We start from the raw sequence: 57671 nt of genomic DNA on the forward strand, positions 1-57671 counted from the left end.
CGCGCGTTCTATCGGTCCATACTCATTAATTACACAACAGCCATTGGGTGGTAAAGCCCAGTTTGGTGGTCAGCGTTTTGGTGAGATGGAGGTTTGGGCACTTGAGGCATTTGGTGCATCAAACATACTGCAGGAAATATTAACTGTTAAATCGGATGATGTTGTTGGCCGTGCCAAAACTTATGAAGCTATTGTTAAAGGTGAAAACTTGCCTACGCCATCAGTACCGGAATCATTCAACGTATTGGTTCACGAATTAAGAGGTTTAGGTTTGGATATCACTTTAGAATAAAGGTTGTTGTAAAGTTGTAAGGTTTGAATGTTGAAAGGTTAACGCCAAAACATTCCAACCTTACAACATTTCAACTTTGCAACATTTCAACCTTTTCAACAACTAAAAAATCAAGTAGACTATGTCTTACAAAAAGGATAATAAAATTAAGAGTAATTTCACCACAATTACCATCAGTTTAGCTTCTCCGGAATCTATCCTTGAGCGTTCAAGCGGTGAGGTTTTAAAACCTGAGACCATTAACTACCGTACCTACAAACCCGAGCGTGACGGTTTGTTCTGCGAGCGTATTTTCGGTCCGGTTAAAGATTACGAATGTCACTGTGGTAAATACAAACGTATCCGTTACAAGGGTATAGTGTGTGACCGTTGTGGTGTTGAAGTAACTGAGAAAAAGGTACGCCGCGAGCGTATGGGCCACATCAACTTGGTGGTGCCTGTTGCGCACATCTGGTACTTCCGCTCGTTGCCAAATAAAATTGGTTACCTGTTGGGCTTACCTACAAAAAGGTTAGACCTTATCATTTACTACGAAAGATATGTAGTTATTCAGCCTGGTATTAAAGAATCTGACGGTATCTCTAAAATGGATTTCCTGACAGAAGAAGAATACCTGGATATATTGGATACTTTACCAAAAGAAAACCAATACCTGGATGATAAAGATCCACAAAAATTTGTGGCTAAAATGGGTGCCGAGGCATTAGAAGAATTGTTGCGCCGCATCAATTTGGATGAGCTTTCATACAACCTACGCCACCAGGCAGCTAACGAAACTTCACAACAACGTAAAAACGAAGCGTTAAAACGCTTACAGGTTGTTGAGGCTTTCCGTGGTGCGGCTACAAGGATAGAGAATAACCCATCTTGGATGATCGTTAAGATCGTACCGGTTATACCTCCAGAATTGCGCCCGTTAGTACCATTGGAAGGTGGCCGTTTCGCTACTTCCGACTTGAACGATTTATACCGCCGTGTAATTATCCGTAACAACCGTTTAAAACGTTTGATCGAGATTAAAGCACCGGAAGTTATATTACGTAACGAAAAACGTATGTTACAGGAAGCTGTAGATTCGTTATTTGACAACTCACGTAAAGTTAACGCGGTTAAAACTGAAGGTAACCGTGCCCTTAAATCACTTTCAGACATCCTGAAAGGTAAACAAGGCCGTTTCCGTCAAAACTTACTTGGTAAACGTGTGGATTACTCGGCACGTTCGGTAATTGTTGTAGGCCCTAACTTGAAACTGCACGAGTGTGGTTTGCCAAAAGATATGGCTGCTGAATTATTCAAACCATTTATCATTCGTAAGATGATAGAACGTGGTGTGGTTAAAACAGTAAAATCTGCAAAGAAAATTGTTGACCGTAAAGACCCATTAGTTTGGGATATTTTGGAAAACGTATTAAAAGGCCACCCTGTATTATTAAACCGTGCGCCTACGCTGCACAGGTTGGGTATCCAGGCTTTCCAACCAAAATTGGTAGAAGGTAAGGCTATACAATTGCACCCGTTAACCTGTACCGCCTTCAACGCGGATTTTGACGGTGACCAGATGGCTGTGCACGTACCACTTGGTAACGCAGCAATTTTGGAAGCCCAGGTATTAATGCTTGCATCACACAATATCTTAAACCCTGCTAACGGTACGCCTATTACAGTACCTTCGCAAGACATGGTGCTTGGTTTGTACTACATAACCAAAGGCCGTAAAACTGACGAAGGACGTGTTGTAAAAGGGCAAGACCTTACTTTCTATTCTTCCGAAGAGGTAATTATCGCTTACAACGAAAGAAAGATAGATTTGCACGCCTTTATCAAGGTTAAAGGAAAAATTAAAGACCTCGATGGTATCATCGTATCTAAAATAATTGAAACTACTGTAGGCCGTGTGTTATTTAACCAACACGTGCCCGAAGAAGTAGGTTACATTAATGAACTATTGACCAAAAAATCATTACGTGATATTATTGGCGAGGTTGTTAAAATAACCGGTATGGCACGCGCTGCCCAGTTCCTTGATGATATTAAGGAGTTAGGTTTCCGTATGGCATTCCAGGGTGGTTTATCATTTAACTTGAAGGATATTAATATCCCTGAAGAAAAAGTGACTTTAATTGCCCAGGCTTCTAAAGAAGTAGAAGATGTTATGGGTAACTATAACATGGGTTTTATCACCAACAACGAGCGTTACAACCAAATCATCGATATCTGGACACGTATCAATAACCGCTTAACCGCGAATGTGATGAACATCCTTTCGAATGATAACCAAGGGTTCAACTCGGTTTACATGATGCTTGACTCTGGTGCACGTGGTTCTAAAGAGCAGATCCGTCAGCTTGCAGGTATGCGTGGTTTGATGGCTAAGCCTCAAAAATCAGGTTCGGGTGGTGAGATCATCGAAAACCCGATCTTATCTAACTTTAAAGAAGGATTATCGGTATTAGAGTACTTCATCTCTACCCACGGTGCGCGTAAAGGTTTGGCGGATACAGCGTTAAAAACTGCGGATGCTGGTTACTTAACCCGTAGGTTGCATGATGTTGCACAAGACATGATCGTTGGTGAGGTTGATTGTGGTACCCTGCGTGGTATTTACACAACTGCATTAAAAGATAACGAGGATGTTGTTGAGCCTTTATACGACCGTATCTTAGGCCGTACTACACTACATGATGTACACGACCCTATCACTAACGAATTATTGATCAAAGCAGGTGAGGACATCACCGAAGAGATCGCTAAGAAAGTAGAGAACTCACCTTTAGAAGGTGTTGAGATACGTTCGGTATTAACATGCGAAAGCAAACGCGGTGTGTGTGCTTTATGTTATGGCCGTAACCTTGCAAGCGGTAAACGCGTGCAAATGGGCGAGGCTGTAGGTGTAATTGCTGCACAGTCAATCGGTGAGCCGGGTACACAGTTAACACTACGTACATTCCACGTGGGTGGTACCGCATCTAACATCGCGGCCGAGTCTCAGATCAACGCTAAATTTGATGGCGTAATTGAGTTTGAGAACGTACGTACAGTAGAATACAAAACAGAAGAAGGTATAGTTGACGTGGTATTGGGTCGTTCAGGCGAGTTCCGTATCATCGAGGCCGGTACAAATAAAGTAATTGTTACCAACAACATCCCGTACGGTTCATACCTGTATGTTAAGGATGGTGCTAACATTACCAAAGGCGACCGTATATGTTCATGGGATCCGTACAATGCGGTTATTATCTCTGAATTTGCCGGTATCACTACATTCGAGGCAGTATTGGAAGGTATCACATTCCGCGAGGAAAGTGATGAGCAGACTGGTCACCGCGAGAAAGTGATCATCGATACCAGGGATAAAACTAAAAACCCTGTTATACAGATAGCTGATACAAAAGGTAACATCATTAAAGGTTACAACATCCCGGTAGGTGCCCACATTTCTGTTGAAGAAGGTGAGAAACTACAAACCGGGCAAGTTATTGCCAAGATTCCTCGTTCAACCGGTAAAACGCGAGATATTACAGGTGGTTTGCCACGTGTAACCGAGTTATTCGAAGCACGTAACCCATCTAACCCGGCTGTAGTAACCGAGATTGATGGTGTGGTAACTTTAGGGGGTGTTAAACGTGGTAACCGCGAAATGACTATCGAAAGTAAAGACGGCCAGGTTAAAAAATACCTTGTGCCATTGTCTAAACACATCCTTGTACAGGATAACGACTTTGTTAAAGCTGGTATGCCATTGTCTGATGGTTCTATCTCTCCGGCAGATATCCTTGCAATTAAAGGCCCTGCTGCAGTACAAGAGTATCTTGTTAACGGTATCCAGGAAGTTTACCGCTTACAGGGTGTGAAAATTAACGATAAGCACTTTGAGGTGATCGTTCACCAGATGATGCAGAAGGTTGCCATTGAAGATGCCGGCGATACCCGTTTCCTTGAAAGGGAAGCAGTTGACAGCTGGGATTTCATGACCGAAAATGATGAGATGTTTGACAAGAAAGTTGTTGTTGAGCCGGGTGATTCAGCATCGTTAAAAGCTGGTCAGATCATATCATTGAGGAAACTAAGGGACGAAAACTCTATCTTGAGACGTAAAGATTTAGCTTTGGTTGAAGTTAGGGATGCTATTGCAGCAACTTCGAGCCCGATGTTACAAGGTATCACAAGAGCATCATTAGGTACCAAATCGTTCATTTCAGCGGCATCGTTCCAGGAAACTACCAAAGTACTGAACGAAGCAGCCATAGCAGGTAAGAAAGACTTAATGCTTGGCCTGAAAGAAAACGTTATTGTTGGTCACTTAATTCCGTCAGGAACCGGTTTACGCGAATACGAAAATATCCGTGTAGGTTCTCAGGAAGAGTTTGATCGCCTGATGGCTTCAAAAACTGAGGAAGTGGAAGCTTAATCAGATTTTTTTAAATACTTTTGCAAAGCCTTCTGTGAAAACGGGAGGCTTTGCTATTTTTATACCATTATGGAAGAACAAAGCGAAAACCAGATCAACATTGAGCTTACCGAAGAGGTAGCCGAAGGTGTATATGCCAACCTGGCCATTATAACCCATTCCAGTTCGGAGTTTGTGCTAGATTTTATCCGTGTAATGCCCGGTGTACCAAAGGCGAAAGTAAAATCGCGCATCATACTTACGCCCGAACACGCAAAACGTTTGTTAGCCGCTTTAGAAGATAATTTAGAAAAGTTTGAGGCCGCTAATGGTCGCATCAAAATCCAGAACGAACCAACTGGTTTCCCGATGAACTTTGGCGGAACAATGGGGCAGGCGTAGGACGGAAGTTAATGTATCATAGTTGATAGTTCATAGTGTTTTGAGCACTATTATGAGATGATTTATCGACTATTAATCCTATCCACAGGTGACCTACAGTTCGCGGTATCAATTTTTTACTATGAACTATGAACCATCAACTATTAACTAAAATGCATAAAGACGATAAAATATATATTGCCGGGCACCGGGGGATGGTGGGTTCTGCCATTATGCGGAAACTGCAGGCCGAGGGTTTTACAAACTTTGTAACCCGTACCTCAGCCGAACTCGACCTGCGCGACCAACCTGCTGTATGCGCTTTTTTTGAACAGGAAAAACCCGATTACGTTTTTTTGGCGGCAGCCAAAGTAGGGGGCATTGTTGCCAATAATACCTACCGTGCGGAGTTTTTATATGATAACCTGCAGATCCAAAATAACATCATTAATTCGGCCCATCTAAATAACGTCACAAAACTGATGTTTTTGGGCTCGAGCTGTATCTATCCAAAACTGGCGCCCCAACCCCTGCATGAAGATGCATTGTTAACTGGTTTACTTGAACCAACCAACGAGCCATACGCGATTGCCAAAATAGCCGGTATTAAAATGTGCGATGCCTACCGCGCGCAATACGGCAGTAACTTTATATCGGTTATGCCAACCAATTTATATGGGTACAACGATAACTATCATCCGCAAAATTCGCACGTGTTGCCGGCATTGATCCGCAGGTTTCATGAAGCTAAAGAGGCTGGCACGCCCGAGGTTGTTATTTGGGGAAGCGGCTCGCCGTTACGCGAGTTTTTATTTGCTGATGATTTGGCCGAGGCCTGTTACTATCTGATGCAAAACTTTGACGAAGCCGGTTTCATCAACATCGGCAGCGGTAAAGAGATAACCATAAAAGACCTTGCCCTGCTTATCAAAAAAATAGTTGGCTACCAAGGTGAGTTAACCTTTGATAGCAGTAAACCCGATGGCACGCCACGCAAACTAATGGATGTATCAAAACTGGCGGAAAAAGGCTGGTCTTATAAGACAGAGTTAGAAGAAGGCATCAAACTTGCATACCAGGATTTTTTGGTAAAACATGTTGAGCGATAACAGGTTAGTATATCAAACCTCACAATATATTATGAGTAAAATAATCGTTTTTGGTGCTTCGGGACAGTTGGGGCAATGTTTTAAAAAACTTGTTGTTGATAAAGGTTTAGATCATTTCATCTTCCCCGAAGAAGGCGAAGCCAATATATTAGATGTTGAAGGCTTGGAGAAGCTGTTTGCAGCACTTCAACCCAGTTACGCCATAAATTGCGCTGCATACACTGCTGTAGATAAAGCCGAAGACGATGCCGAAACCGCCGCTAAAGTAAATGTAAACGGGGTAGAAAACCTGGCAAGATTATGCAGCAAATACGATGTTACGCTTATTCATACCTCTACCGATTTTGTATTTAAAGGCGATAGATCATCACCGTTAAAAGAAGACAGCGAAGCAAAGCCTGTTAGCGTTTACGGCCAAACCAAACTAGATGGCGAGCGTGTTATCCCGCATTTGCTTGATAAGTATTTCACCATACGTACGGGTTGGTTATATTCTGAATTTGCCAACAACTTTGTAAAAACCATGCTTAAGCTTGGCGCCGAACGAGACGAACTTAAGGTAATTGCCGACCAGGCAGGTACACCTACGTACGCTATAGATCTGGCGGAGACTATAATACATATTATTCAGTCGGACAGCACTGCTTACGGCATTTACCATTACAGTAACGAAGGCATTGCCTCCTGGTACGATTTCGCGAAAGCGATCTTCGAACTCTCGGGCACCGATGTAAAAGTGATACCCGTGCCAACCAGCGAATACAAGACCCGCGCGGTAAGGCCGGCCTACTCGGTAATGGATAAAACGAAAGTGAAACAAACATTTGGCCTGCAAATTCCGTATTGGAGAGAAAGCCTTGCAATTTGCATCGGCAGGCTTAAACAACAAAATTAATTAGAGGCTTTTAATAGTCTTACGATACGTAAAGTTGATAGGAAATCACTAATTCAGTAACTCACTATCCCGATAGCTATCGGGACACAAAATCACTAATTAAAAATGAAAGGTATCATATTAGCAGGCGGATCGGGCACAAGGCTTTACCCTATAACTAAGGCCATAAGTAAGCAGTTGATGCCTATTTATGATAAGCCGATGATTTACTACCCGCTCTCGGTTTTAATGCTGGCCGGTATAAACGAAATCCTGATCATCACCACTGCCGAGGATAACCCCGGTTTTGTGCGCCTTTTAGGTACCGGGGAGGAGATTGGCTGTCGCTTTGAGTATGCTATACAGGAAACCCCGAACGGACTTGCCCAGGCTTTTGTTATTGGCGAGCAATTTATTGGCGATGATAAGGTTGCGTTAGTTTTGGGCGATAACATTTTCTACGGATCGGGCTTTAGCAAGCTTATCCAAAGCTTTAATGATGTAAATGGCGCGGCTATATTTGCCTATCCGGTAGCGGATCCCGAGCGTTATGGGGTAGTGGAATTTGATAAAGACAACATCGCCATATCTATCGAAGAAAAACCGCTGAAACCAAAATCGAAATTTGCTGTTCCGGGATTGTATTTTTACGATAATAGTGTTGTAAAGATAGCTAAAAATATTGACCCATCGCCACGTGGCGAGTACGAGATAACCGACGTAAACCGTGTTTACCTGGAGCAGGGCAACCTGCATGTAGGTGTAATGGATAGGGGCACAGCATGGCTTGATACAGGTACATTCGACTCGTTAAGCGATGCCACCGAATTTGTGCGCGTGATTGAAAAACGCCAGGCTAAAAAGATAGGTTGTATCGAAGAAGTAGCCTACCTAATGGGTTATATAAATGCCGAACAATTACAGGTATTGGCCAATAAGTATATTAAGAGTGGTTATGGCCAATATTTACAACAGCTGGTCTAATATTTTTTAAATCAGCTGTTGTAATAATTTGTAGCGTTATAGCCTTGGGTGCTTAGCTTGTGAAAAGCGTAGCATCGCTTAAGGATTTATCGATCATGTTTTTGGTGATTTGACAAATTTTATTAGCATCATCGCCACCCATACCTGTAGGAGAACACCAATTCATTGTCGCAACGTTTACCACGGTACCAGAACTAGCAGTTTTTTTAAATACAATAAAAGTTGCTAACCCATTTTTTTGAGGTCCGCCTGTAGCAAAATCGAACGCAAGAAGTTCAACTTTATTAAATTGAAGAACTTTATTATCAATTACCGGTATTTCTGATGAGCCTGGCAGAATAGTCTTTACCACAGGGGCGCCATCTACCTCGTATGACGGAAGCTTAATAATATCACCGTTTTTCAAATTTAAGCCTTCAAATAATGGTGAACTTGCGTTAGTAACTTTAAAACCGTTCCATCTATTTGGCAGTTGATTAGCATACCCCCCACCGTTCCAATCTGCACCGATACTTTGTGTTATAGGATATTTTAAAATGTCGTCGGACCAGTGTATAGTTGAGTAAACAGAGTTTCCTATAGGGTCATAAGCCGCATCCTTTGTGCAAATCATTAATGTTTTGTTTTGTGCATACCTTACTTGCCACCACATCGTATTACCGGATAATACCAACATATTTTTACCAGATGCAACAAACATATCTGCATTGATCCTCGCTTTTCGCGTCCAATATTCACTATGCCCTATTATAATTAATGTTTTTGAATTTGCAATTACATTGTAGTCTTCAAGATCGGTATCAACAATATAATTTATTGAGTATGACTGCATATTAGCCCATTTTGTAAAACCGGTAGTGTAATCAGTCGGAAACTGAAAATATCTTTCAAATGATACTACGGTTGATCTATCTGAATGGGTAGGGCCATAAAGAGACTTGCCGCCACAAATATTGTAGGCATTGTCTGTGTTCATAGGATAAACAACTGTCAAATCAGTGTTTTTGATTTTGCTTTTACAAATTATAATAATTTTTTCATGAACATTATTACCAGTTAATATTTTGTAAACCCCGCTTTTTAAATTTACTGGTAAAGTAAAAGTTGTGGTTTTATTAAATAGAAAACCGTTTTTCCATGGCTTTGTGTTATTAATACTTTGCCTTTCTATGGATGTTGAAAAGCTATATACTTGTTTCCCTGCAATATCAGTTAAAATAATAAGTTTACTTTCACTTTTAGGGCCAGTAAGATACAGGATTACATCGTCGCCCGGATAATATGAAGTTTTATCACTATATCCATAAGTCAGTAACGAAAAATATCCAGGAAGTGTTGCTATAGCAGGTCCTAACTCAGTTGCACCGTATAGCTCCAGATCATACACAGTAGGCGGTATAACGTGTGGGGTAGTTCCGTTTGTAGTTGGTATAGTAGTACTTGGTTTTGGATCAGATTTTTTGCAGCCAACAAGCACAAGAAAAGCTGACAAAGAACTAATAAAGGCTCTTCTGTTAATAGTAGGAGGTGTCATTAATTTATTATATATATTAGACTGCTAAGATATATAATAATCAAGTCATTAGAAAGCAAAATTTCTTTAAACTATAAACAATAAATATCAAGTTAATTCAATGTTCTAGCAATGTTAACATCATGTTAGGTATGGTCCAAATTATATCTTTATCTTTACGGAACCAAGTTAGCTGCCTTTTGGCGAAGCGGCGGGTGTTTTGTTTGATCTTATCAATTGCCGTGTCCATATCGGTTTTGCCATCAAAAAAGTCGAACAGTTCTGAATAACCCACTGTATTTAGCGCATTGTACCGGCGAAACGGCTTAAGAGCGGCCACTTCTTCTAACAAGCCATCTTTCACCATAAGATCCACGCGGCGGTTTATCCTGTCGTATAATTGTTCGCGGGGCATATCCAACCCAAACTTAATGATATTGAAGGGGCGTTTATGTGTTTTAGCTGTACGAAATGATGATATTGGGTTGCCTGTAGCTTCAAACACCTCCAGCGCTCTTATAACCCGTTGTGGGTTGCTGATATCTACTTCGGCGTAATATACGGGGTCGGCTTTTTTTAATCGTTCCTGGAGGGCTGCAATGCCGTTAGTGGCGAGTTCGGTATTGAGGCGGTCGCGAATATTAGGATCAGCGGTTGGCAATTCATCAAAGCCTTCTGTAATGGCACGGATATATAAGCCTGAGCCGCCTGCCATAATAACGACATCATGCTTTTCAAAAAGCTCCGTTAATAATTTCATTCCCTCGCGCTCAAAATCGCCGACAGAGAATGGTTCGGTAATACTATGCGAATTAATAAAATAATGTGGGGCTGCGGCTAACTCTTCATCGGTAGGTTTAGCCGTGCCGATAGACATTTCACGGAAAAATTGCCTGGAGTCAGCAGAAACAACAACTGTATTATAATGCTGCGCCAAACTAATAGCCGCCGCGGTTTTACCCGAGGCCGTAGGGCCGGCAATTACAATAAGGGTTTTATTATTTAAAGGTTCATGGTTCATAGTTGATAGAATCATGATCGCTGCCATGTTTAATATTTTAGGGTTTTACTATGAACCATGAACTACAGGCCATCAGCTAATTAATAGTCGTCGCGGCCGGGTTTATCTTCATCTTCAAATTCGGCATCATCACCAAACCCAAATTCGTCTTCTTCTTCCTCGTTGTCAACTTTCTTTTCAACAGTATCTTCAACACCGTTGTCGGTAACTTCAGAAAACTCATCGGCATCATCATGGTTGTAGGCCATCTCGTTAAGGAAATCGAAATCGCCGTCAGGTGCCTCAACGGCTTCCACAGCAGGGTTAAATACATTGCCAAATTGCCTTGGCGCCTCACCAACCGAACGTACAACAGTAGGGTAGGTAACACCAGGTGCGTCGTCAAGGATGATCTTCATCAACTCTACATGGAAATCAAAAGGCCTGTCGAAATTGAAGGTATAGTAGAATTTTTGATGCGGATCGTCAATAAAACTGCTCAGCTTTATTTTTTCCATCAAAGGGATCTTACGGTCGATACGTTTTTGGTTTGGCATGTAGGTGATCTCTTCACCCTTCATCCATTGGTCGTTACTGATGTAAAAAGAAGACGCAAAATCAGGGCTGTAACCGGTGCTCTGGTGTATTGCCTTGTGAAGATCCTCGAATGTTTGGTTAGATTTTACATCGATATCCCGGGAAACGTCGTCATAATCTTCAAAAGTAACCCTGAACCTGTATAGTGCCATTTTTAAGTAATTTTTGTAAAAGTAGTAATGATAAATTAATTTGTGCTCGCCACAACTTTCAAGCCAATTTCTTGCCCTTTTGCAATTGTAAAGTTTATTGCAGCTTCGCGCTCGTTTGGTATCTCACCTTCCAGTATCGCTTCGCGGATCTTATTTTTGATGATCCCTACCTCGCGGCCCTCGCCAATACCAAAAAGCTGCATAATATCCAGCCCGGTAACCGGCGGCTGCCAGTTACGGATGTTGTCGCGTTCTTCAACGGCTTTCAACTTTTGTTGTACCAGTTCAAAGTTGTTGCGGTACTTTTTAACCTTATATTCATTTTTGGTGGTGATGTCTGCTTTGCATAGCAGCATTAACGCTTCAATATCATCGCCGGCCTCAAATAGCAGCCTGCGCACGGCAGAATCCGTTACAATAGATTGCGACAGTACAATAGGGCGTAAGTGCAGTTGTACCAGCTTTTGCACCAACTTCATTTTTTCGTTAAGCGGCAGTTTCAACTGCGCGAAGATCTTGGGAACCATGCGCGCGCCTTTATCCTCATGCCCATGGAACGTCCATCCGTGGCTTGGTTCGAAGCGTTTGGTAGGGGGTTTTGCAATATCATGCAATATAGCCGACCAGCGCAGCCAAAGGTCGTCGGTAGCTTCGCAGATGTTATCAAGCACCTGCAGAGTATGGTAAAAGTTGTCTTTATGTCCTTTTCCGTTTATGATCTCTACGCCGTAAAGCGCAACCATCTGCGGGAAAATGATATTCAGCATCCCCGTATCAAACAAGTAGTTAAAACCTATTGATGGTTTGGGCGACAGGATGATCTTGTTCAGTTCATCGGTTATGCGTTCCTGCGACACAATCTTTATGCGGTGCAGGTTGCTTTTGATGGCGGCTATAGCCTCGTCGTCAATTTTAAAATCGAGCTGACTGGCAAAACGGATCGCGCGCATCATCCGCAACGGGTCGTCAGAAAAAGTTTCGACCGGATTTAGGGGCGTGCGAATGAGTTTTGCCTCCAAATCAGCAATTCCTTCAAATGGGTCTATTAATTCCCCAAATTGTGAACTATGAAGGGCGATTGCGAGTGCATTTATGGTGAAATCGCGACGCTTTTGATCGTCCTCCAAAGTGCCATTTTCAACAATAGGCTTACGCGAATCGGACCGGTAACTTTCCTTACGGGCACCTACAAATTCAACTTCAACATCCTGGTAGCGCAGCATGGCTGTACCAAAATTCTTAAATACAGACACCTTAACATTTAGCTTTGCGGCAACAGCCTCGGCAAACGCTATCCCGTTCCCTAAAATTACAATATCAATGTCTTTAGAAGGGCGGTTAAGGAAAATATCGCGCACGTAACCGCCTATTGCATAAGCCTCTACGTTTTGTTCGGCAGCAAGTTTAGAAATAACAGAAAATACCGGATGTTGCAGGTGTTGTTTCATAAGGATGCTGCGAACAGGCTTGTATTACGCCGCAAATTTAGCGATTATATAAAAATTAACGGCGGATAAATTCGAAACCGCCATTTGGATTCAACCGCATAATGGTTGATGGCTTCTTAATTTCGGTGCTATATTGTTCAATGTCAACCACATAATTAACACCATCAATAATATCCTGGTCTATTTTTCCAAAATATTCTGGTGATGGCAGGCCACTTATATTGGCCGATGTGCTTACCAAAGGTTTGCGTAAACGCTGTATTAGTTGCTGGCAAAATGGGTGACTTGTCACTCTTACGCCAACACTACCATCCTCAGCAATCAAAGCCGAAGAGATGTTCTTAGCGCCAGGCATCACCAGTGTTAACGGGCTTTCAGCATATTCTATCAGGTCGTAAGCAATATCGGGTACTTCGTTGATATAGGTTTGCAGTTTATTGTCGATATCCAGCAGGATGATCATGCTTTTACTTTCTTCGCGTTGTTTAAGGGCGTAGATCTTTTTAACGGCTTCGGTATTGGTGGCATCGCAGCCAATACCCCATATGGTATCGGTAGGGTATAGGATAATGCCACCATCCTGCACAATTTTTAGTGCCTTGTTTACTTCGTCTTTAAGCATGATTGAGGTGCAAACTTAATGCTTTTATTATTTTTATTTCATCAAGCATTTCCATGCACCTTGGTACACCGTATAATTCGCAGGTATTGCGCACACAGGGCTCACATTTCAGCTTGCCGTAACGAATAACTTGAAGGTTCTGTTTGTTGTAGGGCGCGGTGTTGGTTTCATCGCCCGCGCCAAACAATACTACAGTAGGCGCACCAACAGCATTTGCTAAATGTGCCGGACCCGAATCCGTTGTCAAAACAGCTTTGCTGTTGGCCATGGTTCCGGCGAGGTCTTTTAAATTGGTTTTGCCGGCAATGTTTTGTAACCTGTCGGGATTATCAAGTCCAATTAATAAATCATCTATAAAGGAAGCCTCTTTTGGGGAGCCAACAAAAGCAAAGGTTATATCTTTAAAGGTATTGGTTAACGTGTTAATAATATCGCGTCCTTTTTTTAACGGCATCCTGCGCGATGAAGCTTCTGAGTTAAAGTTGATAATAACTGTTTCTTTAGTATCAGTAGATTTATCTACTTTTAAGTTAACCTGCCTTTCAGCGATGGTTTTTCCTTCGAATTGTTCCAACAAGTAAACGTACTCATCCACCCGGTGCAGGTTAGCAGGTTTATTAAAAGATCGCGTTAGCAAAAATATGCCGCCTTCTTTATTAAACCCTATGCGCCGCTTAGCGCCACTGGCCCAGGCTAGTACCAAGGAGGATAGGGAATGCGGCAGGTTAAAAAAAATGTCGTACCGCTCTGCACGCAAGGTTTTACCAAAGCGATAAACACCGCCAAGGCCATTGTATTCCTGTTTTGAGAAGAGATGGATCTTGTTTAAACCGAGGATAAGTGAGGCAATGCCGCCCAGTTCTTTTTTGATGATAACATCGATTGACCCATCGGGATAAAGCTGGCGCACTGCATGGATGAACGCTGTGCTCATAACCACATCCCCAAGCCAGTTGGGCAGGCGAATCAGGATTTTCATGTATAAGCCCCCTCTAAATCTCCCCCGGAAGGGGACACTTTATTAGAAAGCCCTCCCTTCCGGGGAGGGTGGGGAGGGGCTTCTAATCTCATACTTAAACTGCTACGTTATTCTCCCTTAAAGCATCGTTAAGCGATGTCTTTTTATCGGTAGATTCTTTACGTTTGCCAATTATAAGAGCACAAGGCACCTGGTACTCGCCGGCAGGGAATTTTTTAGTGTACGAGCCGGGTATAACTACCGAACGGGCCGGTACACGGCCTTTATATTCAATTGGCTCGGGGCCGGTTACATCAATAATTTTGGTAGATGCTGTTAAAACCACGTTAGCGCCTAACACAGCTTCGCTTTCCACGTGTACACCCTCAACTACAATAGCACGTGAACCAAGGAAACAGTTATCCTCAATAATTACAGGGGCTGCCTGTACCGGCTCTAACACGCCACCAATACCAACACCACCGCTAAGGTGAACATGCTTGCCAATTTGCGCGCATGAACCTACAGTAGCCCAGGTATCAACCATTGTGCCTTCATCAACATAAGCACCAATGTTTACATACGAGGGCATCATAATAACACCTTTAGCCAGGTATGCACCGTAACGGGCAACACCGAGCGGCACTACGCGCACCCCAAGTTCCTTATAATTGGTTTTAAGTTTCATTTTGTCATGAAAGACAAACTGGCCGAATTTAATTTCTTCCATAGTGCGGGTAGGGAAGTATAATATAACGGCTTTTTTGATCCAGTCGTTAGTATGCCAGCGGCTGCCAATCAGTTCGGCAACACGTATCTCACCTTTATCAAGGCGCTCAATAACGGTATTTATGGCATTAATGTAGTCGTTTTCACTTAAAAGGGTGCGGTTATCCCAGGCATCCTCAATCATTTTTTTAAGGTCGATCATTACAGAATTTAAATTTTGTCAAATTAAAGGAATTTTAAGGAGATTTGCTTGATTGTAGTATCAAGAATATAGAGAGCGCCATGGCTGAGAAAGAAAAATTAAGAATTGATAAGTATTTATGGTCTATCCGTGCGTTTAAAACGCGCACTTTGGCATCTGATGCCTGTAAGGCCGGCCGGGTTAAACTGGCGGGTAATAATATTAAACCATCGCACGAGGTAAAGGTGGACGAAGTGTATACTGTTTCAAAAGGCCCGGATAAACGTGTGCTTAAAGTTACCGGTTTATTGGAAAGCCGCACCGATGCTAAAAACGCCGTAATGTTTTATGAGGATGTGACGCCTGAGGAAGAAACAACCGCTTTTAAATCAATGTTCCATGCGCCGCTATTAACTCGCGACAGGGGTACCGGCCGCCCTACAAAGCGCGACCGCCGCGAAATTGACGACCTAAAAGACGATTTTTTTAATTAAATAAAACAATTATCTTGTTAATATGTTTATATCTCGCATTCAAACAAGTATTTAATAAAGTGCTATGTTTAATTGGTATTTGGCTGTGTTTTATTTTGAAAATGACGCTAATCCATTTGTATTATTTTAATACAAAGCAACCGCGTTTAAGCCGAAGTTGCTTATTTAACATTGGTTTAATTAATAAAAAAATCTACTTTTGCGCTAAATACCACTGAATATCACATGAAAAAAAATATCTACTTTAATTTTTTTTTGATACTGTCTGTTATTTCTGTTTTGACATCTTGTGTTAGTCGAAAACAAATAGCATATTTTCAAAAAGGCATTGGTCAAATGGATACGATTGCTGTAGCTGAAGCTTATATACCTAAAATCCAGCCGGCTGATATACTTGCCATTAATATTGGTTCTCTTAACCCGATGGCGAGTAGTTTTTTTAATCCATATTCATCACTGCCTACAAGCCCAAATACTGATGCTAATTCGGTAACTCAGATACCCGGATCCAACACTTCCACACAAAACGTAGCCCCAGGTTTACTTGTTGACCCTGCAGGCAATATTGAATTACCGCTTGTTGGGTCTATAAAAGTTGCGGGTTTAAATACTTCTGAAGCTAGGGATCTTATAAAAGAACGCCTAAAAACTTACTTAAAAGAACCTACTGTAAATGTTCGGTTTCTTAACTATAAAATATCTGTAATGGGCGAAGTTGCCCGACCATCTGTATATGTTATACCAAATGAGAAAATAACACTTCCTGAAGCCCTAAGTATGGCAGGTGACCTTACAATTTTTGCTAATCGCGGAAACGTACTAATTATCCGCGACAATGATGGGAGGAAAGAATTTGGTACCGTTAATTTAAGCACGCGTGAACTGTATACTTCCCCTTATTATTACCTACATACTAACGATGTAGTATATGTAGAACCAGGCAAAGGAAAAATAGCACAGTCAGATAAAGTTTATCAGATATTACCTGTGTTATTAAGCGCACTTTCATTCATATCTATCATTTTTGTTTACGCACGTCGATAATCTTTTTATTATCTAATAAATGACCAATCTCACCGAGGACATAGAATTTTTTGAAAAACATCAAAACGAGCCAAATTTCAGAGAATTTTTTTTTAAATATTTATCTTATTGGAAATGGTTCGCATTTTCATTGACTATTGCAATACTTTTGGGCTATGCCTATATAAGATTTAGTACACCTTTATATAAAATCGAAACGGATCTTTTAATAAAAGATAATAAGGGTAATTTAGGAGGGCAAAATGATCTTCTAAAAGATTTAAATCTTTTTTCTTCCGATAAGATAATTGATAATGAAGTTCAAATCTTAAAATCTAAAACTATTTTAAAGAAAGCTGTTTTAGGATTAAATCTACAAAGTTCTTATTATAGTACTTTAGGTGTCAGGCGACATGAAATATACGCTGATATTCCTTTTAAAGTTGAATTAATGAAACCAGCATCCTGGGTTGATTATACTGTTATTTATCAGATGCGGTTATTAAATCCTAATCAGATAGAAATTAATAGTAAAAATTACGCCATTGATAAGCCAATTAAGATAGATGCCGGGATAATTTTGATTACCCCTAACCCCGGTACCAAATACTCTCCTAAAAGTATTGTTGAGATTAAATTCAACAATGTAGACGACTTAATCGATCAATATACTAATGCTATAAATGTTTCTCCGGTTAGTAAGCAAGGAACCGCACTTATTATCACACTTGAATCACCTATACCCGAAAAGGGAGAGAATATATTAAACAGGTTGGTATTTGAGTATAATAAAGCTGCTGTTGAAGACAAAAATAAAGTAACTGCCACCACTTTGGCATTCATTAACGACAGACTAAATAAATTGCAAAATGAATTGGGTACTGCTGAAAAAAAGGTGGAAAATTATAAATCAGGCAATCAAATAACGGATATCAGCGCTCAATCGCAAATTTTTTTAGAGACGGTTCAAGGTAATGACAGTGAGCTAAGTAAGGTAAATATTAAGCTTAGTTTGTTGAAAAACATGGAAGATTATCTGCAAAATGTACTTAGCGAACATAGTAGCGTACCATCTATGTTAGGTATCGAAGATCCTGTATTACTTGGTTTAGTAAGCCAATTAGGCGAAATTCAACTTAAAAAGCAAAGTTTATTACAAACAATACCTGACACCAACCCCGTTATTATTTCTTTAAATGATCAAATAAAAACGTTGGTTTCTTCAATAGGTCAATCAGTACAAAATACAAAGGCCGGTTTACTTAGTACCAAAAGATTTTTAGAAAATAAGAATGCATCATTTCAGGGAATTATTAGTAATGTACCTGCTAAGGAACGCGGGTTGATAGATGTTATGCGCCAACAAGAAATTAAAAACAATTTGTTTACTTATTTATTGCAAAAACGTGAGGAAACAGAAATTTCTTTAGCCTCTACAGAGGCAGATAGCCGAACGATTGATGACGCAAAAAGTTCAAGGAACCCCGTAAAACCTATAAAACAATTAACATTTTTGGTATTCATAATTCTGGGAATAGTAATTCCGGTAATTATTATTTATATAAAGGATATTTTGAACTTTAGAATATCCAAAAGATCTGATGTTGAAAGTGTTACAAGCGTACCTATATTATCAGAAATATCGCATTCTGACGATTCATCAGCGTTACTTGTTGCAAGTAAACCCCGATCAATGGTGGCGGAACAGATTAGGGCTTTAAGAACAAATCTTAACTTTATTATTCCTCAAGCAACTCAAAAAGTTTTATTATTTACATCCAGCATAAGTGGTGAAGGTAAATCTTTTATTTCGCTTAATTTAGGTGGAAGTTTGGCTATGTCAGGAAAAAAAGTTATAATCCTCGAACTTGATCTTCGCAAACCCAAATTGCACGCGGGATTGGAGATTAATAATGCAAAGGGCTTATCGAATTATTTGATAGGCGAAATTTCCAGCAAAGAGGTTATAAAAAGAATCCCTCAGCAAGAAAATTATTACATTATTACTTGTGGTCCTATCCCGCCTAACCCTGCAGAGTTGCTTTTAAATGGCAAGATCAAGACTCTTATAGATGAGTTAAGAGAAAACTTTGATTATATATTATTAGATGCTCCGCCAGTAGGCCTGGTAACAGATGCCCAAATATTGGCTCCGTATGTAGATGCTACACTCTATATAGTACGTCATAATTATACAGCAAAAGCTCATATCCGTAATTTAGAAAATTTAAATCGCACAAAGAAGTTTTCGAATCTTAGCATGGTAATGAATTCTATTGATAATAAAGGCGGATATGGATATGGATATGGATATGGATATGGATATGGATATGGATATGGGTATGGAGGTTATTATCAAGAAGAGTAAATCCTATAAGAAAAATTATTTTTGTAAGGATATTTATAACGTTAAAATACCGTTTGGATTGAAATTATAACTAGCTATATATATGTCAACTAATAAGATTAATCAACAAGAAAAAAATAGAGTTGCAGTAATAGGCCTAGGTTATGTAGGACTACCTCTGGCTGTTGAATTTGCAAAAAAATATAAGGTTGTAGGTTTGGATATAAACCAAAAACGTATAACCGAACTAAGCAACGGACATGACGCTACACTAGAAGTTGATGATGAATTACTTGGCTCTGTTTTATCAAAATTTCATAATAGTGGAATAGGATTATCTTTTAGCAGTAGCCTGGATAAAATCGCTGATTGTAATATTTACATTATAACTGTTCCAACCCCTGTTGACAAGAATAATCGCCCAGATCTTACCCCGTTATATAAAGCCAGCGAGAGCATAGGTAAGGTGTTAAAAAAAGGTGATATTGTAATATATGAATCAACCGTATACCCGGGTGTTACGGAGCATGAGTGTGTACCTGTGCTTGAAAAAATATCAGGATTGAAATTCAATATCGATTTTTTTGCTGGGTATTCTCCTGAACGTATTAATCCTGGAGATAAAGAGCACACAGTTTCTAAAATTCTTAAAATAACTTCCGGCTCGACACCGGAAACGGCGGATATTGTTGATCGCTTATATAATTCAATTATCACAGCGGGTACTTATAAAGCCCCTTCAATAAAGGTTGCAGAAGCCGCAAAAGTCATTGAAAACGCACAGCGTGATATTAATATCGCTTTTGTTAATGAATTAGCTAAGATATTTAATCGCTTAGGTATAGATACAGATGAAGTTTTACAGGCGGCCGCTACGAAATGGAACTTCTTAAAATTCAAACCTGGTCTTGTTGGCGGGCATTGCATCGGCGTTGACCCGTATTATCTGGCTCAAAAAGCACAAGAAGCGGGGTATCATCCCGAAATTATTTTAGCTGGCCGCCGATTAAATGATGGCATGGGAGAGTATATTGCACACGAGGTTATCAAACTGATGATTAAACAGGAGATCCCCGTGAAAAATTCCGAAATACTTGTATTAGGAATAACGTTTAAAGAAAACTGCCCGGATGTAAGAAATACCAAGGTAATAGATATTTTAAATACGTTGAAGGGTTACAATACTAATATTACCGTATACGATCCCTGGGCAGACCCCGCTGAAGTTGAACATGAGTATGGTTGGAAATCAACAAAAGTAATAGTTGCCGAGCAACTATATGACACCATTATCCTTGCTGTATCACATAATGAGTTTGTAAGTTTAGATATCCAATCATTATGTAAAAATAATAATGTAGTTTACGATGTAAAAGGCATTTTACCTAGAAACAGCGTATCTGCAAGGCTTTAATATTTAATTTTATACATAAAATGTATAACACCCCCTACCATACCCGAGATTTAAGTAATATATCTTTTCTAATTACCGGTGGCGCCGGTTTTATAGGGTCTAATATTGCAGAATACCTTTTAAAATACGGTGCAAAAAAGGTCAGAGTTTTAGACAACTTTTCTACAGGGTATAAAAAAAATATTAAGCCATTCTTAGCAAACCCAGCTTTTGAACTTATAGAGGGCGACATCAGGGATATTGAAGTATGCAGGAACGCGGTAAATGGTATAGATTGCGTATCTCATCAAGCAGCTTTAGGGTCAGTACCGCGTTCTATTAATGATCCTGTAACAACCAATGATGTAAACATAAGCGGCTTTTTAAATATATTGCTGGCAAGTAAGGATGAAGGCATAAAGTATTTTGTATATGCAGCAAGTTCAAGCACGTATGGTGATCATCCCAGCTTACCCAAGGTAGAAGATAAAATTGGCAATCCGCTATCGCCATATGCAGTTACAAAGTATGTAAATGAATTATACGCATCGGTTTTTTCCAGAACATACAACTTTCATACAATAGGTTTGAGGTACTTTAATGTTTTTGGCCCACGACAAAATCCTAGTGGTGCATACGCTGCTGTAATACCATTGTTTATAAATGCTGCTGCAAAAAAGGAAATAGTAACCATAAACGGTGACGGACAAACTAGCCGCGACTTTACATTTATTGAAAATGTTGTACAAGCAAATATTAAAGCACTTTTAATTGAGCCCAAAAACCATGAAGTTATTAATATTGCTGTTGGCGAACGAACAACGCTTAACCAGTTGTGGGCATACATATGCAATTTGAATAATGTTAATATAGAACCAAATTATCAACAAGAACGCCGTGGCGATGTGAAACATAGTTTAGCTAATATACAAAAAGCTGAGAGTCTGATAAACTACAAGCCCCAAATATCTGTTAAAAAGGGCCTCGAGATTGCTGTAGTATGGTATGCACAGCAATAGCTGCTACTAAAAGTAATTAGCAACTTCATAAGTAAAAAATGATTAAACTGATAAAAAAAATAAAGAATATCAGTGATGAAAGATACAAACAGGCAATAAAAACCTCAACGATTTCTTTTTTAGCACAAGGTATACAAATGCTAACGGCCCTTATAAGTGTACCGTTAGTTTTAAAAGCTGTAGGGAATGAAAGGTATGGCCTTTGGATGACCTTATCATCAATATTACTATTTGTGACGTTCTCCGATTTTGGTATGGGTATAGGCATGCAAAATATTATGTCATACGCAAAAGCCGAAAATGATGAAAATAAGCTTACTAAAGCGTTTGCTACAACATTAGCATTTGGTGGAGTTATATTTACAATATTGATAGCAATATCTTATTTGGTATTGCCATTTATAAATTTGGCTACAATATTTAAGTATCAGGATAATAGTATCGCATCAGAAATTTTACCTACAACGCAATCTGTATTTTTAGTATTGTCATTTGGTATCATTTCGGGATTAGTTCAACGTGTTTTTGATGCATATCAGCAGGGTTATTATTCACGCATTATATTGGTAATATCCAGGGTCATATCATTGGCTTTATTGTTTTGGGCGGTAAAAACTAATCAGTCTCTTTCTATTATCATATTGGTATCAAGTGGTTTGCCAAATTTAATGCTTGCAATTGGTGTATTTTTATTGTATCGAAAGTACCCTTACCTTATATTCCAGTTTAAAAACGTCGATAAAGTATTATTTAAAAGAATTTTTAGAACTGGTATTGTAGGCCTTGGAGCGGCTATAGCAATTTTTTTGGTAAGCAGTATTACCCCGATGATAATTTCATCAAATTACGGATTGAAAGAAAGTGCTAAATATCTTGTGTTAATGCGTTTGTTAAACTTTATTATACTGTTTGTTAATATGGTGTTTATGCCACTGTGGCCTGCCGTATCAGATGCTTACTCAAAACAGGATACTGTTTGGCTTAATACTTTATATAAAAGAATTAACCGGTTATTTATTCAAATTAGTATACCCATATTTTTACTGCTAATTTTTAGCAGTAAATGGCTGATACTGTTATGGACACATAATTACGCTGTATTACCATCTTTTCAGATGACCGTTTTTTGTGTGTTTTTTATCATATTATCGATATGGAATACAATTATATGTGTTTTTTTAAATGGTATGTCTCTTTTTAAGGGCCAGGCAACATATGGTGTTTTAATAGCGGCGGTATCAATATTCGCGGTATACATACTAAAAAAATATATTGATCCATCAGGTGTTGTGTTAATAATTACAATAGGTATGTTGATACGCTGTATTTATTTAAATTATGAACTAAAAAGCACAATGGACAAACGGTTTAAATTAGATGAACAAATATAATGAGTGTACAAGCGCGCTCTAAGCAGCCTGTGGGGTGGATTCCTTCCTTTTTGATTTTAGCTATAATGGCTTTAACCGGGTTCGAGTTTTTTTATAGAGCACAAAATTATTTGCTGGTGCCTGTTTTTGTAATTTCCGGAATATTCTTTACTAAAAAAGGGTACAGAATTAGCGAAGGCTTGCTTGTTATACTTATTCCATTTTTTATATTATCTCTAATTCAAACAATTTTAGGGTATAATAAAAACATTTTAACATCAATATCACTATTAGTCGCTTTTTTGACGTATGGTTTTATATCAAAAGTAGTTGGGGATAAATTCATACATGTGTATATAAAACTTGTATTGATTTTTAGTATCATTAGCCTTATCTTTTTTCCGTTGACTTATGTTGAGCCATTTATGGCCATAATAAGTACTAAGATTGCGCCTATGTTTAAATCATTAAATGATAATAATAATGATTTAGCCATTGGCGAAGAAAACAGAAATATTATAATTTATAATTTTAAAAATTATGCGTCATTATATAATCGTAATTCAGGGCCCTTTTGGGAGCCCGGTATGTTTGCTGTATTTATAAATGTTGCGTTATTTTTTAATATAGTAATTAGCAAAAAGCTCATTAATATTCGTAACATTATCCTTATAACTACAATTGTAACTACATTTTCCACAACAGGTTATATAGCACTTATTTTTATTTTTTTAGTTTATTCCATCTTTTATTCAAACTCCAAATTAAGCCTGCTATATGTGCTGGCTATTGTTATTGCTTCTATTTATATTGCCAACCTTGATATATTAAAGACCAAAATATTAAATCAATATTCTGATAAAACAGGTGCTAGCCGTTTTGGTGCTACATTAATTCATTATCAGGTAATCAGTGAATATCCTTTTACAGGCGTAGGTGATGGTGCTTCAAGATATATTGCAGATTTGACCGATGCCGAGTCTACTGCCAACGGGCTTACTTTTGTTTTTGTAAAATATGGCGTTATATATGGATTGCTTTACTATATAGTTTTGTGCCGATCCTGTATATATATCATGGGGGCTTATTCAAATAAAAAAATCATTGGGTATAGCCTCTTTGTGCTTTTGCTGATACTTGCCTTTTCTCAGGATATAACGGTGCGCCATTTTTATTTTTTTATTATAATATGGGGGACAATTGTTATGGCTCCTAATGTGCGGTTAAAACAAATTAGTAGAAGGTTGAAATATTATCAAAAGCAAAGTGTCTCCCAATAAATTAAAAAGGATTGCAATAATATGCGGCTATTCATTCCCGGATGGGTTAGCACCAACCAACCGTATACTAACTTATTCTAAGGGGTTGGTTGAATTGGCTGTTAAGGTTGATATTTTTATTTACTTTCCTACTGATAGCATAGAAAAAAAATTACCCGTTAACGGAAGTGTTAATGGTATTAATTACCATTACCCTGGTTCTCGATCGTACCCTTCAAATAAGCTTATTAGAAAACTTAGCCATATTTTTTATTGTTATAAGGCCATTAGGGTACTAATAAAAGAAAATCGGAAGGAAAAATTTGACGTAGCCATTATTAGCTCAGATTGGTTTAGGATATTGTATGCATTTATTCCTGCCCTGAAAACAATCGGGTTGAAAATTGTGTTTATCGCAGATGAGTTTCCCGTACCTATTAGACTTTACTTAAAAACAAGTATATCATTTTGGCGCAAATTATTGTTTAAAAATAGTTTGAAATTTGTATCTGGAATGATTTTCATGACTCAATCTCTAAAAGAATTTTATAACGGCATAGTCAAAAAAAATAGCTTCATACTACCCAGTGTGGTAGATATCTCAAAGTTTACAGATGTCCGTGATACACATGAAAATAAAAAACATTTGTGTTACATGGGCAATATGGAACTGTCTAAAGATAACGTAGACAATATTATAGATGCCTTTTATCTAATAGCTGATAAATTTATAGATATTGAATTTCATCTCTACGGAGCACCGTCGCAAATTGATAAAGCAAAGTTAATAGCCTTGATAAAAAAATACAATTTAGAGAAAAGAATATTATTTAAAGGTAAAGTTAATAATAATGAAGTGCCGTTTATATTAAAAAACAGCTATATACTCGTATCCTCTCAACCTGATACGAAAAGAGCTGCTGGCGGATTCCCGACGAAACTGGGTGAATATATGGCAGTGGGAGTACCAACACTACTTACTGCCGTAGGCGAGATACCTAACTATATTACTAACGGGGTTAACGGGTGGTTAGCCAAACCTAATGACCCACAAGATTATGCAGTGAAACTTAAATACATTATTGAGAACTATCCTGCGGCATTAGAAGTTGCAGATAAAGCGAAAAAATATGTCAATGATAACTTTGATTATAAATTTCAATGTGCAAAGCTATTACAGTTTTTAAATAACATTGTTAATGAATAATCAAAAACAGATACTATATATAGGCGGGTTTGAGCTACCTGATAAAAATGCAGCCGCACAACGTGTTATTGCTAACGGAAAGGCATTCAGAGATCTTGGATATTCTGTTTACTATTTAAGCTCCGATCGTGCAGTTAGTAAGATAACGAAGTTGGAAGATACTAAAGATATTTTTGAGGGGTTTACATATTATCGATTAAAGTATCCAGTAAATACTATTGATTGGTTTTTGTATATGCTAAGTATAAATGATGTAAAGTCAATAATGGATTTACTCAATAACTTGAAGTTTATTGTGGCTTACAATTACCCTGCTATTGCGCTTTTAAGATTAAAATATATATGTGAAAAGAATAATATAGCCCTTATCTCAGATTGTACAGAATGGTATGTGCCACAAGGAAACATACTTTTTAAGATTGTAAAAGGTGCTGATACGTTTTTAAGAATGAGAGTTGTGCAGCGCAAACTTGACGGTGTTATTGCCATAAGCAAGTATCTATATGATTATTATGCACCCCGTATGAAAAATGTAATCCAGTTGCCTCCAATGGTAGATTTGGCATCAGTGAAATGGGCGGCCAATGTTTTAAAGGATGAAGATGACGCTATCAAACTTGTTTACGCAGGCTCGCCGGGTGTGGGGGCAAAAGATAGAATAGATATAATAATTAGTACATTAAGTACAATAAGAGTTAGCATAAAAAATAAACTATTATTAAACGTTATTGGTTTAACAAAGGAACAATATCTGAATAGTTTTAACAAACAGCCACCTATAAATGATATTGATAAATTTGTTTCTTTTAAGGGAAGGCTGTCTCATGAGGATGCCCTTATGCAAGTAAAAAGAGCTGATTATGCCATATTTATCAGGGATAATAATTTGGTTAATACAGCTGGTTTTCCAACCAAGTTTGTGGAAGCTTTTTCATGCGGAATACCTATACTTGCAAACGCATCAAGTAACATTACAGATTACTTAAAAAATGGAGAAACCGGATACGTTTTAGACACTACTAATACTCGTTTATTTTGTAACTCACTAATAATACCGTTATCACTAAACAAGTTCCAAATTAGTACTATGAAAAATAATATTTTAAAAAAACGACTGTTTGATTATAAAAATTATTTAACACCTATCAGTAGTTTTCTAGACAGCGTATCTAAAGATAATCATAGCTAAATATGTCTAAAAAGGTGCTGTTTTTAACGGGTTTGTTTCCCAGTGAGATACGTGAAGAAATTGTTTCAAACAGTAAATTTAATATACAATTTGCTGCGGATGCCCTGCAATGGTCATTTGTAAAAGGGTTAGGTACCTATTATGATGATTTAACGGTATTAAACTTTCCATTTGTAGGGTCTTACCCTATTTTGTATAAAGTACCGATTATAAAAAGAATAGCGTTTGGCTCGATGTCGGGGTTTACTGGTATAAATCCTGGTTATTTTAATCTTATAGGGCTAAAAAATATTGATATTTACCTAAGTGCAAAAAGAGAGATAAAAAAGTGGGCTCTTAATACAAAAGGCGAAAAAGTTATTATAGTATACTCTGCTTTTTTACCATTTTTAAAAGCTGCAATTAACTCAAAGGAATTATTTAATGAGTTAAAGGTGGTTTTAATTCTGCCAGACTTGCCGCAATTTATGGGAGGCCCCAATAATGTTTTTTATAGAATCTTTAAGAACTATACATATAATGCTTTACAAAAGCTTTTTAAAAAAACAGACGGGTATATATTGTTAACCCCGTATATGATGGAAAAATTGCCCGAAAAAAAGCCGTTTACGGTAATTGAGGGTATTTTTGATAATGTGGATATTAGCAGCACCGCTACCGCTAATGATTTAGTAATAAAAACTATACTTTATACGGGTACTTTAGCACGGCGTTATGGGATATTAAATTTACTGGCTGCATTTAACGTTTTAGAAAATATAACAGCAAGATTAATTATATGCGGAGACGGAGATGCCAAAGATGAAATAAAGGCAGCTGCTGAGAATAATCCTAATATAATTTATAATGGATCTTTAGAAAGATTACAAGTTTTGCAATTGCAAACGCAGGCATCATTACTCGTAAACCCGCGCACGGCTGAAGGAGAGTTTACCAGATATTCTTTCCCGTCAAAAACAATGGAATATTTGGCATCAGGCGTGCCTGTGCTCATTTATAAGTTACCAGGTATACCAGAAGAATATTATGAGCATTGTTATAGTTTAGATGGTGTATCAATAAAAACTTTATCAGATAAAATTAAATGTATACTGCAAATGGATAGTAAAACATTAATTGAAAAAGGTAAAAAAGCACGTGATTTTATTTTAAATTATAAAAACCCGGTTGCGCAGTGTAAAAAAATAGTTGATTTAATTGAAAATAAAATATAAGAAATGTTTGATAATAAAGTACTATTAATAACCGGAGGAACGGGTTCATTCGGTAATGCGGTCTTAAACCGTTTCTTGAATACTGATATTAAAGAAATACGCATATTTAGCCGGGATGAAAAAAAGCAAGATGATATGCGCAACCAGCTTAACAATCCTAAGCTTAAATTCTATATTGGTGATGTAAGAGATTATAACAGTATTGAAAAGGCTGTGCATGGGGTGGATTATATATTTCATGCAGCTGCATTGAAGCAAGTCCCTTCATGTGAGTTCTTTCCAATTGAAGCTACTAAGACAAATGTTTTTGGGACACAAAATGTTATTGACGCAGCAGTAGCTAATAAGGTTTCGCGTGTTATTTGTCTTAGCACAGATAAAGCGGCATATCCAATTAATGCAATGGGCATCTCAAAAGCATTAATGGAAAAAGTAGCCATAGCTGCATCACGAAATATTGTTAACGACGAAACTACAGTTTGTTTAACCCGTTATGGTAATGTGATGGCGTCAAGAGGGTCAGTAATTCCATTGTTTTTAAAGCAAATTAAGGCGGGTAAGCCAATAACAATAACTGACCCCTATATGACCCGTTTTTTGATGTCATTGGAAGAGGCTGTTGAATTAGTTTTATTTGCCTTTGAACATGGTAATCAAGGAGATTTATTTGTTAATAAGGCACCTGCTGGAACTATAAATGATCTGGCTATTGCGCTAAAAGAATTGTGTAATGCCGATAATGAAATCAAGATAATTGGAACACGCCATGGTGAAAAGCTTTACGAAACACTCTGTACCAGAGAAGAGATGCAAAAAGCTGAAGATATGGGTGAATTTTATCGTATACCTGCAGACAACCGCAACTTAAACTATGCGCAATATTTTTCTGAAGGTGAAACAAACCTTTCTAAAATTGAAGATTATCACTCCCATAATACAGAACAATTAGGGGTTGAAGGAATGAAAGCCTTGTTATCTAAACAGCCATATATTCAACGCGAAGTATTTGGTGATACAAATGCAGTAAAATATAATTTATAATGTTGCAAACTCCACAATTTATAAATGGGGGCAGTTTTAGTGATGAAAGAGGAAGTCTTTCATTTGTTAATCACTTCTCTTTAGATGATGTAAGAAGGTTTTATCATATTCAGCCCGCTAATACTGAAATAGTTAGAGCATGGCAGGGGCACAAGTTTGAGCAAAAATGGTTTTACGTAGTAGCAGGCAGCTTTAAAATAGTTGTTGTAAGGCCAAACGGTTGGGAAAATCCTATACACATCCATAATTTATATGAATATACAGTTACTGAGCTAACAGGTATTTTACACATACCGGGTGGATACGCTAATGGCTTTAAGGCACTTGAGCCAAACTCAAAATTAATTGTGTTTTCCGACTTTTCGGTTGAGCAATCTGCAGCAGATGAATGCAGGTTTGATAAACAACTTTGGTATGATTGGAATAAAAATGAAAAATATGATTAAAGTAGGAATTACCGGTCAGCAAGGTTTTGTTGGTCAGCATTTATATAATACACTTGGCCTTTTACCGGATGAGTTTATACGTGTAGATTTTAATAAGGCGTATTTTGTTGACCAAGCAACTCTGGATAATTTTGTGTCTTGTTGTGATGTAATTGTGCATCTGGCGGCAATGAACCGGCATAACGACCCGCAAGTAATATATGAAAATAATGTTGGGCTTATTAAACAGTTAATAGGAGCATTAGAACGTACTGATAGTAACGCACACGTTATATTTTCATCTTCATCGCAAGAAAATAATGAAAATTTATATGGTAAAAGTAAAAAAGAAGGTCGCGAACTTTTGATAAACTGGGCAAAAAAATCAAAAGGGAAATTTTCCGGTTTAATAATACCCAATGTTTTCGGCCCATTTGGGCATCCATATTATAATTCTTTTGTATCTACCTTTTGCCATCAGCTAATCAATAACGAGCAACCTAAAATAGAAGTTGATGGCAACGTAAAGCTAGTTTATGTAGGCGATTTAGTAAAGGCATTAGTAAACAAAATAAGAAGTAATTCTGGCGATGATTTATTGACCATTGCGCATACCGATGAATACAAAGTGTCAGAAGTTTTAACCTTGCTTAACACATATAAAGAACAATATTTGGATGCGGGGATAATACCTGAATTAAAAGATTCATTTGAGATAAACTTGTTTAATACTTTCCGGGCATATATAAATGTTGAAAGCCATTTTCCGGTTAAATTTACACGGCATACAGATCCCAGAGGGACATTTGTTGAGGTAATACGGTTAAACCTTGGCGGCCAGGTTTCGTTCTCAACAACAGTACCTGGTATTACACGAGGCAATCATTATCACACCCGTAAAATTGAGCGTTTTGCAGTAATAAAAGGCGAAGCGCTTATTCAGCTCAGAAAAGTTAACACTGATAAAGTATTTGATTTTCATTTGTCAGGTAATGCACCTGCATATGTTGATATGCCCATTTGGTATACGCACAACATAAAAAATACTGGGACCGAAGAGTTATTTACTATATTTTGGATTAACGAATTTTTTGATCAGAAAGATCCTGATACATATTTTGAAAATGTATAATAATATTACAAAAGTCAGCTACCTATAAATGAAAACAAAATTAAAAGTAATGACGGTCGTAGGCACGCGGCCCGAAATTATTAGATTAGCACGTGTAATGGCCGCTTTAGATGCGTCTGATGCGATAGAACATGTTATTGTGCACACTGGCCAAAACTACGATTATGAACTTAATCAAATATTTTTTGATGACTTATCAATCCGTAAACCAGATCATTTTTTAAATGCAGCAGGTGGTACGGCAACTGAAACTATTGGACAAATTATAATAAAAATAGACACTTATCTTGAAAGCGAAAAGCCGGATGCTTTCTTGGTATTAGGCGATACTAATAGCTGTCTATGTGCAATACCTGCTAAAAAACGTCATATCCCTATTTTTCATATGGAAGCTGGAAACAGGTGTTTTGACCAACGTGTGCCCGAAGAAACTAATAGGAAAATTGTAGATCATATAGCTGATATTAATTTAACATATAGTGATATAGCCAGAGAGTATTTATTACGAGAAGGATTACCCCCAGATAGGATAATAAAAACAGGCTCACCTATGTTTGAGGTACTGAATCATTATTTACCAAGAATAAAAAACTCTGATATTTTAAAGTGTTTAAACCTCCAAGAGCATAAATACTTTGTAGTGTCGTCGCATCGCGAAGAGAATATAAATAGTGAAGCCAACTTTAAAGGATTAATAAATAGCCTTAACAATATAGCCGATACCTATGGCTACCCTATTATTGTAAGCACACACCCGCGCACCCGAAAAATGATTGAAAACAAAAATTTTGCTGTAAGCCCTCTGATTCAGTTTTTAAAGCCAATGGGATTTAATGACTATAATGCCTTACAAATGAATTCGTACGCGGTATTATCAGACAGTGGCACAATTTCTGAAGAATCTTCTATCCTGAACTTCCCCGCATTAAATATTAGAGATGCACATGAACGCCCGGAAGCAATGGAAGAAACTTCTGTAATGATGGTTGGCATGAATACTGAACGTATAATGCAAGCGTTAATACAATTGAAGTATCAGAAGAGGGGAAGTGAGAGGAATTTTAAGCAAGTAGCTGATTATTCTATGCCTAATGTGTCTGATAAAATGGTCAGAATAATAATAAGCTACGTTGACTACATTAAAAGAGTAGTGTGGCATAAAATTTAGAGTATGTTAAAACAACGATTTTATAATAAAGAATATCGCTTTAGGCAGAGTTTTAATTGCACAATTATTGTATTTACAACCCTACTTATTTTTTGGGGAAGTTGTAAAGCTCAGGAAAACTTTAAATATAAAACTATAGCGAATAGTTATCTGCCATCGGTTCAAGAGCTTGCCCCTTTTAAGTTAACAGCAAATTCTTTAAAAAATACGGCCTACGATGCAACTCAGGAATTACCGCCAGGGTATGTAAAAGATGGCTCTATAGATTATACAACCTATATGCAGCGGGCAATAAATGGTAATGCAAATGTGCTGATGCCAAACTTCCCTATTCTTGTTAACTCAAGTGGAATATCCATATTAAGCAATAGGATAATATTATTTGGCCCTAATTCAAAATTAATAATGGCACCAAATAATTTAACAAATTATCAAATACTTAGAATATTCAACGCAAACAATGTTAAAATATATTTTCCGGTATTAGTGGGTGACAGAGATCAACACACCGGCACCACGGGAGAATGGGGAATGGGCATTTCTATTGCAAGTTCATCAAATATCCAAATTATAAACCCAAAAGTTTATGAGTGTTGGGGGGACGGCATATACATTGGACAGTTAACTAAGCATAGTAGTAATATTCAAATTTATTACCCACAAGTGGATCACGCCAGGCGCAATGGAATATCTATTGTAAGCGCAACTAACGTTACAATCTTACATCCTGTTGTTTCTAATATCAACGGCACAGAACCTATGGCAGGAATTGATATGGAACCCAACCAAAATTCAGATTCACTTAATAATATTACGATAGATAAACCAGTAACTTTTAATTCAAAGCGTGGATTGATGATAGTTTTACTTGGTTTAATTGGTAAAAATGCCCAGCAGGTTAATATTAGCGTTAAAAATCATATTGATGACCAATCACAAACAGCATTGCACTATAGCGGGTATAAACAGTTTTATAATTATGCCCCAATAGGCGGTAATATAAATATTATAAATTCTACGTGGAAAAATAATAAGTTAGGATTTGGGCATGGCCTATATAATAAATATGGACCGGTACTCCACATAAATAAGGTTAAAACAATCTATGATTTATCTGGTAAAAACATTTCTCAAACTCAGACGCTTGACGCTATTAAAAATACTATCGTTGAAAAGGACAAAATACAATTGGTAAACTAATTGCAAAACAGTTTGAAAGATAAAGTAAAGCTTTTACGTATATCAACAGTCCCACATTCATTACATTTATTATTACGGGGGCAAATAAAGTACATGGCTTGCCATAACTTCGAAGTTTATATGGCAAGTGCTACAGATAATTCAGTACCAACTTTAGAAATGAATGAAGGAGTGCCGCACTTCCAAATTCCTCTGAATAGAAAACTAAATGTTTTTAAAGATATTGTTGCACTATATTATACTATAAAATTAATCAGAAAGCTAAAGCCTGATATTGTACATACTCATTCGCCTAAAGCCGGTATAGTTGGAATGTTAGCTGCTATGCTTTGTAATGTTAAGCTTAAAATTCATACTGTAGCCGGCCTGCCCTTAGTAGAGGAAACAGGGTTAAAACGCCAATTGCTTATTTGTGTTGAGAAATTAACTTATATTTTTGCCGACTGGGTTTTGCCAAATTCACAAGAACAACTCCAATTTATAAAAGCAAATATTGATTCTTCTGATAAGATCACCATTATTGGAAAAGGAAGCAGTAATGGTATTGATCTTGATTATTTTTCCAAATCCGAAAATAACCTTACTGAAAATGATAATCTGCGAAAGCTTTACAATGTTAATTCAGATGACGTTGTACTAACTTTTGTTGGCAGATTAGCCAATTATAAGGGCTGTAATGAATTAGTTGCATGTTTTAAAAATCTCAGCCTTAGGCATACTAATATAAAATTATTTTTGGTTGGCCCCTTAGAAGATTTAAACCCATTAATGCCCGAAACATTAAACGAGATAAAGAGTAATAATGCTATTATCGCTACAGGGCATCAGAATGATATAAGACCTTATCTTAATATGGCCGATATATTTGTATTCCCAAGTTACCGGGAGGGCTTTCCACAATCTCTGATGCAAGCTTGTGCTTTTGGGCTACCATGCATAGCAACTGACATAAATGGTTGTAATGAAATTGTTTTTGATGATGTTAATGGTTATCTCATACCAACCAAAAGCGAAATCAAATTAATTGAAAAATGTGAAATTTTAATTAATGACAAAAACAAAAGGCTTGAGTTTGGAGCAAACGGGCGTAAATATTTAGAAGATAACTTTGAGCAAAAACAATTTTGGCATCGCCTAAAAGGATTTTATTTAAAAAAATTGAGTCTATAATGCAAAAAGTATTGTTAACAGGAGGGCATGGTTTTTTAGGTAACGAAATTTATAAGTATCTTAAAACCGATTGTGATATCAGTGTTTTAACTTTAGGAAGAAGTGTAAATAATGATATAATTGCTGACGTTAGTAGTAGTTCTCTTTCGCTCCCGTCAGATATTAATATTGTAGTTCATGTAGCTGGTAAGGCACATTCTATTCCGAAAACGCCCACCGAAATACAGGAGTTTGTTGATGTTAATTTTCAAGGAACAAAAAACCTGTGCGAAGCATTACAAAATAGGGCCAAGGCTCTAAAAAGCTTTATATTCATCAGTACCGTTGCCGTATACGGATTAAATAGCGGTAAACTGATTACCGAAGACAGTCCGCTTAATGGAAATACCCCTTATGCCCAATCAAAAATAATGGCCGAAGAATTTTTGCGAAACTGGGCGAGTAGAAATGGTGTGATATTGGGCATTTTGCGATTGCCACTTATAGCCGGGCCAAACCCTCCGGGTAATTTGGGTGCTATGATAAATGGCATTAAAAAGGGCAAATACTTAAGTATTGGTAAAGCAAATGCACGTAAAAGCATAGTTTGGGCCGAAGATATAGCTAAGATAATTTCAGTAATAGCTAACAAAGGTGGTATATATAATCTTACAGATGGTTACCATCCTTCTTTTAACGAACTTGAAAAAGCAATTTCTACGGCCTTGAAAAAACCATATCCTCCAAAAATTTCGTTATTCTTGGCTCGGTTTATAGCTAGGTTAGGCGATCTTATAGGCAGCAAATCCCCAATAAACTCAAGTAAATTAAGTAAAGTTTTGTCAACATTAACTTTTAGTGATAATAAGGCCAGAGAAGAATTAGGGTGGAATCCCACAACTGTTACAGACAAAATTTATTTAATTATCAATAGCAATAATTTAAGTAAATGATTTACCTTGTCTTATTTTTAGTTCTTTTAGTTTTGATGCTTTTATATTTCCGCATCGCAGATCATTACAATATTGTCGATCATCCCAATGAACGAAGCTCCCATAGCGAAGTAACCATTCGCGGAGGTGGAGTTATATTTGCTATAGCTATTATTTGCGGCGTGGTAATGCATCTGGGCTATTGGCTGCCCGGTTTAGGTTTGCTTATGATAAGCATTGTTAGTTTTATCGACGATAGGATAAACCTGTCAAGCAGGTTAAGGGTAATGGTGCATGTAGCAGCGGTAACGCTAATATTTATGTTTTTGCAGCTATTTACGTTGCATTTTTACGTATTTATAGTGCTGTATATTATCGCTATAGGTATTATAAATATGTACAATTTTATGGATGGTATAAACGGTATTACCGGGATATATACACTTGTTTTATTTGCAGGCTTACAATATGTTAATTTAAATATGCAACCTTTTATAGAGGCCGATCTTATATGGTTGCCAATGCTGGCCAGCGTTGTTTTCTTATTTTTTAATTTTCGCAAAAGGGCAAAATGCTTTGCCGGGGATGTTGGTAGCGTTGCAATTGCATTTTGGCTTGTGTTTTTATTATTCAGGTTGATACAAGTAAGCGGTAATGTTACTTACATTTTGTTCTTATCTGTTTACGGGGTAGATGCCGTATTAACAGTAGTACACAGGCTAATACTTAAACAAAATATTTTTCAGGCGCACCGCCTTCATTTTTACCAAGTACTTGTTAACGAGCAAAAGATGCCGCATTTGGTTGTAGCAGTAAGTTATGCTCTTATCCAATTATTAATTATTGCGCTTATTATTTTATACAAAGACGCTTCAGTAATATTAGTCTTTATTGCGGTTGTTGCACCGCTTGCTATTTTATATATCGCAATAAAACCGCGATTAATGATAACAAGAATACAAGCTTTTAAATAGGTGTTTATGATAATTCCAAAATACAGATAATATTTTTTTGTTAGCTACCGGAAATTGTCATTTATTTATTTAATTAATTTAATTATATTTGTGATGGTCACAACAAATTTCCCCCGATTGTGTTGTAAACACAGATCGCATTATTTTTTATTGAATTTGCGACATGTAAATATAAGCCAAAAACAAGCGTTCAATTTTGCTCATGGTTTATGTTTAATTATGTACTATAATCAACAATCTGACGATAAGTAAATCCGCGTAACAAATTATTACAGGTTTGTGCCCAGTGTCAAAAAGTTTGAGCAGAAAGTTTAACTATTAAATTTGCTTCTCTACCTACAATAAGAATACTTATGAAAAAATATTTGCTTTTTAGTAAGGTAGTACCACGGTGGATAATAATGTTATTAGACTTTGTTATCATAACATGGTCTTTCGCTTCATCTTACCTCATTGTAAACCGCTTCGATTTTTCTAATATATTACGAGGACACTTTTTTATCTATACAGGCATTTATTGTATCATAGCCGCTATTGTTATGTATTTGATGCGGGTTCATATAGGGCTTATCAGGTATTCTAACACAAGAGATGTATTACGCATTTTTGGTTCGGTATTTATTAGTAGCGTGGTTTACATTATAATTATTACACTATGGGTTAAACCGGTGTTGGCAATTAATTCTGCAACTATAAATCTGGTGTTGCTGGTTAATTTCTCGGTGTCCAGTACGTTACTTATCCTTTTAAGGAGCGCTGTAAAAAGTGCGTTCAACTATATCAACAATTATTCGAGCTCTAAAAAAACATCCGTACTTATCTACGGGTCGGATACCAGCGCAGTGCTTGTTAAGCAGGCTTTAGAGGCCAGCGCCAAAACCAATTTTGTTATTGTGGGCTTTGTGGATGCCGATACAAGCAAAATCAACAAAGAGATCCAGCAGGTAAGGGTTTATGATATTAATAAACTTGCCAAACTAAAAGAAAAGCGTGCCATCGATAAGATGATCATCATGAACCATCATTTGGATGAGCAATCTAAAAAAACAGCGCTTGAGGCTTGCCTTGCATTGGGTATACAGGTATTAACCGTACCGCCGTCAGATCAATGGATTTATGGCAAGCTTAATATGCAGCAAATTAAAGACCTTAAAATTGAGGACTTGTTGCAGCGCAAAACTATACAAATTGATACTACGCGTATATCTGAAGATTTGCAAGGTAAACGTGTGTTAATTACAGGGGCTGCCGGTTCTATTGGTTCAGAGATCGTTCAGCAGGTATTGCAATATAAACCGGCAATGGTCATTCTTTGCGACCAGGCCGAATCGCCTTTGCATGATATCCGTTTAGAGGTTGAAGAAATATTTGCGCAGGTACCGGTTAAAATCTTTATTGGAGATATCCGTAACTACTACCGCATGCGAAAATTATTTTCTGAGTATAAACCGGAGGTTGTTTACCATGCTGCTGCTTACAAGCACGTGCCGATGATGGAAGAAAACCCGTCTGAAGCGGTTAGGGCAAACGTACTGGGTACAAAAAATATTGCTGACTTATCAGTTGCGTTTGGTGTAAATAAGTTTGTGATGGTATCTACTGATAAAGCGGTTAATCCGTCAAATATAATGGGTGCCACCAAGCGTATTGCTGAGATCTATATCCAGTCGCTTAAAGATAATCCTATCAATAAAGGTACCGCATTTATAACTACCCGTTTTGGTAACGTATTGGGTTCAAACGGTTCGGTTATTCCACGCTTCAGGGCGCAGATCCAAAAAGGCGGGCCTATTACCGTAACCCATCCGGAAATTACCCGTTACTTCATGACCATACCCGAAGCCGTGCATTTGGTATTGGAAGCGGGTACCATGGGTACAGGTGGCGAGATCTTTATCTTTGATATGGGTGAACCTGTTAAAATCGTCGACCTGGCGCTTAAAATGATAAAACTTGCAGGCTTACAGCCCGAGCGTGATATTAAGATCGTTTATTCGGGCCTCCGCCCGGGCGAGAAGCTTTACGAGGAACTACTAAATCAAGGCGAGCACACCATGCCAACCCACCACGAGAAGATAAAGATCTCTGAAGTGATATCTTACCCTTATAAAAAGGTTATAGAGGACATTAACGAACTTATTTTGTTGAACCAGCAAAATGATGATATGGCGATGGTAAATAAAATGAAAGAGATTGTTCCTGAATTTATCAGCAAAAATTCTCAATTCGAAGGCCTTGATAACAAGCCCGCTCCGCCTGTACAGATAGAGGTTAAAAAGCTAAGGGTATTACAAAACTAAGTAATTTTCACCTCGCACTGTAGCTTAGTACGGCCCGTCATTTATCTAATCTGATTTTATTGAGTATTATTGCAATACAAATAGTACCCCGAGCTACCACAGCTTATGAAAAGTATTGCCCAAAAAGTATTTGATATAGAAATAGCGTCGCTGCAGTATGTGGCATCGATGATCGACGAGCAATTTAGCCAGGCTGTTGAAGCTATATTGGAGTCAAAAGGCCGTTTAGTTGTTTGCGGAATGGGCAAATCCGGCCATATCAGCCGTAAGATCTCTGCTACTTTTACCAGCACAGGCACTCCAAGTTTCTTTATGCATCCCGCCGAAGCTTTCCACGGCGATCTGGGAATGATAAGCGCCGATGACGTGGTGGTATTGGTATCCTACTCCGGCGAAACAGAAGAGGTGCTGAAAATTGTTCCATATCTGCAATACAATAAAAATACTTTTATAGCTATAACAGGCAACGCCAAATCTACATTGGCTACCAATGCTACCTGCCATTTAAATGTATGCGTTAAGCAGGAGGCTTGCCCGCTGGAGTTAGCACCTACATCATCAACTACAGCTACATTGGTTATGGGCGATGCCCTGGCAGTAGCGCTAATGACCGCGAGGGATTTTTCACCGGCAGATTTTGCACGTTTTCATCCCGGAGGCAGGCTTGGCCGCAAATTACTGGTGAGGGTAAAAGATCTGATGCGCACCGATAAACTTCCGTTTATTGACAGTAGTGCAACGTTTACGCAATTAGTGTTGCAAATGAGCGAAGGTAAATTAGGAATGGTGATAGTAGGCACGCCCGATAAAGTAGCAGGTGTAATAACCGATGGTGACCTGCGACGGGGCTTGGTAAAGTATGAAGACATCCATCATTTGCCAATTACGGATCTGATGAATACTAATCCCCGAATAATAAACGAGCATGAGTTGGTTTATGACGCGGAGGAATTGATGATGGAACGCAAAATAACCACTCTGTTGGTACACAACGATGATAATACCCTAACGGGGGTTTACCAGATATTTAACCAGGCTTAGCAAGATGAAGGCAATCATAGTTATACCCGCCAGGTTAAAGTCGACCCGATTGCCCCGTAAAATGCTGCTTGACCTGGGTGGAAAACCCGTGATACAACGCGTTTACGAAGCCTGTTTGAAAGCAACCCTTCATCACGAGATCTGGATAGCTGCCGACAGTGATGAGGTGTTTAACGTTTGCAAGACGTTTACGCCAAACGTGCTCATGACCAAAGAGGAGCACCCAAGTGGTACAGATCGTATTGCGGAAGTGATTGAAACCGTGCCCTGCGATATGGTGGTGAACGTACAGGGCGACGAACCTTTTTTTGATGCCGGCATCATCGACAGGTTAATAACCGCCCTGCAGCAAAGCGATGCCGTTATGGCAAGTGTTTGCGCGCCGGTACAGGATGTAGCCGAACTAAACAACCCAAACCTTGTTAAGATTATTACCGATGTGAATGGCAATGCTATTTATTTTTCAAGGTTCGCTATTCCGTTTTCAAGGGACAAGGAAGTAGGGGACATATCGGTTTACAAAAAACATATGGGGGTGTATGCTTATAAGGCATCATTCCTGAAAGAATTTATTACTATGCCGGTATCGTTTTTAGAGAGCACCGAAAAATTAGAGCAGTTAAGGGCGATTGAGAACGGCTATAAAATTAAAATGATTGAAGTGAAAGGCATCGAGAAGGGGATAGACACCCCCGAAGACCTTGAGCTTGCACGTAAAAAGATAAAAGACAATGGCATTATATAACGACATCACCCAAAAACCTTTTTTTATTGTTGGCCCATGCGTAATGGAGAATCAGGAACTGCTTTACACGGTAGCCGAAAAGGTTGCCGAGATTGGTGCTAAATACCCGGTTACGGTGGTTTTTAAATCATCGTTCGATAAGGCAAACCGTACCAGCGTAAGCGCTTACCGTGGGCCGGGTTTAGCAAAAGGCATGGAGATGCTGAACAAAGTAAAGGAAAAATTCAACCTGCCTGTTACTACAGATATCCACGAACCATTCCAGGCTGCTGCATGCGCCGAGGTGGTAGATATCTTGCAGATCCCGGCATTCCTTTGCCGCCAAACAGATCTGTTAGTAGCAGCTGCCGAAACAGGTAAAATTGTAAATGTTAAAAAAGCACAGTTTCTATCCGGCCAGGATATGTTTTACCCTACGCAAAAAGTAAAAGAAAGCGGGAATGACCAGATCATCCTTACCGAGCGCGGTAATTCATTCGGTTACAATAACCTGGTAGTTGATTTTAGGAACGTTGCCGATATGCTGGAGTTTGGTTACCCTGTTTGTATGGATTGTACCCACTCGGTACAGCGCCCGGGCGGTGCAGGTGGTAAAACTGGCGGCGATCGTAAATTTGTACCCGGAATGGCGCACGCTGCAAAAGCATTCGGCGCCAGCGGTTATTTCATAGAAACTCACACTGATCCGGATCATGCGATGAGTGATGGTCCTAATATGCTTTACCTTAAAGATTTGGAAGAGCTTATCAAATCGTTGATAAACTAAAAAACGTACCGCCATTGCAATGACGCTTGGGGGGATTTTTAATACTCCTTCTTGCTTTCCGATATCTCCCACTGCTTAAAAACGGCAAACGCCTCAGTGTGCATCATTTGCACGAGTGGGAGTTTGCGTTTTTCCATCGGCTGCGCTAATTCATCATAAATAAAGTTGTCGTCGAAGCCTATATTGGCGGCATCTTTTTTGGTATTAGCGTAATATATTTTGTTGATGCGTGCCCAGTATATTGCCCCCAGGCACATAGGGCAGGGCTCGCAACTGGTGTATATCTCGCAACCCTCTAAATTATAAGTTTCCAGCTCCTGGCATGCAAGGCGGATCACCGAAACCTCGGCATGTGCTGTGGGGTCATTGGTAGGTACAACCCTGTTCGCGCTGCGCGCTATCACCATACCATCCTTCACTATCACTGCGCCAAACGGACCGCCCTGCGCGTGTGTTACGTTGTATTCAGATAGGTCAATTGCCATCTGCATAAACTTTTCGTTGCCTTTGTCTTCCATATTGTTCTAAATTAAAAAACCCCAACTATAAGCCGGGGTTTTAATTAATTATATTTTGTGTATCCGCACAATTATTATTTTTTGTCTTTAACGTAAGCGTCGTTTAATCTTTTAACAACATCGGTAGTCACATCAAGGCTTGGGTCGCCGTAAAGTACGGTGGCGTTACCTTTTTGATAAGTTAAGATCATTTTGTAACCTTTTTCTTTAGCGTAGGCCTTTGTAAACTCAACCAATTTTTCGTAAAGTTTGGTTTGTTCGCTCACCTGATCGTTTTGAACCTGTGCACCGGCATTTTGCTGATATTGTTGAAACTCCTGGCCTTTACGTTGTAAACGTTGCTCGGTAGTAGCACGCACATCCGCAGCCATAGTAGGGGCGGCTTTTTGGTACTCAGCAATTTCGCGTTGGATAGCTTGCTGGCGCGATGCAACATCAGCCTGCGCAACTTTACCTTTATCACCAAGGCGTTTGTCCATATCCTTAATGTAATTGTATTTAGATACTAACGAATCCTGGTTAATGTAAACAATTTCAGGAGAGTCGGCAGTTGCGGTTGTAGCAGCAGCCGGCTTAGCATCTGGTTTATTTTGGTTACAAGCAGATACACCTGCAGCTATTAGTAATGCTAATACTGATTTTGTAACAATTGAAGCCTTCATTTTCATTGGGTTTATCTTAAAAAAAATTTTGACAAATATAATCTTTCGGCACAAGTTTCCTAACCATTAATTAAGATGTTTATTATGGATCATATTTATCCACAATCGAACTAATATTGCACATAATTCGAGTTAATGTGAAGCTAAATTCGTAAATTTGATAGTTATTGTTTTAATCAAATATGAGCGAAAAAAATCAGGATAAATCAAATTATTCCGCGGATAATATACAGGTTTTAGAAGGTTTAGAAGCTGTACGAAAAAGGCCTTCGATGTACATTGGTGATACGGGCGTAAAAGGCCTTCACCATTTGGTTTACGAGGTAGTTGATAACTCGATAGATGAGGCCCTTGCCGGCTATTGCGATACCATTAACGTTACTATCCACAAAGGCAACTCTATTACCGTTGTAGATAATGGCCGCGGTATCCCTACGGGTATCAATACCAAGGAGCAAAAATCAGCATTAGAAATTGTAATGACCGTGCTGCACGCAGGCGGTAAATTTGATAAAGATACCTACAAGGTATCGGGTGGTTTGCACGGTGTGGGTGTAAGTTGTGTTAACGCGCTATCTATACACGTAAAAACGGTTGTGTACCGCGAGGGTAAAATATTTACGCAAGAGTACGAACGTGGTAAACCATTGTTCCCGGTAAAGGAAATTGGCGTGTCTGATAAAACAGGTACTACCCAAACTTTCCAGCCGGATGCGGAGATATTTACGCTTACTACCGAGTATAAATTTGAAACATTAGCCACCCGTTTACGCGAGCTGGCTTTCTTAAATAAAGGGATCCGCTTAACGTTAACAGACGAGCGTGAAACTAATGACGACGGTTCTTTCCCAATGGAAGAGTTCTTCTCTGAAGGCGGCTTAAAAGAGTTTGTTAAATACCTTGACGGTACCCGCGTGGCTATCATCCCCGAGCCAATTTACCTGGAAGGGATCAAACAAGGCATTCCTGTTGAGCTGGCTTTCCAATACAACGATACCTATACAGAAAATGTACACTCGTATGTAAACAATATCAACACTATTGAAGGTGGTACACACGTTGCAGGTTTCAGGATGGGTTTAACGCGTACGCTTAAGGCTTACGCCGATAAATCGGGCTTGTTAAAAAATATGAAGATCGAGATTACCGGCGATGACTTCCGCGAGGGGTTAACTGCTGTAATTTCGGTAAAAGTACAGGAGCCACAATTTGAAGGGCAAACCAAAACCAAGCTGGGTAACAGCGAGGTGAGTGGCGCCGTTAACGTTGCCGTAGGCGAAATTTTAGGTAACTACCTGGAGGAAAACCCAAGGGAAGCTAAAATGATAGTGCAGAAGGTTATCCTTGCTGCTACAGCCCGCGCAGCGGCCCGTAAAGCCCGAGAAATGGTACAGCGCAAGAGTGTTATGACAGGGTCTGGTTTACCTGGTAAACTGTCTGATTGTGCCAATAGCGACCCAACCTTATGTGAGCTTTACCTTGTAGAGGGTGACTCGGCGGGTGGTACTGCTAAACAGGGCCGTAACCGCGAGTTCCAGGCGATACTTCCACTACGTGGTAAGATCCTGAACGTGGAGAAAGCCATGGAGCACAAAATTTACGAGAACGAAGAGATCAAGAATATGTTCACCGGCCTTGGTGTAAGCATTGGCACGCCCGAGGATGCTAAAGCGTTGAACTTAACCAAATTACGTTATCACAAAATTGTGATCATGACGGATGCGGACGTAGATGGTTCACACATTACCACGCTGATTTTAACCTTCTTCTTCCGTTATATGAAGGAATTGGTGGAGCACGGCTATGTGTACATTGCATCGCCACCGCTTTACCAGGTTAAAAAAGGTAAAGAATTTGAATACTGCTGGACAGACGAACAACGCGACACCGCCATACAACGCCTAAAAGGCCAGGGTAAAGAGGATAGCGTACACGTGCAACGTTATAAAGGTTTGGGTGAGATGAACGCCGAGCAATTATGGGATACCACCATGAACCCGGCTAACCGTACACTTAAAAAGGTAGCTATTGAAAACGCTGCCGAGTGCGATCACACCTTCTCGATGCTGATGGGCGATGAAGTTGCCCCACGCCGCGAGTTTATAGAGAAAAACGCGCGCTACGCGCGTATAGATACATAAGAGCATCTATTCTGCCTATGATATTAAAGCTTCCTGACTGTTCAGGGGGCTTTTTTACTTTTTGGATTTTATGAGCGCCTTTTTTAGCATTTCAATCGCCTTTATTCGCCCTTCATTCGTCCTTTAAAGTTTCTTTTATGTTCAAATAAGTATCAAAAGAGGCAAGTAAGCGATAGCATCACAAAATATATACTTTTTTATTTATATACATAATTTTCTTATGTATATAATTTTTTTTTTATATTTGAATTATGAGCACTAATCCATTGCTGAAAGGCAGCCTGCAAACCATTATTTTAAAACTGCTGGAAGATAACCACCAGATGTACGGGTACGAGATAACCCAGAAAGTTAAAGAGGTTTCTGAAGGCGAAATAATGCTTACCGAGGGTGCATTATATCCTGCATTGCACAAGTTGGAGGCTGATGGCTTTTTAGAAACATTTACGCAAGTAGTGGACAACCGTGTGCGCAAATATTACCGCCTAACCGAGCAGGGCGGCAAAGAGGTTACCAGTAAAATGAAAGAGGCACAGGCATTTATTGAGCAGCTACAAACATTGTTAAACCTTAAACCTGCAACAAAATGAAACCAAGTGAGCAACAATTAAAAGTGTTACAGGCTTACTTGTATAAAACATTAAGCTACCGCGAAACTTACGAAGAGATCCTCGACCATGTTTTAACAGCTATTGAAGTTAAACGCCGAAGTGGGGATATGCGCGACATTGGTGTAGTTTTCCAGGATGTGGTGGATACGGATTTCGGTGGCTATAGGGGTATTGAAGAACTTGCGCTTAAGCAAGTCAAGATCTATCAAAAGCACATAGGAGCGACGTTCTCAAAAACACTGCGTAGCTATTTTAACTGGAAGGTGTTAACATTTACCTTTATGGTTTCGGCGTTGGCTTACACGCTGCCAAATAACAAGCCGATGCATGTGGTATTCTTAATTGCGATTTTTTTGCTGGCTATTACGCCGCTGATCTATACCTGTATTCTGATATCCCGGAATGTTAAAACCATAAAGGGAAAGCGATCTTTACTTAACGGACACCTTATAGCGCAAACTATTTACCGGCGATGCTGCTAAACGGTATTATTTATATACCCACATTTTTTACGGGCGTGGTTGATGGCGACAATAGTTTTAAGCTGATGCAGCATTGGCCGTTGCCCGCACTTATGGTTGTCCTTATGTTTTTTGCTGTACTAAACTTAAGCGCGATAGACCTCTGCCGTAAGGTTCTAAATAAGCAAGTAGTTTAAGCTTACTTCAGTAATAACCTTTTCTTGCCAAAATCAACAACGGCTTTATACTTCATCAGTATATCACTACCCAAAACACCCAATACTTCGGGATGCCCCATTTCGTGATAGGCTATGTTTATGGTAGATAGGTTGAGCACGGCTACTTCCAACTCCGGTATGAGCAGATCACCTATCCAGATGTTTTCGATAACTGCTGTGGCCGATTCCATGGTATTGGTACCTAACCCGGTCGACAATCTTTCGCTCGCTACAATGGCAGCTTGCTCATTCGCTTCAATGAGTAAATCTCTATCAAATGCGGTACGCGATGCGCCGGTATCCAGCACCACTTTAAAAGGCTTGCCAAATATTACAATATCCAGCAAGGGATGGAAACCATCGCCTTGCAAATCGATAATGTTTAGCGGAACGGAGATCGTGGTTTTAGTCATTAAATCATTCGGTAGATAATGATTAGACGTATCTAACCTCGTAATATTACAATCACTATTACACTAAATAATTAAAACGGATAACCGATGGCAATATTTAAAATTGCGTTTTTAAAGCTTGGGCTTATCGCCCGTGTGCCACCTGCAGGGGTATAAGGCCTCATCAGCGGGAAACCAAGATCGGTACGTAATACCAATATGGTAGCATCAAACCTTAAACCGGCACCGGCATCAACCGCCATCTGCGATAAAAAGTTAGGGCCGAATGTACCACCTGCCTGGTGCGGCTTGGCATTCCAAATATTACCGGCATCGGCAAATATGGCGCCGTACACAATGCTAAATAGTTTTTGGCGGAACTCGATATTAGCTTCCAGTTTTATATCACCGCTTTGGTCGGCAATAAAACTATTACCGCTAAGTGGGGTAGGGTCAACCGTGCCCGGGCCTATCGACCGCGGCCTAAAGCCCCTTAAACTGTTTGGCCCGCCAATAAAGAATTGCTGGTTGTAAGGCAGGATAGTAGAGTTACCATAAGGCAAACCAACACCCACCAATAACCTGGTGGCAATTTTACTGCTTGTGCTCAGTTTATGAAAGAACCTAATCTCGCTCTCTACTTTGGCATACTGGTTAAATATGGTCCCGAAAAGTTTTTTCTCTTTACCGGCAAGTGTATCGGCGCCGGTAACAAGGCCATACAGGTTATTTGATAAACTTACTTTACCACGGAAGAAAATGCTATTGGTGCGGTAATCTTCGGTAGTATTATCATACGTATAAGCATAGCTTGGGCCTAAAGTAAACTGAGGATCGATAAGATGTTTAAGCGAAGGGTTACGGTTGTTCGGATTATTGATGCTATCCCTGTATAAACTATCTACAGAACGCGGTTTTACAAAGGTAGCCTCCAGTAAATTCAGTTCGTGCAATTTGTGTTCATTAGTTTTAAACTGGTAGCCAAATGAACCGGTAAATGAGTTTAGCGAATACAGTTTTTGCCTCACAACAGAGGTATAACCCAAACTTAAAACTGTACGTGGTATATATGCGTTTGATGAACTAACGCGCCATGGGGTTATCAATCGTGGCCACGAAAGGCTGGTTTGCACACCATATTGGAACACGTTAAAGCCGTTATTTTTTCCGCCTATTTGCACATCGGTACTTCCAAATAGCGTTACGGTTAGCAATTCGCCGCCTTTAAAGGCGTTGCGGTTTTTCCAGCTCAGGTTTATTTGCGTACCGGTATAGTTGGCAGATGTGGTACGGCCAATAATCTCGGCCTGTAATGATTTACGCTTGTAAGGGGTAAGGAAGTAGTAAACATCCAGTTTTGGTGAATCAGGCGTCACATCCTCAAACCTGTTTTTTACATAACGGTAAGGGCCTAAGTTAATGAACCTGTTTAACGAATTATTATGCGTGGTGCGGCTGTAAGAATCGTTTGGATGCAGCAAAACAGTATTAGCAAACAAGAAAGGCCTGGCGGTATTACGGGGGTCTACAATGTTGTACCAGCGGTAGGGCTTAGCCTGGTTTAGCTTTAACGAAGTATCCCTTAACGAATAGTTAGGGTACACATAAATATTACGGATGGTGTAAATTTCACGGGCACGCTCAGGCGTAGTTTCTTTGATCTTTACTAACAGATCAACTTTGTGGGTATCAACCGTGCTATCAACTTTTACAATCAATTGCTCGGGCGCGAAGAAGAAGAAACCCTCATCCTTTAAGCGGGTGTCTATACGCACACGTTCCGATTTGATAACGTCTAAATTGTATTTATCGCCGGTTTTTAATAGTGTTCCCTTTTGGGCGCCCCTGATCGCGGTATCCAGGTTGTTATCTGTGGCGCTGGGGAAAGTTACATTACGAATGGTGTAAGATGGCCCGGGCAAAGCTGTAAACAGAGCCGAAGCCGTTTTCTTTTTACCAATAGTATCACCACTTACCGACGCCTGGAAGTAACTTTCGTTTTGCAGGCGATTGGTCATGATGTCGCTGTTCTTAGCTAAGTCAACCTGACTTACGTAAATAGGTGGCTCGCCATATTTGCTGAAGAATTTTTGGATAAAACCATGGCGGGCCTTTGTCTTATAATACAACCAAAGTTTAATGCGCATTCCCAATAATGAAGAATTTGGTTTAGGGCGGATAAGCGTTTTCATTTCGGCACTAAGCGCCTTGGCATCACCTTTTGATATGCTTTTATCATCAACCTTTACAGTACCGCCGGTGTATAATTTTTCACCCTCGGGTACGTACTTAGTGGTACTACAAGCGTTTAATATTACGGCCAGCGATAGTAAATATATTATCCGTTTTATCATAAGGTAGTAGTCTGGGTCTTAGTTCTGTCTGCTTTATCTTTTTCCTGGGATGCTTTCTCCTGCTCGTTTTTTACTTTTTGCTCCTCTTTGTATTTACGGCGCATCTCTTTTTCTTCTTCGGTACGTTTGCGGAAGATCTCGCGGAAACGGTTATAATCTACCGTTAACGAGAAACCTAAACCGGTTTCAACTATCTGGCCCTGTATCACCACAAATTCGTCCTTACGGTAAGCGCGCAGGGTGTAGCGGCCGTCTTTACTCAGTTTGTAATTAACCGATACGTTACCGGCAATATTTGATGTTTTTTGCCCCTGTTGCGCACCCTCCAGGTTAAAGTTATTACCTATCGATACCGTAAGCCTGTCGTTAAGGAATCGTTTGGATAGGCCCACGTTCAGGTCCGTTCGGTTGGTGGCCGTACCAGACGAATAATCCTGCCCGGAGGTTAAACCGAAGTTTAGATCAACACCCGATATTAAACCACCTGCAAGGCTGTTCAACTGGTCGGTTAATAAACTGCTTACACTATTACGGATAGCACCTTGCACACCTGCGCTTCCACCCTGGCTTTGCAGCGGGTTATCGCCAATAAAGTGGCCAAGCACCAATACACCTAACACCTGTTTGTTTAACTCGTTAGGGTCTTGCCTTATCTGTGATAGGCGGGTTTCTACCGTATTGGTAACCACGGCGGCAACGTTATAATTGCTATCCGGCAGGGTAATGTCAAAGCTGATGTTTGGTTTCAGCAGTTCGTTACGCAGGTTAAGGTTTACATTAAATGGTAGTTTTTGCTTGTATTGGGTCGAGTTTTCGTCGCTAAGTTGGTTAGCTACCAGGTCTATCGGCGGTACGTTGGCAACGTAAATTGCGGTAAGGTCAATATTCGCGCTCGTTGGGTCGCCCGTCCATGTTATAGTGCTACCCTTTTTGAAATTGAATTTACGGGATACCGTTGCGTACGATAGGTTATATGAACCGCGATTTACGATATATGTACCCGTTAAGCTTGTTTTACCACTTGGGTCGATGCCGCCGCTTAGGTGTGCTTCGCCTAATAGTTCAACAACGTCACCATTGCGCTCATCAATCACGATAGTGAATTTAGCGTTCTTATCAATGTTAACCGTAGCGTTTACATCAAGCCCGGTGATCTCAGATTTTTTTAACGAATCCAACTGGCGTGCCATCAGTATCGAATCCATTTGAGGGTCTTTAGAGTTCCAGAACTCCACTACGCCTTTACGATCTTCAACACCCGGGTCGCTGGTTGGCAATACAAATACCATTTCCGTTTTATCGTTCACGGTAAGGGTCGCGTCAACCACTGGTTTGGCCATGTCGCCACGGATCTTGATATCGGTATCCAAAAATAGCTTGCCGTAGAATAGCTTATTATCGGCTTTGGTAGAATTTATCGCGCGGAAATTATTAGCGCGAATATTTAACCCAAATTTAAAATCGGTGTAGGTTTTAGTATAAATGGATCCCGATACAACAGCCTTATTATTGGTCGAATCAACCAAAGTGAAATCGTTAAAGCGGATGCCCTCATCATTAAACGTAATGCTCTCCTGAGGCATGGTAAAATAGGAGTTAAGCATGCTGGCATTAAAGCCCACCTTATTAAAGGTGACATTACCCCGCACTGCCGGCGCGGTTGTGGTCCCCGTTATTTTTAGGTTACCGGTGATGTTACCACTGGAGTTTTTGATGGCGCCGAAGCTAAAGCCTTCAATACTCTTCATACCCAGGTTTACAATGTTCAGGTTCAGGTCAAACCTGCTTTCGGGCACGGTGTAGTACATGCCGTTCAAATCAACCTGGTTACCACGGCCTGTTATGCTCATCTGCGCGGCGTAGGCATTAGCTGTTTGGTTGTTAACTTTTAGTGCGATGTTACCAACGGTATCGCCTTTAAAGTTAAAGTCGCTTACGTTAAGGGCTGCCGTAAATACAGGCAATTTTTGGAAGTTGCTTACCTCGGCATTACCGTTTATGGTACCGCCAACTAAAAGGGAATCCTGCTTAGCCAGCTTGGTTAAAGTTTCGATACGGAAGTTTTTGAAATCGACCGTGATAGGCTCGTTATACTGGCCTGATGTGGTATTGGCGCTCAATACCTGGTTGTTGTTGGTAATACTGAAGTTACGGGCTAAAATACCTTTGCCGCCAAACATCAACGCGTTATCGGGATTAACCGACCATGCGGTATAATCAAGCAATAAGCCATTCTCCAAAAAGTTGAATTGATATTCATTTGGCATAGCGATAAACTGCCCGGCGATGCGGTAGCGATCTTTCTTTTGGTTGTCCCTAACTTGCAGGCTGATCCCCAATTTATTGTTCAGGGCGCTGCCCGATACACTGGTAAATAACAGATCAAGCGATGGGCCTACTTTAATCTCATCAACCGTTAGGTTATAATTAAGCGCGTTACCGGTATTAATGGCAAGCTTAAGATTGTTAACCGTATTGGTGCCATAAATAACTTTTTGTGCCGATCCGTTCAAGATCAGTTCGCCGGTGGTGCTGTTAAAGCGGCCGTTGAATAATACCGGATCAAGTTGTTTCAGGTCGGGCACAAACCGTGTTACCAGCGGGGTTTTAACCAAACGGGCATCAAACGTAAACTGCTGCGGCGAGTATTTTACTTTTATACGAGGTGTTTTACTGCCGAGGCTGGTGTTGTAATATTTGTCGATAACATCTTGCACCGCCGGGGCAATTTGGGTTAGCTTGTATTTACCGGCCATGTGCGCATAAAGCATTGGCGCTTTTAAGTAAAGGGTGCTGCTATCGGCAGTGGCTGTAGATACCAGGCTTACCGTATCCAGTTGAATACGCTGTCCGTTATTGTTGATCAAAAGATCGGTAGCCAATATTTTCGCGTTCAGGTAATCCGGGTCGGCGGTTGGTACATCGGCAATAATTTTACCGTGGAAACGAATTGGGTTAGCTGTAAAATGCAGTTTTTGCAGATCGATACTATCCACCATCAGCGTAGCATTTACCGATGGGTATTTTTTGTTCATGTTAGCCTTTGCATCCAAACTAAAGTTGATGTTAGGGTCTTTCATGCGGGCTTTAGCCACATAGCTGCCATTGCGTGCCGTGCCGTTCATCACTAAATTACGGTAGGTGTAGCCTTTTACATTTGCGCTCGTTACATCGCCGTTAAATTTCAAACTGGCGGTTTTAGGGTCGAGGCCGGTACCGCTGATGTTGGCCTTCATGGTTACAAAGCCAACCATTTGCGGTTGTTTGGTTAACGCACCTACGTTTAGGTTATTGGCTTTAATATTAGCTGTGTAAGTTTCGCTGCCTTTGCGTTTACCGCTCTTCATGGCTGCCACCAGGTCAACCGCGCCGTAGCTGCTGCGCAGGGTCATTTTGGTGTTAAAGTTTTTCATGCTGCCTTTAAAGATTCCTTTCAGCTCCATATTCTCGGGCACGCTTACATTTGGCGGGATGGTTCCTTTTGGTACCAGGCGAACAATATCATTACGTGTTGTGCGGAAATCATTAATGGTAACATCAAATACCGACTTCTCTACATTAGGCAGGCCACGCATGTTAGCCGATGCTTTAACGTAAGTAGTGCCAAAACCACTTATCTCAATGTTCGGGATGCGCAGGTTATCAACCGTGCCATTAACACGGCCATTGATTTTTATGGTGGAGTTTGGCGACGATTTAAACGGTTCCATTGAAGCCATGGTAGGCATCAAAAGCAACACATCGCGCAAGCCAAGCTTGCTGCCATCTAAATTTGCGTTGATGTTTAGCTTGCCCAGATCTTTAGTTAACGATTCGATAGATGGGTAACCCACCTGCAGATCTTTCTGGATAACCGAACGTGGTGTTTGCACCAGCAGGTCTTTCAAATAAGCATTCTTTGGCCCGTAAAAAAAGGTAGTGTGGAACTTATCGATCTTGAACCCGCTTTTTTCGCTAAAAGTAAATGAATTGATACGTCCCGATAAGCTATCCGGCGTGTAACCAATATTTTCGGCATCGGCATTTAAGTTTTTGATACTCATGTGGGCAAAATCCAAACCGCGTGGCATAGGTTTTTGCGTATCGTTATCAAACTTAATATTATCGTTGGTGAAGGTTACTTTACTTAAGTTGGCTGTCCAGCCTTTCGCCTGGGTGGTAGAGGTAAGCGTATCTATTTTCTTAATGGTTTTATCAACCGCTTTGGCTACAGTTGCAGGTTTGGCAAAGGTTAGCCAGGCGTTGGTATTATCTAACACGATAGATTTGATGCCCACGTGCTGGTTCTTCATGTCTATCTTATCCATGTTCACCAAAAACTTGCCCAGATCAACCTTGGCGGCCATTTCGCTGCTTTTGTAATCAACCTTAACCTTGTCAATATTGATCTCGCCTAAAGACAGATCCATATTTAAAGGTTTGGTAGTGGTGTCTATTGTAGCAGCTTGGTTAATAGATGAACCGGCAGGTGTCTGGATGATCTTAGCATTCACCCCGCTCAAGTTTATTTTAGGGATAGTGAACTTCATCTTATCCGGGTCAAAATCCTTAATGCGGGTATCAAAGTGGCCCAGCAAGAATTTAACATCGTTGCCTGTGGTTACATCTTTGTATTTGATATTGATCTTATCAAGTATGATCTTATCTACCGAGAACTTCATGGTAGAGGTAGTATCGGTAGGTTTAACTTCTTTTTTCTGCTCGCCGGCAAATGCCTTGATAATATAGTCGAAATTGAAGAGGCTATCCGGCCCGCGGCTAATGTTAGCCGTAATGCCTTCCAGGTTTATTTCATTTATCTCAACCTTGTTTTTTAACAACTTTAGGAGCGTGATATCGACCTTTAGTTTGTCGCCTGCGATAAGGGTGTCTTTCTTTTGATCCTCAAAGTAAACATCCTCCAGCACCAGTAGTTTGGGTAGCCCCAAACTGATGTGCCCTATCTCAACTTTTGTGTGAATTTTATTTTGTAAGAAAGTAACCGCCTTATTCTTAGCAAAATTTTGCACGGCGGGTACCTGTATTAAAACAACCACAAGTAACACCAAAAATATGACACTTGCAATTATCCAAAGTATTGTTTTAAGGGCTATACGTCCAAATCGTTCCAAATTCTTAAAGGTTAGGGTACTACTTGTAGTTAGGGCAATTAATCGTAAAAAAGCGTTTTTGTACAAATTTTTAACATAAATACAAAGCGTTTGTTTTTTCTTATAACGATATATTGGCTATAAATATAAGATTATTGTATGTATTATAAATCTTACAAAAAAATGCAGCGCAATACTATCCATATTGAAAATATGTCAATCGTTTCAAGTACAGAATATTCGATGTAATTATCAACAAGGTTGGCTTAAATTTTTAATTTTTGATAAATTTGTATTCCACAGGATCAGCAGAAAGAGATAACATATGCCCGAATTTTCGCACTTACACGTACATACCCAGTTTTCTTTACTTGATGGTGCCGCCGATATATCAAAATTATATAAAAAAGCGGCTGCCGATGGGATGAAAGCACTGGCCATTACCGACCACGGGAACATGTTTGGTGCCTTCAAGTTTGTGGCCGAGGCGGGTAAACACAACGTAAAACCTATTGTAGGCTGCGAGTTTTATGTGGTGGATGACAGGCATAAAAAGCAATTTACCAAAGAGAAAAGAGACAAGCGTTACCACCAGTTGATGCTGGCCAAAAATGCTGAAGGCTATAAGAACCTCATCAAACTATGCTCGTTAGGTTATATGGAAGGCCTTTACAGCAAGTGGCCACGTATTGATAAAGAACTGATCCTGAAATATCATAAAGGGATTATAGCTACCACCTGCTGCCTTGGCGCATCGGTACCGCAGGCTATTTTGCGCGATGGAGAAGCTGCTGCCGAAATTGAATTTAAATGGTGGCTGGATCTTTTTGGCGAAGATTTCTATATAGAAATGCAACGCCACGACATCCCCGAGCAAAACACTGTTAACCTGGTGCTGGCAAAATTTGCTAAGAAATACAATGTTAAGGTTATCTGTTCAAACGATTCGCACTACGTGGATCAGCAGGACAGTAACGCCCACGATATTTTGCTTTGTGTAAACACAGGCGATTTACAAAGCACCCCCATAGCTACTGATGAAGAAGGTGGTAAGGGTTACCGCTTCGGTTTTACCAACGACCAGTTTTATTTTAAAACACAGGCCGAAATGAGCAAACTATTCAGCGATATTCCCGAATCGCTGGATAATACGCAGGAAATTGTAGACAAAGTTGATGTACTGAAACTTAAAAGGGACATCCTGTTACCTAACTTTGTCATCCCCGAAAAATTTAAGATCCACACCACTGCGGATGCCGATACGCTAAACCAGTGGGAATACCTGAAACACCTTACCTATATGGGTGCCAAGGAGCGATATATAGATATCAGCCCCGAGGCTGAGGAACGCATTGAATTTGAGTTGTTCACCATCCGCACCATGGGTTTTGCCGGCTACTTTTTAATCGTAGCTGACTTTATTAGGCATGGCCGCGATATTGGCGTGTTTATCGGTCCCGGCCGAGGTTCGGCAGCGGGGTCTGTGGTGGCGTATTGTACGGGTATCACTAATATCGACCCATTAAAGTATAACCTCCTGTTCGAGCGTTTTTTGAATCCTGACAGGAAGAGTATGCCCGATATTGATACCGATTTTGATGATGCCGGGCGCCAAAAGGTTATCGATTACGTGGTTGATAAGTATGGCAAGAACCAGGTAGCGCAGATCATCACTTATGGTTCTATGGCTGCCCGTACCAGTATCCAGGATGTGGGCCGCGTGTTGGATATGCCGCTGAGCGATGTGAACGCCATGAAAAAGCTGGTGCCCGATACCTTAGGGATCAACCTTAAAACAGCTATTGAGCAGGTGCCAGAGTTGCAGGCTATCTACAAATCGGCCGATTTGAAAGGTATTGTGCTCCGCGAGGCTGAAAAGCTGGAAGGGTCGGTACGTAATACAGGTGTGCATGCCGCGGGTATCATTATTGCGCCATACGATTTAACAGAGATCGTCCCGGTGGCTACCGCTAAGGACTCGGACCTGTTGGTTACCCAGTATGATGGCCGAGTAATTGAGGATGCCGGTGTAATTAAGATGGACTTTCTGGGCCTTAAAACCCTTACCATTATTAAGGACGCGCTAAGGCTTATCAAACAAAACCACGATGTACACATCGATATAGATTACATTCCGCTGGATGATGAGCAAACTTATGAGCTTTACCAGCGTGGCGATACCAACGGCACTTTCCAGTTTGAAAGCGACGGGATGCAAATGTACCTGCGCGACCTGAAACCCGATAAGTTTGAGGATCTGATCGCCATGAATGCCCTTTACCGCCCTGGCCCGATTGAGTATATTCCTAACTTTATTAAACGTAAGCATGGTTTAGAGCCCATTGTGTTTGACCTTGCCGACATGGAAGAATACCTGGGCGAAACCTATGGTATTACCGTGTACCAGGAGCAGGTGATGCTTCTGTCGCAAAAATTGGCAGGCTTTAGTAAAGGCGACGCCGACGTTTTGCGTAAGGCGATGGGTAAAAAGCAAATTGAGGTACTCAATAAAATGGAAGCCCAGTTTATGGATGGGGCTATTGCCAAAGGCCACCCCAAAGATAAACTTACCAAAATATGGAACGACTGGAAGGCATTTGCCCAGTATGCGTTTAATAAGTCGCACTCTACCTGTTACGCTTTTGTGGCCTACCAAACGGCTTATTTAAAGGCGCATTACCCGGCAGAATATATGGCGGCGGTACTAAACAACCAAAATAACATGGAGAAGATCACCTTCTTTATGGAAGAATGCCGCCGTATGGGTGTGGAGGTTTTAGGCCCCGATATTAACGAAAGCGACCTCGCCTTTACAGCCAACAGAAAAGGGGTTATTCGCTTTGGATTGACCGGTGTTAAAGGTGTAGGCGAAAAAGCTGTTGAAAGTATTATTGAAGAGCGTAAAGAACGCGGCCCTTATAAAACCGTTTATGATTTTGCGCAACGGTCTAACACCAGATCGGTAAACCGTAAATCTTACGAGAATTTGGTTTATGGTGGTGCCTTTGATGAATTTGGTTTGAACCGCGCACAGTTTTTCGCCAAAACAGAGAATGGTATTTTAAGCGGGGTAGAACGCCTGATCAAATATGGTAATGATTACCAAAATACACAAAGCAGCTCGCAATCATCACTATTTGGTGGTTCGGTAGCATCATACATCCCCGAGCCGGCTATGCCTGAAGCTGAGGAATGGCCGCTGATAGAAAAGCTGAAATACGAAAAGGATGTAATCGGAATTTACCTAACCGGGCACCCGCTTGATAATTTTAAGCTGGAGATGGATAAGTATTGCAATACCAGCATTACCGAACTAAAGAACATCCAGAAAGCCCGCTCGGGCGAGGGAGGGGAAGAGGTAATGGAAAACCTGGCTAATCTGCGTAAACGCGGCGAGATCAACATTGGGGGTTTAGTGGCCAACGTTCAGCATAAAACGACTAAGATGGGTAAGCCATTTGGCACGTTTGTGTTAGAAGATTACAACGAAAGCTACGAATTTGCCTTTTTTGGTGAGGACTATGTAAAGTTCCGTAATATGATGGTTGATGGCTATTTTCTGCATGTTAAAGGGAGTATCGAGGAGAAATTCCGCCAGAAAGATAACTGGGATTTAAGGGTTACCGTAATGAGTTTACTATCCGAAATGAGGGATAAACTCACCAAATCCTTAACCGTTTGCCTTGATGTAAAAGCGCTGAATAACCAGTTATTAGATAGCCTGATGCAGGTGATCACTACCAATAACGAAAAATACCCGGCCAAAAGCTGTGCCCTTAAATTCAAGATCCGTGATGGCGAAGAGGCGATGTATGTAGACCTGCTCTCCAAATCGCACAAGGTAAGCCCAAGCGATGAGTTAATGGCTGATATATTTAGCTTGACCAACGCGCATGCAGTATTGATGTAGTTTTATGATATTACATATGGATTTATTTACACAACAAGAGGAGGTTATTTTAGAACGTCATCGTGCTTACTAAATGGGGAATATGGAAGTCTACTCATTGGAAGAACTAAAAGAATTTTTAAATAACGATGAACTTTTGATACTTTCTCAACACAAAAAGTAACCTTACTAAGCGCAAAATAAAGCGGCCTTTGTCATATCTTAAGATGTTGATAATATAATTGTCACATTGTGATGCCCCTGCTTGTGGCAAGCTATTTGAATAGTATATATTTGTATAAAATTATTAAAATATAAAAATCATGGCTTTAGAAATAACTGATGCAAACTTCGACGAACTTGTACTTAAATCAGATAAACCGGTACTTATCGATTTTTGGGCAGAGTGGTGTGGCCCGTGTAGAATGGTAGGGCCTGTAGTTGAAGAACTTGCTAAAGAATACGAGGGCAAAGCTGTTGTAGGTAAAGTGAACGTAGATAACAACCCGGGCATATCGATGAAATACGGTATCCGTAACATCCCGGCTTTATTATACTTTAAAGGCGGCGAAATTGTTGACAAACAAATTGGCGCTGTACCCAAATCAGTACTTGCAGAAAAGTTAGCTAAACAATTAGCATAACCAATCTATATATAAACGAAAAGGCTTCGGGATATCCCGAAGCCTTTTTTGTGGACTTTTTTTCGCCCTTTACTTA

Annotated in this window: 45 protein-coding genes (1 of these 45 only partly in view); 33 read left to right on the forward strand and 12 right to left on the reverse strand. The window is 39.7% G+C overall.

Features of this window, described 5'->3' with window-relative positions; genetic code table 11:
* From rpoB to rfbA, 6 genes are all read left to right on the forward strand, one after another.
* On the forward strand, nt 1-292 hold the 3' end of the coding sequence (gene rpoB, locus RHM67_RS05900) for a DNA-directed RNA polymerase subunit beta (RefSeq protein ID WP_322231174.1). 3512 nt of this gene lie to the left of the window's left edge; 292 of the gene's 3804 nt are visible here — the last part of the coding sequence; its start codon lies off the left edge, out of view; the stop codon is at nt 290-292.
* Between the two features lie 121 nt (nt 293-413).
* A complete protein-coding gene (gene rpoC, locus RHM67_RS05905) occupies nt 414-4700 on the forward strand; it encodes a DNA-directed RNA polymerase subunit beta' (RefSeq protein WP_322231175.1) in 4287 nt (1428 codons plus the stop codon).
* A gap of 69 nt (nt 4701-4769) precedes the next feature.
* Nucleotides 4770-5081 carry a DUF3467 domain-containing protein gene (locus RHM67_RS05910; RefSeq protein ID WP_252757939.1) on the forward strand — a complete coding sequence of 104 codons (312 nt, stop codon included), beginning with the start codon at nt 4770-4772 and terminating at the stop codon, nt 5079-5081.
* A gap of 152 nt (nt 5082-5233) precedes the next feature.
* A complete protein-coding gene (gene fcl, locus RHM67_RS05915; RefSeq protein WP_322231176.1) occupies nt 5234-6169 on the forward strand; it encodes a GDP-L-fucose synthase in 936 nt (311 codons plus the stop codon).
* Between the two features lie 31 nt (nt 6170-6200).
* Complete coding sequence (rfbD, locus tag RHM67_RS05920) at nt 6201-7064, forward strand: dTDP-4-dehydrorhamnose reductase (protein WP_416182867.1); 864 nt, start codon at nt 6201-6203, stop codon at nt 7062-7064.
* 105 nt (nt 7065-7169) lie between these two features.
* Nucleotides 7170-8027, forward strand: coding sequence for a glucose-1-phosphate thymidylyltransferase RfbA (gene rfbA / locus RHM67_RS05925; RefSeq protein WP_322231178.1), 858 nt, complete (start codon nt 7170-7172; stop codon nt 8025-8027).
* A gap of 52 nt (nt 8028-8079) precedes the next feature.
* On the opposite strand, the gene RHM67_RS05930 is transcribed toward rfbA, so the two are convergent.
* From RHM67_RS05930 to RHM67_RS05960, 7 genes are all read right to left on the reverse strand, one after another.
* Entirely contained in the window at nt 8080-9561 is a 1482-nt protein-coding gene (locus tag RHM67_RS05930; RefSeq protein ID WP_322231179.1) for a N,N-dimethylformamidase beta subunit family domain-containing protein, read from the reverse strand.
* A 97-nt stretch (nt 9562-9658) separates the two neighbouring features.
* Nucleotides 9659-10588, reverse strand: coding sequence for a tRNA (adenosine(37)-N6)-dimethylallyltransferase MiaA (gene miaA, locus RHM67_RS05935; protein ID WP_322231180.1), 930 nt, complete (start codon nt 10586-10588; stop codon nt 9659-9661).
* 53 nt (nt 10589-10641) lie between these two features.
* Entirely contained in the window at nt 10642-11289 is a 648-nt protein-coding gene (locus RHM67_RS05940; protein WP_322231181.1) for an IS1096 element passenger TnpR family protein, read from the reverse strand.
* 35 nt (nt 11290-11324) lie between these two features.
* Nucleotides 11325-12737 (reverse strand): CCA tRNA nucleotidyltransferase, encoded by a 1413-nt coding sequence (locus tag RHM67_RS05945; RefSeq protein WP_322231182.1) that lies wholly within the window; start codon nt 12735-12737, stop codon nt 11325-11327.
* 55 nt (nt 12738-12792) lie between these two features.
* Nucleotides 12793-13359, reverse strand: coding sequence for an L-threonylcarbamoyladenylate synthase (locus RHM67_RS05950; protein WP_322231183.1), 567 nt, complete (start codon nt 13357-13359; stop codon nt 12793-12795).
* Nucleotides 13352-14338 (reverse strand): glycosyltransferase family 9 protein, encoded by a 987-nt coding sequence (locus tag RHM67_RS05955; RefSeq protein ID WP_322231184.1) that lies wholly within the window; start codon nt 14336-14338, stop codon nt 13352-13354. Before RHM67_RS05955 ends, RHM67_RS05950 begins: the two co-directional genes overlap by 8 nt.
* Nucleotides 14339-14432: 94 nt before the next feature.
* On the reverse strand, nt 14433-15248 hold the full coding sequence (locus RHM67_RS05960; RefSeq protein ID WP_322231185.1) for a 2,3,4,5-tetrahydropyridine-2,6-dicarboxylate N-succinyltransferase: 816 nt from the start codon (nt 15246-15248) through the stop codon (nt 14433-14435).
* A gap of 80 nt (nt 15249-15328) precedes the next feature.
* Between RHM67_RS05960 and RHM67_RS05965 the strand changes: the two genes are divergently transcribed.
* From RHM67_RS05965 to kdsA, 22 genes are all read left to right on the forward strand, one after another.
* A complete protein-coding gene (locus tag RHM67_RS05965; RefSeq protein ID WP_322231186.1) occupies nt 15329-15721 on the forward strand; it encodes an RNA-binding S4 domain-containing protein in 393 nt (130 codons plus the stop codon).
* Between the two features lie 225 nt (nt 15722-15946).
* Nucleotides 15947-16765 (forward strand): polysaccharide biosynthesis/export family protein, encoded by an 819-nt coding sequence (locus RHM67_RS05970; RefSeq protein ID WP_322231187.1) that lies wholly within the window; start codon nt 15947-15949, stop codon nt 16763-16765.
* A gap of 19 nt (nt 16766-16784) precedes the next feature.
* On the forward strand, nt 16785-19112 hold the full coding sequence (locus tag RHM67_RS05975) for a GumC family protein (protein WP_322231188.1): 2328 nt from the start codon (nt 16785-16787) through the stop codon (nt 19110-19112).
* Nucleotides 19113-19194: 82 nt separating this feature from the next.
* On the forward strand, nt 19195-20505 hold the full coding sequence (locus RHM67_RS05980) for a nucleotide sugar dehydrogenase (RefSeq protein WP_322231189.1): 1311 nt from the start codon (nt 19195-19197) through the stop codon (nt 20503-20505).
* Nucleotides 20506-20525: 20 nt separating this feature from the next.
* Complete coding sequence (locus RHM67_RS05985; protein WP_322231190.1) at nt 20526-21503, forward strand: SDR family oxidoreductase; 978 nt, start codon at nt 20526-20528, stop codon at nt 21501-21503.
* Nucleotides 21504-21541: 38 nt separating this feature from the next.
* Nucleotides 21542-22894 (forward strand): lipopolysaccharide biosynthesis protein, encoded by a 1353-nt coding sequence (locus tag RHM67_RS05990; protein WP_322231191.1) that lies wholly within the window; start codon nt 21542-21544, stop codon nt 22892-22894.
* Nucleotides 22894-24153, forward strand: coding sequence for an O-antigen ligase family protein (locus RHM67_RS05995; protein WP_322231192.1), 1260 nt, complete (start codon nt 22894-22896; stop codon nt 24151-24153). Before RHM67_RS05990 ends, RHM67_RS05995 begins: the two co-directional genes overlap by 1 nt.
* Nucleotides 24140-25339 carry a glycosyltransferase family 4 protein gene (locus tag RHM67_RS06000; protein WP_322231193.1) on the forward strand — a complete coding sequence of 400 codons (1200 nt, stop codon included), beginning with the start codon at nt 24140-24142 and terminating at the stop codon, nt 25337-25339. The genes RHM67_RS05995 and RHM67_RS06000 overlap by 14 nt, the downstream gene beginning before the upstream one ends.
* Nucleotides 25332-26528: a glycosyltransferase gene (locus tag RHM67_RS06005; protein ID WP_322231194.1), complete on the forward strand. Its 1197-nt coding sequence runs from the start codon at nt 25332-25334 to the stop codon at nt 26526-26528. The genes RHM67_RS06000 and RHM67_RS06005 overlap by 8 nt, the downstream gene beginning before the upstream one ends.
* A 2-nt stretch (nt 26529-26530) precedes the next feature.
* Nucleotides 26531-27742 (forward strand): glycosyltransferase, encoded by a 1212-nt coding sequence (locus tag RHM67_RS06010; RefSeq protein ID WP_322231195.1) that lies wholly within the window; start codon nt 26531-26533, stop codon nt 27740-27742.
* Nucleotides 27743-27745: 3 nt separating this feature from the next.
* On the forward strand, nt 27746-28783 hold the full coding sequence (locus RHM67_RS06015) for a polysaccharide biosynthesis protein (protein WP_322231196.1): 1038 nt from the start codon (nt 27746-27748) through the stop codon (nt 28781-28783).
* A complete protein-coding gene (locus RHM67_RS06020) occupies nt 28783-29229 on the forward strand; it encodes a hypothetical protein (protein ID WP_322231197.1) in 447 nt (148 codons plus the stop codon). Before RHM67_RS06015 ends, RHM67_RS06020 begins: the two co-directional genes overlap by 1 nt.
* Nucleotides 29168-30340, forward strand: a complete 1173-nt coding sequence (locus tag RHM67_RS06025) for an NAD-dependent epimerase/dehydratase family protein (protein ID WP_322231198.1) — start codon at nt 29168-29170, stop codon at nt 30338-30340. Before RHM67_RS06020 ends, RHM67_RS06025 begins: the two co-directional genes overlap by 62 nt.
* 28 nt (nt 30341-30368) lie before the next feature.
* Nucleotides 30369-31508, forward strand: a complete 1140-nt coding sequence (wecB, locus tag RHM67_RS06030; RefSeq protein ID WP_322231199.1) for a non-hydrolyzing UDP-N-acetylglucosamine 2-epimerase — start codon at nt 30369-30371, stop codon at nt 31506-31508.
* Between the two features lie 3 nt (nt 31509-31511).
* A complete protein-coding gene (locus tag RHM67_RS06035; protein WP_322231200.1) occupies nt 31512-32708 on the forward strand; it encodes a right-handed parallel beta-helix repeat-containing protein in 1197 nt (398 codons plus the stop codon).
* A gap of 12 nt (nt 32709-32720) precedes the next feature.
* Nucleotides 32721-33878: a glycosyltransferase family 4 protein gene (locus RHM67_RS06040; protein WP_322231201.1), complete on the forward strand. Its 1158-nt coding sequence runs from the start codon at nt 32721-32723 to the stop codon at nt 33876-33878.
* Nucleotides 33878-34810: an NAD-dependent epimerase/dehydratase family protein gene (locus RHM67_RS06045; protein ID WP_322231202.1), complete on the forward strand. Its 933-nt coding sequence runs from the start codon at nt 33878-33880 to the stop codon at nt 34808-34810. Before RHM67_RS06040 ends, RHM67_RS06045 begins: the two co-directional genes overlap by 1 nt.
* Nucleotides 34811-35016: 206 nt before the next feature.
* Nucleotides 35017-35763 (forward strand): UDP-GlcNAc--UDP-phosphate GlcNAc-1-phosphate transferase, encoded by a 747-nt coding sequence (locus RHM67_RS06050; RefSeq protein ID WP_416182872.1) that lies wholly within the window; start codon nt 35017-35019, stop codon nt 35761-35763.
* A 401-nt stretch (nt 35764-36164) separates the two neighbouring features.
* On the forward strand, nt 36165-38063 hold the full coding sequence (locus RHM67_RS06055) for a nucleoside-diphosphate sugar epimerase/dehydratase (protein ID WP_322231203.1): 1899 nt from the start codon (nt 36165-36167) through the stop codon (nt 38061-38063).
* A gap of 105 nt (nt 38064-38168) precedes the next feature.
* A complete protein-coding gene (locus tag RHM67_RS06060) occupies nt 38169-39104 on the forward strand; it encodes a KpsF/GutQ family sugar-phosphate isomerase (protein ID WP_322231204.1) in 936 nt (311 codons plus the stop codon).
* Nucleotides 39105-39108: 4 nt separating this feature from the next.
* Complete coding sequence (gene kdsB / locus RHM67_RS06065; RefSeq protein WP_322231205.1) at nt 39109-39849, forward strand: 3-deoxy-manno-octulosonate cytidylyltransferase; 741 nt, start codon at nt 39109-39111, stop codon at nt 39847-39849.
* Complete coding sequence (gene kdsA, locus RHM67_RS06070) at nt 39836-40615, forward strand: 3-deoxy-8-phosphooctulonate synthase (RefSeq protein WP_322231206.1); 780 nt, start codon at nt 39836-39838, stop codon at nt 40613-40615. The genes kdsB and kdsA overlap by 14 nt, the downstream gene beginning before the upstream one ends.
* Nucleotides 40616-40653: 38 nt before the next feature.
* Here kdsA and RHM67_RS06075 read toward each other — a convergent pair whose 3' ends face one another.
* Entirely contained in the window at nt 40654-41133 is a 480-nt protein-coding gene (locus tag RHM67_RS06075; RefSeq protein ID WP_322231207.1) for a nucleoside deaminase, read from the reverse strand.
* A gap of 74 nt (nt 41134-41207) precedes the next feature.
* A complete protein-coding gene (locus RHM67_RS06080; protein ID WP_322231208.1) occupies nt 41208-41795 on the reverse strand; it encodes an OmpH family outer membrane protein in 588 nt (195 codons plus the stop codon).
* A gap of 182 nt (nt 41796-41977) precedes the next feature.
* Here RHM67_RS06080 and gyrB point away from each other — a divergent pair, with 182 nt between their 5' ends.
* The 3 genes from gyrB (at nt 41978) to RHM67_RS06095 (ending at nt 45029) form a co-directional block, all read left to right on the forward strand.
* Nucleotides 41978-43936: a DNA topoisomerase (ATP-hydrolyzing) subunit B gene (gyrB, locus tag RHM67_RS06085; protein ID WP_322231209.1), complete on the forward strand. Its 1959-nt coding sequence runs from the start codon at nt 41978-41980 to the stop codon at nt 43934-43936.
* 251 nt (nt 43937-44187) lie between these two features.
* Nucleotides 44188-44526: a PadR family transcriptional regulator gene (locus RHM67_RS06090; protein WP_322231210.1), complete on the forward strand. Its 339-nt coding sequence runs from the start codon at nt 44188-44190 to the stop codon at nt 44524-44526.
* On the forward strand, nt 44523-45029 hold the full coding sequence (locus RHM67_RS06095) for a hypothetical protein (RefSeq protein WP_322231211.1): 507 nt from the start codon (nt 44523-44525) through the stop codon (nt 45027-45029). Before RHM67_RS06090 ends, RHM67_RS06095 begins: the two co-directional genes overlap by 4 nt.
* Nucleotides 45030-45207: 178 nt before the next feature.
* Here the strand turns inward: RHM67_RS06095 and RHM67_RS06100 are convergent, their stop codons facing one another.
* The 3 genes from RHM67_RS06100 to RHM67_RS06110 all read right to left on the reverse strand — a co-directional run bounded on the left by RHM67_RS06100 (nt 45208) and on the right by RHM67_RS06110 (nt 53083).
* On the reverse strand, nt 45208-45639 hold the full coding sequence (locus tag RHM67_RS06100) for an aspartyl protease family protein (RefSeq protein ID WP_322231212.1): 432 nt from the start codon (nt 45637-45639) through the stop codon (nt 45208-45210).
* A 71-nt stretch (nt 45640-45710) separates the two neighbouring features.
* Complete coding sequence (locus RHM67_RS06105; protein ID WP_322231213.1) at nt 45711-47972, reverse strand: BamA/TamA family outer membrane protein; 2262 nt, start codon at nt 47970-47972, stop codon at nt 45711-45713.
* Entirely contained in the window at nt 47969-53083 is a 5115-nt protein-coding gene (locus tag RHM67_RS06110) for a translocation/assembly module TamB domain-containing protein (protein WP_322231214.1), read from the reverse strand. Before RHM67_RS06110 ends, RHM67_RS06105 begins: the two co-directional genes overlap by 4 nt.
* Before the next feature lie 304 nt (nt 53084-53387).
* Between RHM67_RS06110 and dnaE the strand changes: the two genes are divergently transcribed.
* Together dnaE and trxA are read left to right on the forward strand one after the other, a co-directional pair.
* Nucleotides 53388-56972, forward strand: a complete 3585-nt coding sequence (gene dnaE, locus RHM67_RS06115; RefSeq protein ID WP_322231215.1) for a DNA polymerase III subunit alpha — start codon at nt 53388-53390, stop codon at nt 56970-56972.
* A gap of 302 nt (nt 56973-57274) precedes the next feature.
* Nucleotides 57275-57595 (forward strand): thioredoxin, encoded by a 321-nt coding sequence (gene trxA / locus RHM67_RS06120; RefSeq protein ID WP_252757981.1) that lies wholly within the window; start codon nt 57275-57277, stop codon nt 57593-57595.
* The last annotated feature ends 76 nt before the right edge of the window (nt 57596-57671 follow it).

Origin of the sequence: Mucilaginibacter sp. 5C4, assembly GCF_034345625.1 — a bacterium.
GTDB lineage: Bacteria > Bacteroidota > Bacteroidia > Sphingobacteriales > Sphingobacteriaceae > Mucilaginibacter > Mucilaginibacter aurantiaciroseus.

Coding starts and splice junctions, on each gene's coding strand:
- rpoC (WP_322231175.1), top strand. CDS start 414: ATGTCTTACAAAAAGGATAATAAAATTAAGAGTAATTTCACCACAATT.
- RHM67_RS05910 (WP_252757939.1), top strand. CDS start 4,770: ATGGAAGAACAAAGCGAAAACCAGATCAACATTGAGCTTACCGAAGAG.
- fcl (WP_322231176.1), top strand. CDS start 5,234: ATGCATAAAGACGATAAAATATATATTGCCGGGCACCGGGGGATGGTG.
- rfbD (WP_416182867.1), top strand. CDS start 6,201: ATGAGTAAAATAATCGTTTTTGGTGCTTCGGGACAGTTGGGGCAATGT.
- rfbA (WP_322231178.1), top strand. CDS start 7,170: ATGAAAGGTATCATATTAGCAGGCGGATCGGGCACAAGGCTTTACCCT.
- RHM67_RS05930 (WP_322231179.1), bottom strand. CDS start 9,561: ATGACACCTCCTACTATTAACAGAAGAGCCTTTATTAGTTCTTTGTCA.
- miaA (WP_322231180.1), bottom strand. CDS start 10,588: ATGGCAGCGATCATGATTCTATCAACTATGAACCATGAACCTTTAAAT.
- RHM67_RS05940 (WP_322231181.1), bottom strand. CDS start 11,289: ATGGCACTATACAGGTTCAGGGTTACTTTTGAAGATTATGACGACGTT.
- RHM67_RS05945 (WP_322231182.1), bottom strand. CDS start 12,737: ATGAAACAACACCTGCAACATCCGGTATTTTCTGTTATTTCTAAACTT.
- RHM67_RS05950 (WP_322231183.1), bottom strand. CDS start 13,359: ATGCTTAAAGACGAAGTAAACAAGGCACTAAAAATTGTGCAGGATGGT.
- RHM67_RS05955 (WP_322231184.1), bottom strand. CDS start 14,338: ATGAAAATCCTGATTCGCCTGCCCAACTGGCTTGGGGATGTGGTTATG.
- RHM67_RS05960 (WP_322231185.1), bottom strand. CDS start 15,248: ATGATCGACCTTAAAAAAATGATTGAGGATGCCTGGGATAACCGCACC.
- RHM67_RS05965 (WP_322231186.1), top strand. CDS start 15,329: ATGGCTGAGAAAGAAAAATTAAGAATTGATAAGTATTTATGGTCTATC.
- RHM67_RS05970 (WP_322231187.1), top strand. CDS start 15,947: ATGAAAAAAAATATCTACTTTAATTTTTTTTTGATACTGTCTGTTATT.
- RHM67_RS05975 (WP_322231188.1), top strand. CDS start 16,785: ATGACCAATCTCACCGAGGACATAGAATTTTTTGAAAAACATCAAAAC.
- RHM67_RS05980 (WP_322231189.1), top strand. CDS start 19,195: ATGTCAACTAATAAGATTAATCAACAAGAAAAAAATAGAGTTGCAGTA.
- RHM67_RS05985 (WP_322231190.1), top strand. CDS start 20,526: ATGTATAACACCCCCTACCATACCCGAGATTTAAGTAATATATCTTTT.
- RHM67_RS05990 (WP_322231191.1), top strand. CDS start 21,542: ATGATTAAACTGATAAAAAAAATAAAGAATATCAGTGATGAAAGATAC.
- RHM67_RS05995 (WP_322231192.1), top strand. CDS start 22,894: ATGAGTGTACAAGCGCGCTCTAAGCAGCCTGTGGGGTGGATTCCTTCC.
- RHM67_RS06005 (WP_322231194.1), top strand. CDS start 25,332: ATGAATAATCAAAAACAGATACTATATATAGGCGGGTTTGAGCTACCT.
- RHM67_RS06010 (WP_322231195.1), top strand. CDS start 26,531: ATGTCTAAAAAGGTGCTGTTTTTAACGGGTTTGTTTCCCAGTGAGATA.
- RHM67_RS06015 (WP_322231196.1), top strand. CDS start 27,746: ATGTTTGATAATAAAGTACTATTAATAACCGGAGGAACGGGTTCATTC.
- RHM67_RS06020 (WP_322231197.1), top strand. CDS start 28,783: ATGTTGCAAACTCCACAATTTATAAATGGGGGCAGTTTTAGTGATGAA.
- RHM67_RS06025 (WP_322231198.1), top strand. CDS start 29,168: ATGAATGCAGGTTTGATAAACAACTTTGGTATGATTGGAATAAAAATG.
- wecB (WP_322231199.1), top strand. CDS start 30,369: ATGAAAACAAAATTAAAAGTAATGACGGTCGTAGGCACGCGGCCCGAA.
- RHM67_RS06035 (WP_322231200.1), top strand. CDS start 31,512: ATGTTAAAACAACGATTTTATAATAAAGAATATCGCTTTAGGCAGAGT.
- RHM67_RS06045 (WP_322231202.1), top strand. CDS start 33,878: ATGCAAAAAGTATTGTTAACAGGAGGGCATGGTTTTTTAGGTAACGAA.
- RHM67_RS06050 (WP_416182872.1), top strand. CDS start 35,017: ATGATAAGCATTGTTAGTTTTATCGACGATAGGATAAACCTGTCAAGC.
- RHM67_RS06055 (WP_322231203.1), top strand. CDS start 36,165: ATGTTATTAGACTTTGTTATCATAACATGGTCTTTCGCTTCATCTTAC.
- RHM67_RS06060 (WP_322231204.1), top strand. CDS start 38,169: ATGAAAAGTATTGCCCAAAAAGTATTTGATATAGAAATAGCGTCGCTG.
- kdsB (WP_322231205.1), top strand. CDS start 39,109: ATGAAGGCAATCATAGTTATACCCGCCAGGTTAAAGTCGACCCGATTG.
- kdsA (WP_322231206.1), top strand. CDS start 39,836: ATGGCATTATATAACGACATCACCCAAAAACCTTTTTTTATTGTTGGC.
- RHM67_RS06075 (WP_322231207.1), bottom strand. CDS start 41,133: ATGGAAGACAAAGGCAACGAAAAGTTTATGCAGATGGCAATTGACCTA.
- RHM67_RS06080 (WP_322231208.1), bottom strand. CDS start 41,795: ATGAAGGCTTCAATTGTTACAAAATCAGTATTAGCATTACTAATAGCT.
- gyrB (WP_322231209.1), top strand. CDS start 41,978: ATGAGCGAAAAAAATCAGGATAAATCAAATTATTCCGCGGATAATATA.
- RHM67_RS06090 (WP_322231210.1), top strand. CDS start 44,188: ATGAGCACTAATCCATTGCTGAAAGGCAGCCTGCAAACCATTATTTTA.
- RHM67_RS06095 (WP_322231211.1), top strand. CDS start 44,523: ATGAAACCAAGTGAGCAACAATTAAAAGTGTTACAGGCTTACTTGTAT.
- RHM67_RS06100 (WP_322231212.1), bottom strand. CDS start 45,639: ATGACTAAAACCACGATCTCCGTTCCGCTAAACATTATCGATTTGCAA.
- RHM67_RS06105 (WP_322231213.1), bottom strand. CDS start 47,972: ATGATAAAACGGATAATATATTTACTATCGCTGGCCGTAATATTAAAC.
- dnaE (WP_322231215.1), top strand. CDS start 53,388: ATGCCCGAATTTTCGCACTTACACGTACATACCCAGTTTTCTTTACTT.
- trxA (WP_252757981.1), top strand. CDS start 57,275: ATGGCTTTAGAAATAACTGATGCAAACTTCGACGAACTTGTACTTAAA.